Source organism: Bacillus sp. Xin1 (genome assembly GCF_013314535.1).
Classification (GTDB): Bacteria; Bacillota; Bacilli; order Bacillales; family Bacillaceae_G; genus Bacillus_A.
The window spans coordinates 57672-111719 of record NZ_JABUAE010000015.1 but is presented as its reverse complement, the minus strand read 5'-3'; the positions used below and the strand labels follow the sequence as shown (position 1 = coordinate 111719).

Sequence of the window (54048 nt, the reverse complement as noted above, 5' to 3'; positions counted from 1 at the left end):
TTTCCAAACTAGTATATGTCGGCCTTTTAATACGATTGACTGCTTGTAAAACATCGGGAGGTATTTGAATGGAAATTAAATAATGAATACCATTTAAATGGTAAAACTTGAACAATAAAACTTATGATACGGTTCACCACCATTAATCTTAAACTAATTTACCTTCTGTAAAATCGGCAACTCTTCCTCAACAATCTGGTCCGATTGCTGAACAAGAAAAAGTCTTGCATTTCAAAACAGGATTTTTGATCAAGCTTTATCCCGCATTAACGGGCAGTAATACTCCCACCTCAAAATTCGGTGGGAGCAAAGAAGTTAGGTGGGAGATAAACTGCCCGTAACAGCCCGATTGGTTCAACTAATAATCAGTGGGGGATGAAGAAAACCCCCACTGATTAAAGTTTCACTTTATTTCAAAGCTACATTTAGAAACATACACAGCACTGTCGACCATGTACATATGAAAAGAACTCCTACTAAGCCCCTTACAACCCCATCCCAATAAATAAATCACTAAAAAGAAACAAAAACAAAACAAAAAAACAACTACAAGCATTTCTTCGAAGTAAAAGTAGTCGTAGTCATTTTTTAAAAAATATAAAATAACCCCGCCAAAATTCCTTTCTTATCCCTATATACATCATGGAACCGCAAATTACATATGTTTCATTAAGGAATAGGAGGAATAAAGATGGCAATATACCGTAATGTACAGGTGAATTTTTGGCAGGATGATTTTGTTTTGGATTTAACGCCGGAGGAGCGCTATTTCTATCTTTATTTGCTGACTTGTTCGAAGACGACGCAGTGCGGGATTTATTCGCTGCCGAAGCGTTTGGCGGAGATGGAGACTGGTTATAACCGGGAGACTGTTGAGAAGTTGCTGCAACGCTTTGTTGATTATGGAAAGATCTTGTACGATGCGGAAACGAAGGAGTTATTTATATTAAATTGGCTTCGTTATAATCCGATTACGAGTACGAATGTGGAGAAGTGTGTGCTGCGTGAGCTGAAGGGTGTGAAAAGTGAAGAGTTTGTTAAGATGTTTCTTCGGAAGTGTTTGGAGGATGAGATGAGTATACCGCTACTTTTAGAGCAATTCGGTTCGCCGTATGATGTGTCTGATATTGTTACAGAGGAGCTGATTGATCAGTATGGGGCAGAGGAACAAGGTGAGGAAGAGGAGGAGGACAAGGGAAACGGTGTATTTCTGTTTTATGAACAAAATTTCGGTAGTTTGTCGCCTTATGTGGCGGAAGAATTAAGTGAGTGGATGACAGATTTATCGGAGGAGCTTGTGTTAAGGGCACTTCAGATTGCGGTTGAGAATAATAAGCGGACGATTGGTTATGTGAAAGGAATTTTGCGGGAGTGGCATAGAAAAGGCTATATGAAGCTGAGTGACGTGGAACAAGCAGAAGTGAAGTTTCGGAAGAAGGAGCCGCCTGGTATGCAAGAGACGGAGAAGTTTTTGGCGGAGTGTGAGGAGTGGGAGAAGAATACTCCATCTGAAGAAGAGTTGCAGAAATTCTTACAGGAGCATGGATGGAGGCCATGAGCATTCAAAATATCGAGGCGGAACAGACGGTATTAGGTTCTTTATTGCTTGAGGGAGAATTGATTCAGGAATGCCGGCTCACTGAGCACCATTTTTCTACGGCGGTGCATCAAACGGTATTTCGGTTGATGCGAGAAATAGAGGAAAGTGGACAGAAGATTGATCTTGTTATGCTCGTTTCGAAGATGAATCCCGACTTTTTGAAGCAAATTGGCGGGATTGAGTATTTTGTAAATATGATGGAGAGTGTTCCTACTACAGCTAACTTCTCATATTATGAGGGGCTTGTTCGGAGCGCGTGGAAAATGAATCAGGCAGGCAGTGCAGCACATAACATGTGTGAACGGCTTCTTGCGGAGAAAGATGAGAAAGTAATTGGCGAGACGATTACAGCGCTTTGTAAACTAGAAGAAGGGGATTGTACATTAGATTTTGATTTGAAGGATATGTTAGTCGACCTTTATGAAGAGCTCCATCAAGATACAGAGGAACTAACGGGCATTGAGACAGGTTTTTCAGCCTTCAATAAGATGACGTGTGGCTTGCAGGAAGGTGACTTCGTTGTGATTGGGGCGCGGCCTTCGATTGGAAAAACGGCGTTTGCTTTAAATATTGCGCTTCATGCGGCGAAATCGGATGCGGCAGTTGGATTGTTTTCTCTAGAGATGAGCAATAAGCAATTGTTGAAACGGATGCTTTCTTGTTTGGGGAGTGTATCAGGGGAAAGGATGAAAAATCCAAAGCATCGCTTTACGATAGATGACTGGGGGAAAATGAGCCAGGCATTTGCGGAAATTGGAGATCTGCCCATGGAAATCTATGATAAAGCTGGCGTTACAACACAAGAGATTTGGATGCAGGTGCGTAAATTGAAGCGAAAGTATGAGGATAAAAAGCTGCTTGTAATAATTGATTACTTGCAGCTTATTACAGGTGATTCAAACTATAGAGGAAACAGGTTTCAAGAAATGAGTGAAATCTCTCGTAAGCTGAAGTTAATGGCACGTGATTTAAATGTATGTGTCATTGCACTGTCACAGTTATCCCGCGGTGTAGAGTCACGTCAAGATAAGCGCCCGATTTTGTCTGACTTAAGGGAGACAGGGCAGATTGAGCAGGATGCGGATTTGATTATGCTTATGTATCGGGAGGATTATTATGATAAGGATACAGAGCATAAAGATATAACAGAAATTCAAATCGCAAAGCATCGAAATGGACCTGTTGGGACAATGAAGCTAAGGTTTTTGAAGGAGTTTGGGAGATTTGTAGAGAGGGAAGAGTAGAAATGTTTTTTGAATCCTTTAAAAAAGGATAGATGCAGTAGAATATTCTACTATTATCTATCCTTTTTCTCTTATGAATTATTGTGCTTTAAATTCAATCACTTGATTTTGATTGATTGTTTTACCATCTAAAAGACCTTTTGCTGTTATGTAAATAATTGTTTTCTTAGAGTCTTCAAGTTGACCAATTGCATACGTTGCGGTGAAGCTACCGATGCTTAGTTTCCACTGTTCACCATTCCATCTTCCAGTTATTTTTTGACCATCGTCAGCTGGGATTTTATCATCGTAATTTAGTGTACCAAACTCTGTTTTTAATGTATTGCTGGCAAAATCAATTTGAACTTTGTTTAATAATTTGATTGGAGAATTCGTTTGAATCTCGTATACATTGTCACTGATTTTTTTGAAGTGAATTTTCCCTTCTTGTCCTTTAACAAGTTTCATATATTGATCAGATGATAGGAACAGTTTATATTCTTCCTGTGTAATTCCCATATTTTCATGATATGCTAATTTTTCTCCAGGCTGTGCTGCTTTTATATACTCCATGTACCACGTATAATTCTTTTGAAGACTTGCTTGCATTTTTTTATTAATTTCTTCAAGTTTTTGTTTCATATCTTCTTGTATTTGTATTGTCATAATATCAGCAGTTGTTTCTGCTTCTACTAATAATGGTGTGATGAAATCTTTTGTACTCTGATTAGTAGGTGATAAAACTTCTTCAGTTTTTTTCAAATTTGTATCCTGTTTATCCTCATTTTTTGTAGATTTCGTTGATTCTTCTGCCGCAGTCTTTTTTGTATCGACTGGTTTGCTTTCAGTAGAATTATTACATCCAGCCAATAAAAAGGAGGTTGTTAGTGCCCCTAGTATGATTTTTTTCATTAAAAATTCCCCCGTATTTTTTTCATAAAAACAAATAATACCATAATTATACATTGGAAATATTACCATAACAATTTGTTATTTTGAAAGTATATTAAATTCTCCAATTTCTAGTTATTCGTATTGATTACTTGCGGATTATTACACATGCTTATCAACTTATGAATTCAGAATTACCCCAAAACGAAAAAATGAGATTTTTTGTTACAAGTTAGCACAAAATTTCGTTCTGAGGGTACTATAAAATTTTAGCTTGATAGCGATGGGGCAATCTCAAATTCTTGACTTGATGGGCATACGTCAGGACTCCTAATAATATGTAAGGGAAAATTTATAATCTTGATTAATTGGTACAAGCACTTTTTTCTTTTCTTCATAATATATTTCAAAAATAAAATTAAGGAGGAATTTTAAGTGTATGAAAGAATACTAATGGTGGATTATGCTCAAGGTATAGCCCTTAAACAAGTACCTGGAAATGTTGAACGTGTAAAAATGCATCTAATATATGGAGTAATGTTTTATAAATTCTATATTTCAGCAAAAGATAACAAAAGATTCATTGTAGAGGTTGATGCAAGATCAGGAAATATCTTAGGAGTTAGAGAGATAAGACCTGATTCAGATTGATTCATACTTCTTTTTCTTCTTGAACTAAAGGGTAGCTTTAATTGAGCAAGAGTGATCGTCATCGACGGGTTTTTTTATGTTGAATTCTAAAGGCCTCACCATATCCAAAAAAGAACATTGTACGTTTAGACACAAAATAACCGATTCCCTGTATATTAAGGAACCGGTTATTTATTTTACTGTTTTCTTATTTCTGCCTCACTATCACAATACCACTCACCATATATAAAACGGAAGCGATATAAAAAATGGTACCAATCGTTAAAAAGTCGACTAGATAGCCTGTTATGATGACAGCTACTGCACCACCAATTGAAGTCCATACGTGGTATTTTCCTATTTCATAGCCTGCTTCTTTACTTTCTACTTTCCGGGCGAGTGATGTTTTTTCGGTGTTTCGTTGCACGGCACCTAAGCATCCCATCATAATTTGTAGAATGTAAACGTGCCAAACTCCTGTAGCAATGGGAAAACAGAGCATTAATACCGCCATAGACCAAGCGTATACAATTAATAGTTTTTGATCTCCAATTTTATCTGAAATCTTCCCAACTAATGGGTACACTAAAGCTGAAGTTAACGCAAATAAGCCATATGCCCAGCCGAATTGAGAGAAACTATCTCCGACATTTCGAAGCAGCAGTATGTAAAAGGGGAATACCATACTACCGGCCATCATGATGATACTTTGTGAAGTTATAAATCTTTTATATGTCATTCACGGTACTCCTTATAAAATAAATTTACAAACCGTTCTTGCGGATCAATTTCTTTCTTCTTTTGAAGGAATTCTTCTATACGAGGATATGCCTGCTTCAGTTGTTGTTTTGTCGGGTAGGAATAATACGGTAAATAATAACTTCCATTGTGCTTTAAAGTAACATCTATCATCTTCCCTAACACTGTTTTCGTCTTCTTTATTTCACCCTCAGAACGTCCTTGATTAATAAGGAGCACAAGCGCAAACATATCATCTTTTGCATAGGATAAAACGGCATTCTCATTTTTTTCTACATAACGGATCGTAATGTTAAGAAGGTTTAATTCTTCTTTGTTTAATACAGTTCGCAAATCATCTATATAAGCTGTAAATTGATCGATCGGTACGAAATATTCTTGTAAAATCTCTGTTCGATTTGGATTTTCGTATTCCATAAAAGTACTATCTGATCGCATCACATTATTTCGAGTTTCATATGTTCCATTTATGCGCTCAATGTAGTTCCTTTGTATATCCCAAAACGTATTTTTTCCCCAGTCGCTATACCTTGATAATCCAAGGAAAAACTTCGGCGCAGCAATAATATTTTCTTCTTTTAGTTCGCTGTATTCTTCCCGTTTATTTTGATTCTCTTCTAAAACATAATCTGTCACATACATTTCTTTTAAAAATGAGGTTGGGGCTACGGAAATACGGGCTAAGTGCATGCGAACGTTCTCGTCCTTTTTCACCTTTTCTTTAAAATAGGATGTATATTCCTTATAATCTAGCGTTTTTGTCTGCATCGTATATAGCTCGTCATCCGTTAACTTAAGCGTCACATCTAAGATCACACCGAATAAACCGTAACCTCCAATCACATAAGGAAACAAGTCAGCATTTTCTTCTCTACTTACATTCTTAACCGTACCATCTGCCGTTAACAATCGAAACGATTCTACTGTATCAATGAGTGCTTCATGACGAATATCGCGTCCATGTACATTTACACTTAATGAACCACCAACTGTAAAAATATTTTGCGACTGCATCACTTGCACCGCAAGGCCATATGAATTTACTTTCTTTTGAATATCATCCCATGTCATACCGCTTTGTACGCGAATTCTCTTTTTTTCTGGATCAAAATCTAATATTTTATTATATCCTTTCATATTAAGCACTGTACCATTTGGATAATAAGTCTGTCCGCCTTGGCTATGCTGCATTCCCGCAATTGAAATCTTCTCACCTGAAACATTTGCATCTGTAACGAGTTTCGTTAATGCTTGTTCATCCGCTACATTTTCAACCCGTTTAATCTTTGTAGGAAGCAATCTACCGACATCACTTATAACTGGATTGGCTATCTGTTTTGTATATGTATAGATAGAGGCCGTGCATAACAAGCCATATGCAGTAATTACTATCAGTATTGTTCGTATTTTCAATATACACTCTCCTTTTTTAGTTGTAATATAAAGAATTTTATATATAAGTTTTATATTATATCTTTTTCTAAAACGAAGGAACATAGTGTAAATAAAAAAGCGCGCTATCATAAGAAAAATCTCCTCTGTGATAACGTGCTCGCTCACATGTATAGAACTAGAATTGTTAATACCTTAGGTTTCTCCCTATGCTCATCAACTTAAGAATATTTATTACCCCCTACTGTGAAAAACGTTATTCCTTCTAAACAAGATAGATTAATGTGTTTTCTGTTGACACTTTCGACGTAAATCTGTAAGGAAAAGAAATACACCTTTTGCTTGCAAAAAACATCTATCTGCACGAAAATAAAAGAGGTAATAGTTGTAAAAAATGTTATAAAATCCAATCGGTCTCTTTTTAGTAAAATCTACCTATCAATAAAGCTAAAAACATTCTTATTCAAAGGAGTTTTTATATTTTTCCTGTTTAGGGGAGATCATATCAGTTCTTGAGGAATGTATGGTAGTCTTCTTATCTTTTAATCTTGTTTTATCCCGCTATTTTAGGGCAGTAATACTCCCGCCTCAAAATTCGGCGAAAGCAATGTCCAGCTCTAGCGGCTAAAATCTCCAGCCGTTTCGCTCCCTCGGACGAGGCAAAAAGCGCCTCTCTGTCGGGAGCTCCAACGTCCTACGATTTTGAACGAGCCGCTTCTGCTTTTCTAAAGAAGGTAGATGGGAGATAAACTGCCCGTAAAAGCCCGATTGGTGAGGGCTGATAATCAGTGGGGGATGAAGAAAACCCCCACTTTCATATTTGAAGGTGACAATAGGGTATTTATATATAACGAACCGAAGAGAGGAAACTAAATATGAGGATGAGTACGATGAAAAAAATGATTGGTTTAATCTTCTTAGGTATAGCACTCGTTATTCTTGTTTTTTACTATCAAAATCATTCTAATTCAGATCGAAAAGAGAAGATATACGTTGAGGATTTTAAAGGGAAAAATGATTCTGATAAAATTCAATCAGCGATCAATAAAGCAAAGGATAATAAAATAAAGATTGTTTTGCTTGATGACAGGAAGTACAAGATTACCTCGCCTATCGTTGTGAAGCAAGGTGTTAAGCTATTATTCGGGTATGGAACGCAGTTCATTGTTGATGGTAACTTTAGGGTGATTGAACTTGAGAAGAATGCTTCCATTGAAGGGGCCTATATTGCCATTGATGATGCGAATTTTAACTCGGAAGTAATCTATTTAGATGGTAAACATAAATATTATAACACTTGGAACAAAACACATATAAAGGATATAAATATCATCAATTGGTCTGAAACAAACAAGGGAACAGGTATATCGTTATACGCCGGCGGAAGAGAACATGAAATTTCTTTTGTTAACTTCGAAAACGTTAAGGTAGTAGGGATGAAGAATGGAGTACAGTTAAAAGTAGGTAAACCGAATTCTGGATATGCTTGGATAAATGCGAATCGGTTTCTGAATTTTTCTTTAGAGGATTGTGTAAACATGATTTACATGGATAGTCATTCCACGATACCGAATGAGGCTAGTGGGAATCAATTTACCAATTTACAGATACAGCCTTCAAGTAAAACAAAAAGTGTTTTGAAGGTGAGCGGGCAACATAATGAGTTTCATGGGATGGTGTGGGATTTGGACCAGATCAAGCATGAGAATGCTATGATTGAGCTTACGGATAAGAGTATGGATACGACCATTGAGCTTTCTTCTGTGCCTACGAGCAGAATCTCTGATAGGGGACAAGCAAATAAAATGAAACAGTAACTATAAGGTTCTCTTAATCGGAAGTTGCTTTTTGAGGAGGAGCCCCTAGATTCATGTAGAGAAGGGGATAATTATTTCGTATAAATTGAAATTCACCTTCTAGGGGCATGATAATGTAAAATGAATCATTAGAGTATTTCGTGTTTTTTGATATAAGAGATGATAGTTTGTGGAATTTTTGAATAGCTAACATTTGAAGATATCAAAGGGGAGTATTTTAACATCTACTAAATGGAAGTAAATGAATCTTGATTTGTATGATTTTCATAGTTTTGATGTGCTAATTTGCCCTTGATCATTTATACTCAATTTCCATTTTGTTCCGTTCGGAGAAGTCAACGTCACAGTATGCCCTTTTTGAAATTCTAAATCTCCATATAATGTGCCACCAGTAGTTGGCAGCCATGAGGAGCCATGTTGTAAAGATGATTTTGCGAATATTCGATTTATACGAAATCTCTTGTGATCTTGTGTATATCCGCTTAGTGTTAGTTTAGCTTTATACAACGTAGTTGCTCTTACATCTGAAATTACGGTGTTTCCGACATTAAACTGGAGATTTTTAGCAACCTCCCATGGTCCGTTTAGGCTCCGCTGGTATTCAATTAAAATACGACTTGGACTTTCATTCCATCCAAAATAGATGCCAATACAATTCAGCATTTTAATAGGCTGCTTAAAAAAATCTAACTCGATTACAATTGGCTGAGTGCTAGGAACATCTAGGTAATTTACACTTTGTTCATCGAGCAGGTTAAAACAATTATTAATATGTCCTCCGTAAGGGGCTTTTCCAGAAAGTTGGCGCACTGTGTAGCGGAGATTGGCATTTACTAAAATATCATCTTGATTCCCAACTAGATGCGCTTTTCCTAATGCAAGAGGAGGGTATATAGGAAGAGATTCTTCATGTGGTGAGGTACAATGGTTGTATAGGCCGCGATCGAGAATAGATGTGGAGGCTTGATTTGAGAATAGGTAGTTATGATGAGAAGTGGAAGAGAATTCGATCACGAGAGGAGGAGCATCCATACGAAAGACGTCCCATATTACTCCATCAAACATATTATAGGCGCCTGAGCATCGGATTACTTTCTTTGTTTGTTTCCGGCATTGTACTTGGATTCCGGTAAAGGTGTTCCCGGAAATTTCGTAAGGTAATTCACCATTTCCTACAATCTCGATACCGTACTGACAACCATCTATGAAGATAGAGTGGAAGGAGTTTGCATTAATCCAGCAAGGATTGTTTATATCCTCGAGCTTTTCTGTTTTTAAATAGATGGCCGTATGAAAGTTTGTGATTTGAATTGAGTATGCCTTAACGAAACTTATGAAATCCCATGCTTTTGTGCAAGAGAAATGAATTGCAATACCTTGGTAAGTGGTTGTACGGTTTATTATATTAATATTTGATATACAAGTATGATTATGAATTTCTATTTGCTGGGCACCGGAAAGAAAAAGAACGGATGAGTTAAAGCTATTGTCCACGATTTCAATCGAGCCACCAGAGATTGAAGTATCTTTTTGAAGTTCAAACACTTGGAAATTCCCTTTGACAATTAATGTTACAGTGGGATCCATTTCAAGATGTACATTTGATTTCATAACAATAGGAGAGGATATAGTATATTGTTTCTTCCCGGTGATAACAACTTTGGAATAATTGTTAGCCGCGCAATAATCAATGGCTTCTTGAATAGCTTGGGAATTATTGAGTAAATCTGGACTGGCACCAAAACAATCAATATTAACAACACTTTGATTTTGGCAGTCTTCAGCAAAATTAAGAGGTTCTGTCAATTTATAACACTCCTTATATAGCGGGATATTATATAATATGCATGTTAAAAAAAATGCATAGGTATAAAAGAAAAAACAAACGATAACCTCGTTTGTTTTTTAATATTGATAGGTTTCAAGCGTAGAATGAATCATATTTGAGAGGGAAAAGGATGTTTCTACTTTTTCTCTTGCCGCTTTTCCTAAACTTGTTCTTAAGTTTTGATTGTCATGAAGTAACTGGATTTTTTGGGCGAATTCTTTTTCAGAGTGATGGGAAATGAGAATTCCGGTTTCTTCATCTATAATAGCTTCTTTAATACCACCAACATCTACAGAAATAATAGGGGTTCCAGAAGCCATTGCTTCAAGGACTACCATCGGAAACACTTCTCTTAAGGACGTTAGAAGCAACAAGTCCATATTGCAAATAAATTCATATGGATTAGATGTATTCCCTAAAAGCTTCACCTTATGATTTAACTTGAAATCACGAATCATGTTTTCAATAAAGTCTCGTTCAGGTCCATCTCCAGCAATATAAAACATTACGTTACGTACATCTTTTAACTCATTTGCAATTCTTAAAAAAAGTTCATGGTTTTTCTCTTTTGATAATCGGGCTAAAATTCCGATATTGAGGGTTTCTTTAGGGTGTATTTGTTGAAAAGAAAAATGCTTTACATCAACACCATTGTAAATCGTTCGAATAAGTTCTTTTCTTATACCAAATTGCAGTAATCGCTCTTTTTCAAAGTTACTAACTGCGATAATTTGATCAACATGTTGATTTAATACTTTTTTAAAGAGTGCGGGCAATTTTTTTTCAAGTATTGTAACATTGTGTTTTGTATAAACTAGCTTAATTTTTCTCCTCGTGATTTTTTTTATTGCGATGGAATACAGTAACATTCTGAGACTATTTGCATGGATCACATCAATGTCCAATTTCATTACTTGTTTACTTAATGTATAGAGGTTGGCAGGGTGATTTTTTAAGCTTAACGGAATAAAATGATGCTTATTATGAATTTGATGATACAACTCACCTGAGGCAGCTGCTGAATAAAACGTCATGTTTTCATCTTTGAGATGGTTTTCTAATTTGCAAAAATACATCTCAGCGCCACCTGTTATGAGTTTATCGGTTAATAGTAGAATATTGCTCATTTTTTATTTCCCCCCACTGGACATAGAAGTAGGTCGATCTCCTCTGTTTTTCTTATATGCATGATAGGCATATTGACTAAAATAAAAGTTAGCTTTTACAAAGTTTAATTTTTCTTGGTTTCGTAACAGTTTCCAATATCGGTAGGCAGCTTTTAATTTATTTCTTGAAGTAGAATTACTTACAATGCGATATTTAGATAAAACCTTTTGTAAGCCATAGGCTTGATATCCTAGCCGTAATAATACTAGCCATAGGGCAGTATCTTCAGGTTGGATAACGGGCATTTCAATTTGTTTCAATTGACGCCGATCTAACATTACCGTTAAACAGCCTATCGTTGTATTTCCTAGAAGATATTTGTAATCTACGATTTTTGGTGCATGAACTTGCACATTCATTGCATTTCCTCGTTCATCAATTAAAGAATACGAGGTAAAAGAAAAGGCTAGATTACCTTTTTGCATAAAAGTGACTTGTTCTTCTAGTTTGGTAGGTAACCAGAGGTCATCGCTGTCTAAAAAGGCGATATAATCTCCTTGAGCTTCTTTTAATGCTATATTTCTAGCCCTGGCAGCACCAGCATTTTGATTTAAAGTAATCAGTTTAATTCGCGGGTCTTTTTCTATATATTGTTTGATGACATGGACTGAGTCATCTTTCGACTGGTCATCAACGATAATCATTTCCCAGTTAGTATATGATTGAGCCTGAACGGATTCAATGGTTTCTTTTATAAAAGGAGAGCTGTTATAAGAGGGAGTGATAACAGAAACCAATGATTCGTTATTTTTTTGTGTGTATATCATAAAAACCAGCCTCTTTTCTTTCATATACAGAAATATATTTTAAAGCAATTGCTAAAAAGGAGAAAAGTGCTTCATTAATCATGAGAGAAAGGGATATCATCTGTAATAAAAAAGCGAAAAGTGTAAGAATAATATACGGTTTTTCACGATGCAATTTCGTTTTAAAGGTCTTGATTAGGAACAGGAATAAAAAAGAAAGGTAAAAAAGAAAGCCAATAATTCCTGCCTCTACTAAGATTTCTAGATATGTATTATGAACATATAGTCTTTCATTATGTTCAAATGCATAATAATCCGAAAAATTAAAGGCACCGATTCCCAAAAGGGGATAAGACATAAAATAGTGAATCGCCTGTTTCCATAATTCAAATCGACCACTTCCGTTATCAGAAGAAAAGTCATTGATACGGCTGGAAATAATCTGATTCAAATCGATTTGCATAAAAGAACATGCGGCGTAGATGGCGACTAGACATAACAGAGCAACAAGTATCATTTTTACCTTTTTTAGAAAATCCGCTAATAGTATATACAAAATGATAACGAGTATTAGAGCGACAATACCGCCCCTGGAAAAAGTAAGAAGGTTGGTAATAATACATAAGATGAATCCAAATGAGTTTTTAAATCCTTTTAAGTGTGTTAAGTAAAAACAAAAAAATAATGTATTATAAAAAATGAAGATGTTTGGGTCATCAAGTAGTCCAATTAATCTTGGATAATCCCTATCTAATAGTAATCCGTAAGAGGTAATCTCAACGCCTGTTGGGAATCCTCCGGTTATTTGTAGTCCAATTATGTACAGTAACAAACTCGTAATGTTAAATAGTATCCCGACATTTGCAATGGAAGATTCAATAGCAGGAATTGAAGCTTGCTCCATCATATATCTCATAATGAAGTAGCAAATAAGGACAAGGATTACTCCTAGAATGACGCGAATACTTGATTCAGGATACTGTGAAAAAGCACCGCTTAGGCAATAGGTAAAATAAAATAAAAGCAATAAAATTTCATAATGATAAAGAGGGCGAAAGTAAAAGTTTCGAAAGTAAATACAGAAAAAAATGGCTAGAAAAATCATGTAAATTTTTAATGAAAAACCGATGGACAAATTATATTTACTAAGTGTAATAAAAAATAACAAAAGAAAAACTTCTAAAGTAGAAGTATTTCTTTTAATTTGTAATCTTTCCATTCTCCCGTTGTCCCCCGTCTTTTAAATGATTGATATTCTGTTGTTTTTTCTTTCTTATAAGATCTTCAATCAAGTCCCGGATTGTTCGATCAAATAGTAAAACCATCGTAGACATTAAGATAATGGTAGAGAACATGGCTATAAAAGGAAACTTATATAATAAGTAGTGTAATAGGATAAAACTTATCGAAAAGTAGGTTCCATATGGAATAATGACTTTATTTAATACTGCTCTTCTGATTGGATTAGCTAATATATAACCAATCAATGATACGATTTCCATCGTTAAAACAGAAAAAGCTGCTCCCGCTATTGTATAAGTAAGACTCAGATAATAAAAAGACACTAAGCCAATAGAGATGGTTATAAACTGAACAATAGTACGGCGATTTTGCAGTCCTCTTGTTGTGAGACCATCAGCTATGGCGATGTTAAATCCTTGTAAGACAATAATAAAGGACAATATTTTTAACGGTTGAACCGCAGATCCCCATTTATCTCCAAATAAAATCGTGATCAAATAGGGAGATAAATAGAATAGAGATATTGTCATGCACATCCCAATCAAGGACATAAATTTCATTTGCAGGATATTTAGTTCTGTATGTTTCTTTACCTCCCCATGACTATAATGTTTAAATAGCAGTGGGAAAAATGCACCTGCAATAACCCCTGGAATTTGATAGAGGGCTGAGGGGATCCGGTAAGCTACTGCAAAGAGCCCAACAAGTCCTAAGGGAAGTGTTTTTTCTAATACTAATGGACCTAGTTGCGGAGTTAAGATAATAAATAACCCACTCATTAAGAAAGGACTAATATGGATCAGTAATTTTTTTTGAAAAGGGACTTTCCATTGAAATTCCATGTTTTTTCTGAGTAAATACAGACAGTAAATCCCACCGACTAAATAAGAAAAACCATATAAAAAAGCTGTTACATGTATATCCACCTTGAAGCTTATGCACAAGATGGTAAATATGACTAAGATAATGGATGAGAAGATTTTTATAGATGCGATAAATTGCATTCTTTCAGCTAATTGAAAGTAGGTTATTCCGATGCTTTGCAGCACGAGTCCGATGATTAAAGGAATCATTAAACTATACATCATATAAAGAATTTGTTGTTCCTGGTAAAAGATATGGATACCGAAAGAAAAAATAATAAATGTTAACAGTAAACATACTACTCGAACTTTTATATAAGAAAAAAATGTAGCATGGAGGTTTTCCTGTTTTGATCCTTCACGAAGGAACGTATTACTAACTCCTAAATCTGTAAAAAAATGCATGACCATGGAAAGAGCTAGTGCTACACTAAATATTCCATAGTTCTTTGAGTTAAAGTAATTTGCCAACAGTATGAGCGTACTTGCATTTAAAACATTCGCTAAAATTGTGCTGTAAAGTAAGTGGAATATGTTTTTAATAATTGAGTTTGTTTTCTTATTCACTTATTTCTCTCCCAATTTACAACTGTAAAGTTACTTAAGTACAGATGTAGGTTCTTTTCCACTAGATAAAATAGGGTCTTTTTGCTTAAGGTAATAATCATATGTATTCGCAAGACCCTTTTCCAATGAATATATAGGTTGCCAGTCTAATTTTTGAATGCTCTTTTTATTACAGAGCAAACTTTCTTTGAGATCACCGTCTTTTGCAGGTTGGTAAATGGGGGATACATTTTGTTTTCCAATCGATTGAATCATCGAGAATACTTCATTGATACTTGTACAAGTTGATGATGATATATTGAAAGTACCGCTCCCATTGTATTTCAATGCCTGAAGATTGGCACTTGCTACATCGTCTACATAGATAAAATCTCTTGTTTGTAAACCATCCCCGTAAATAACAGATTGCTCCTCTTGCATTACATGATTGATGAAGATTGAAATAACTCCGCCTTCACCGCTTACAGTTTGCCTTGGACCATAAACATTGCTATATCGAAGAATGACATAGTCTATATCATATAATTCTTTTGCGAGCTTTAAATACTCTTCAGCTGTTTGTTTAGAGACGCCATAAGGTGATAAGGGACGAGTAGGGTGTGAGACTGGAATAGGCATGATTTTAGAATTGCCATATACAGCTGCTGAAGAAGCAAATATGATCTTTTTAACACCATATTTCTGAGAGAGTTTTATAATATTTGTTGAACCTATTATATTGATTCTTGCATCATTTGTTATATTTGAAACAGAATTTTGTACGCTAATTTGTGCGGCTTGATGAATTACAAAGTCAGGCTTAAATGTTTCTATCGCTTTTTCTAATGCCCCTTCATCTTCTACGCTATCAAAGAAAGCGATCCCTTTTGAATGAACATTATTTATGGATCCGGTGGATAAGTTATCATACACAGCAACTTCATAATTATGATGAACTAATTTTTCTACAATATGGGATCCGATAAATCCGAAGCCCCCCGTTACTAGCACTTTCTCCATTTTTTCTTCGCCCCTTCAATATTTATCTAGCTCCATTTCCAGTAAATACAATGGCCAATGTTTGACATAAAATCTTGATTTCCATAGCGAATGATCGATGCTGGATATAATATAAGTCAAATGCTAATTTTTCTTCGGGAGTTAAATCATATCCACCATTTACTTGCGCCCATCCTGTTATTCCGGGTGTTACAATTAAACGATGTTTAAAATTAGGTAATAACTTATCAAACTCTTTATAGAAATATTCTCTTTCAGGTCTAGGACCAATGAGAGACATATCTCCTTTTAACACGTTAATAAATTGAGGGATTTCATCAATTCTTGTTTTTCTTATAAACGCACCTATTCTTGTAACCCTCGGGTCCTCTTTAGTTGCCCACTGAGGGCCGTTTTTTTCAGCATCTAAAAACATGGAGCGCAATTTTATTAATTTAAAGTCTTTGCCATCCTTTCCTAGACGCCATTGATAAAAGAAGGGAGAGCCGGTTGATTCAATTGGAATAAGGATGCAAAAAAGAACTAAAATGGGTGATAAAAGTAACAGCATGAATAACGAGACAACAAAATCTACAAGCCGTTTAACAAGAAGATAAGATGAAGTTGATAGAGGTTTTGCTTGGATTTCTACCTGTCTATCAATCTTTATTTTTGAGTCCAAAAGTTACCCCCCTTTATGAAATAATAACTGCACCGATTATTTCATGTTTGCTATGTTCAAGTTGTTTTCTTACACTCGCAATTTTTTCTAACTTATCACGACCTTCCTGTATCATTAAAACAACGCCATCACAATATTTTGCGAGGAATTGTGCGTCTGGTGTGTTTAGGAAATCGGATGTGTGAAATATAATGATATCAAAATCCTCTTTCCACTCCTCAATTAGGATTGGGAAGGTCTCTAATGTTAACAATGTCATTGGCTCATAAAGGTCTTCACCTGTAGATAAACAAGATAGATAATCCGTTATTTCTATTGTAGTATCTTTATTTTGCTCTCTTAAAAGTAAGTTGCTTAGGCCAAATGAATGATCGATATTAAACGCATGGTGTAAAGAGGGTTGACGCAGATTCGCGTCAACTACCAACACTCGTTTTCGTTGTTCTGAAAAAGCTAGGGCCAAATAAGCAGTAGCATTCGTTATATTTTGTGTTTGTGCAAGTGAAGTAATCATTAAGATTGACTTTTCCGTTTGAAGGCTCGGTTCAATCTGGTTACATATGCTATAAAATCGTTCTTTGATGGTAATGTCATATGGATTAAACAAATATTTCTTCTTAAATTTGATGACCATTCTGTTCACCTCGTTTCATAGAAGGTAAGGTTTTATAAGCTGTTTTTTGTTTGTTTTTTCTTTTTTTGGTATGTAAGTTCACTCTTCCTAATAATGGGAGACCAAGATGTTCAAGTTCTCGATTATTGTAAGTTGAATCGTCAAAGTGTTCTCGTAGCATTGCCAAGCCAATTCCAGCAAAAAAGCTGATTACAATTGAAATGGCTATAATGAATTTAGGTTTTGGAAAAAGTAGTTCAGCCTCTTCTGTCACCTCAGAATTATTAAGAATATTAAGTTGATTTGCATTTGTATAGTTTTTAAATTTAGATATGGATTGATTTACGACAGATTGTGCAATTTTTTTAGCTAATTGTGGATTAGAATCCTTCACTGAAATCGTAATAATCTGTGAATCATTTCTATTCGTAACGGAAACCTGTTTAAGTAAATCATAGCTTGAACGAGTCAGGTTTAACTCTTTTTTTACGCCTATCATGATATATGGACTTTTTATAATATCCATATATGAAAGGGCTAGCTGCTTGTTATCTTGCACTCTATTTACTGGATTTTCTTCTTTTTCTGCGCCTAAAGATCCAGCAAGAACTTGGGTGGAGTACTGATAGATTGGTTTCATAAGGTACATGGATGAAATAATAATGAACCCACTAGTGCAAATTGTTGTAAGTATAATGATTAAGAATCGCCTTTTTAAAACTTGTATAAACTCTTTTATTTTTACTTTTTCATTCATCTCGTTCACCACTTTTTCAATTTAATAGTAGAGTTTTGGCGTGACTTTCCAAATGGAAATGATCACCTTTGGTTTTGAAAAGGTCCTTATCACATTTATATTAGGGTGAAAAAATTATAAGCCTAGCATCCGAACAAAAATGGAACGGAATTCGTCTTCTCGAATTGTTGCTATGCAGGGCATAGCAACATCGTAATCAAGCTAAGAGTGACAAGAGGTATATGTAAGTGTGTTTTTTGAAATTTCTATGACTATACGAAAGGTGTGCATAACAAATAAGTCAATCAAATGGATACTTAAATAAAGAAGTTTGTCAATATGATCTTGCATCTTATAAATCCAAATAATAATTGTTTTTTCTGAATGTTTATAGTAAGATTTTTGTATAAATTGTATTTTTTTGAAATTAATAGAATTTTTTAGTGGGTTTTCACTCTTCACAATGTATTTATCAATCCATAAATGTAGTACATAAATGTTTGGTTTTTTATATGAAGTTTTATTATCTTATCTAGTTAAAAGGAGAATATAATGAATCATTCTATGGATATACAATATTTGTGTGATATTTTATATCAAACATTTCACGTATCTATTCAATTTGTATCGACAGATGAAAAAATCGTATATAAATCTACTTCTAATGATATTTGCAGTCCATTTTATTCTTCTAAGGAGGAACAATTTAGTGAACTTTTTCAAGAAAATGACCCCTATAATTTTCCGATTATGAGAGGAAACAGTTATCTAGAAAATTTCGTTTTCACTCACGTAGTAGATCATGAATATATAAAAGGAACCTTTGTGATTGGACCTTCTACATATCCCAAGGTATCAGAAGATATGGCCATTAGACTTATGAATGAATTTGGAACAAAGGCTAGCATACAAGACGGAATTGACTACTACCATTCCATACCTGTAATAAAAAAAATAACTTTAATTAATATAGGAATTTTATTGCATTACATGATTTTTAAAGAAAAGTTAGATGTCGGTGCTGTTTGGGTAGAAAATAAATTATTGGAGAAAACGTCCTATGAAATTGCGAATCCAGATTTATATATTTCAGCCCGTCGTCAAAATAGTCCTAATCATTACGATATAGCATTAGAACGGAAATTTTTCACATGTATTAAAGAAGGGAACAAAGAAAAATTAATAAAATATGCATATGCATTTCCGCAGGAAGATGCTGCAATTTCATCAAAAACAAATCCACTAAGAAATCAAAAAAATAATGGCATTATGGCCATTACTCTAGCTACTCGTTATGCGATAGAGGGGAATCTCCCATCAGACATTGCTTTTTCGCTTAGTTCTCTCTATATGGAGAAGATTGAACAACTAGATAATATGTATTCAGTCAATAGATTAATTGAGGATGCTTTATGTGCTTTTGCTGATCGTGTGAAAGAATATAGTATTCAAAAATATTCGCATACAATTACTGCATGTTTAAATCATATTAGCAAAAACATTTACCATGAAATATCTCTCAATAATCTCGCTACGCTGCTTGATATGAATCCTACTTATTTATCTAAATTGTTTAAACAAGAAGTGGGAATCCCTTTTAGTGAATATATTCAAAGGGAACGAGTAGAAGAAGCAAAAAAACTATTAGCATTAACTACATATCCATTATCAGATATTTGTGCTTGGCTTAACTTTTATGATCAAAGTTATTTTACAAGAGTTTTCAAAAAAATATGTAATATGACTCCTAGGCAATACCGTGAAAGACATACAGTGGTATAGGATACACCAACTTAATTTACGTCTTCATTTATAAGTAATAATACTTTCGCTTCGAATTTTTTCCATGTGTTAAAAAATATATAATCTATTTCTTTATGATTTTGCTAACTATATGAACATAATAGGGGAATGGAAGGTACCCTCTATTTTAATAAAAATCTTTTTAGTAGGAGTAGTATGATGAAAAGATATGAGGAGTTTGACTCTCTCAGAGGATTAGCAGCACTTCTTGTAATAATTGGGCATCATATGATGTTATTGCCTGCGTATGAAAATTATCGGTATAAGTTAAACAGCCCCTTCATCGTTTATTTATTTAAAGAAACTCCTTTACGTCTTGTCTTTAGTAGTGGCAACGAATCTGTCATTCTCTTTTTTGTATTGAGTGGTTTTGTTTTATATTTATCCATTCATAATGAGAAATTTCATTATGGTGTATACATAATAAAACGGATTTGTCGAATTTATATACCATATCTAGTGGCAATTAGCATTTCTATTATTGCTAAAATGCTTTTTAGTCGTAATGATATGCCATTTATTAGCGATTGGTTTAGTAAATCATGGACGACTGAAGATACACTAGTTTTATTCTTACAACATCTTGCTTTTATCGGTGAATATAACACGGACGCATATAATAATGTTATATGGTCTCTTGTCCATGAAATGAGAATTTCGATTGTATTTCCATTTCTGACTTTCTTTTTTATTCGAAAAAAGCTCAAATATTCCTTATTGTGGTTTATTGTTTTAAGTTTTTCTTCGACGATGGGAATATATTTCTTTGATTCTAGCGAAAGCATAACTAGTAGTTTTTTAAGTTTTCACTACATCACTCTTTTTTTTATGGGAGCTCTATTAGCTAAGTATCGTTCTTTTATTTTTCAGTATGCTTTAAATATGAAAAAAGCGGTAATAATTGCATTGTTGCTGATTGCAATTATTTGTTTTATGTACGAAGGAATGATTGGCGAGGTAGATTTTTTGAACAATTATATATTAAGAGACTACGTTGTCTCATTTGGGGTTTGTATAATAATGATTATGAGTGTCGCTTCATGGACATTTAGTGCGTTATTAAGAAGAAAAGTATTTATTTTTCTTGGAAAGATTTCTTATAGTCTGTATTTATATCATCTTGTTTCTTTATTCTCAGTTATGTATTTATTTTATGATACACTACCTACCGTATTAATAGTCTTTCTTTCTTTTTTTCTTTCTTTTTTACTGGCTTTATTGGGGTATTTATTTATTGAAAAACCTTGCATAAAACTTGGGCGGTATTTAACTAGGAGAGGATGAACAATCGAAAGCATTTGATTTCTTAAATGGTGTTGAAATTAAGTCACAAGAGGAATTAAATGTGATGAAAAAAGCATTAAGTGATTTTCCGAATGATTTTATGACTGCTAAGTTTGTGTATGAGGAACAAATGAAGGCGAAGAGTAAGCAAGAATAATAAAAAGGTTCCTTAACAAATAAATGTTAGGGAGCCTTTTTCGTTGTAAGAGAGGGTTTATTGTACACCACTTTCCAAAATCGAAAATGTCTTTTTCTCACAATCAATTTCTGCTAGTGCGCCATACGGTAAAATAAACTTAGGTTCCGTATGACCGAAATTTAAGTTATAGAGAATCGGTAATTTTTCTAAACCATATTCTTTCATAACTGCTGCAATTTCCTGTTTATATTCTTCATAATACTGCTCGTCTTTCGGTTTGCCGAAAATGATTCCGTTTATGTTTTGTAAAATGCCTTGCGCTGCATAATTACGTAACCAATATGTTACGTAATTTGGGTCTGGTTTGTCTTCAGATGTTTCAAAGAACAGGATGCTATTATCCCAATATTTTTTCTCAGGCCAAAGTTCTGTTCCTTTTGCAAACTCAAGTACTTCGATACAACCGCCGATTAAACGCCCTTGTGTAATACCGGATCCTTGCAGAAGTTCATAACTAGTATTTTTCTGCATTGTCCGTCGTTTACTTTTGTTTGATTCAATCCATTCTAAACGTTCACTCGTCCATTCTGTAGCCGGCTCGATTTCGCCAATCGGTTCATTTGAAAAGAGAGTTCGATTCACCATTTCAATTGTATATGGATCCATCTCAACGTTTTCAGCAAAATCGGTTAAAATAGCTGGGCCGTAAAAAGAAGAAATGCCCGCTTTATGACAAAATAAATGTGGAATAGTCACATCTGAATAGCCCATAAAAATCTTTGGGTTTTCACGGATAATGTCAAAATCAATATAAGGAAGCAGGCGAATGCTATCGGATCCGCCAATATTTGCAATGATGCCTTTTATACTTTCATCTTGAAATGCCGCCATTAAATCTTGTGCACGAGCCTGTGGATTTTCGTAAGTATATGCCGAACCTTTCAAACTATTTGGCATAGGTACAACCTCAAGGCCAAACACTTCTTCTAATCTTTTTACCCCTTGTTCATAACGCCACCTGAGTTCTGGATCACCTGCGCCTCCCCATGAAGGACTAATTGTTGCGACGCGATCCCCTGGTTGTAATCTTTTTGGTTTTTTTAACACCGTAACTCCCACCCTTACATCATTTGATTCACTATACGACTTGTATAGCATGTAATCCTTTTCTACATCATGAAAAAAATCCCTGCTATGATGCGAGGGTGGGGCTAAATTCTATTGTTTTTTACTTGGATGATGAAATGGAAAGTTACTTTATGTTTACATCTAGAACATGTTAAAATGTCCACGTATGCAAACTATAAAAAGAGAATAAGGGAGTCAGGAACTTGAAGAAGAAGGCATTGAAAGGTTTATTATGGGGGACAGGCTCGATAGTGGGTGCTTTCGCGGCATTTATTACGTATGTGGTAATTACGGATGTGAAGCATAAGGATGTTGAGCAGTTGAAGGTGGCAAATAATAACGAGCGCGTTCTTAAAGTTGGGGAAGAGTTTAAGGCGACAACGTTTAATATTGGCTACGGCGGTTTAGATAAAGATCAAGATTTCTTCTTAGACGGAGGGACGGGTTCACGCTCTAGTAGTAAAGAGCAAACAGAAGAGAATATCAGCAATATGCTGTCTTTCTTACAAAAGGAAGATTCTGATTTTATTTTAGTGCAAGAGATGGATGAGAAGTCGCTTCGTTCATTTGATGTGAATCAGTATAAGGCGTTTCAAGATGGACTGAAAGGCCTTGCGTCTACGTTTGGTTATAACTTTAATGCGCAGTGGGTGCCGGTGCCAATTAAGAAGCCGCACGGATATACGAACAGTGGACTTGGTTCGTTCTCGAAATATAAAGTAGAAGAAGTGACGAGATATCAGCTTCCTGGAAGAGAAATGTGGCTTCGTCAATTATTCGAATTAGATCGAGCGATTGTTGAGCATAAGGTTCCAGTTGATAACGGGAAATATTTACGAATGGTGAACGTTCATTTATCTGCATATGATAAGGGCGGAAACATTAGAAAGCAACAAGTTGAGTTTTTGAAAGAGTATATGAATAAGCATTACAAAAATGGCGATTATATTGTACTTGGCGGAGACTGGAATCAGCTATTATCTGATGTGCAGTTAAAAGATCCGAAGTTTAAAGAAGAATGGCCAGAGTGGTTAGTACAGCTTCCAGAAGATTTCACTGATGGTGGGTTCCAGTGGGCTGTTGATGATACTGTTTGGACAGTTCGTGATAATGTGAAGAGCTATGTCGAAGATGAGAACTTTGTTACGATTATCGATGGATTTTTAGTGTCTCCAAATGTGGAGATTGCGAGCGTACAAGGGCATGATTTGAAGTTTGAAAACAGTGATCATAACCCGGTTAGCGCAGTGTTGAAGTTAAAGTAGTAGGGGGAGATAGCGGAATAATGGTTCAAGAGTGAATGTGTACAAGAAGAGTGTAACCATATGCTGTCTGAAGTCTTATCCAATGTAAGTAATCTCAGCTCGTTCATTCATTCCATTAATGGATGCATGACAGAAGTTGCAACGTATCAAGGAAACTTTCAAGTAAAGACGACAAATGTTGTCCAAGATGTGAAATAAGCTGTCTTCTTCAATGTAACTTTTGATTTTGAGGGATACATTATTTTAAAAATAAATCACTGAAAAAGTTTGATTATAAAAGAGTTTTTACAACAAAAAGGTTCGTCACTATCCTTCGGCATACGGAAAAGAACGAGTGACGAATCCTTTTGTTTTATAATTCTATTTTCTGGTCGCCACGTTTTTCTAGATTTTTAGCAGTTTTACTTTGGTCAACATCCTTTTGGTTTTTAAAGGTACCCATGAGAAAATCATAGGCTGGGTTCGTAACACCATACCAGTAATTTTCATTTTTGAAATGATGCCATAAATGAACCTTTTTCATCCAACGCCCCCATGGAGATATTGGCTGAAGGGGGCGATGAGCGATATAATGCTTCCACTCATAAAATAATAAAAAGAGCATGATACCTGCAATAAATGCGTTTGTAATTACAAAGCTAGATGAAAGAAAATAAAAAATGGCTGCTACAATTGCAATGTTTGGCACACTATACCATAAGGGTAAAAATAATAAATGTAATTCATTCGGATTTGTATGGTGGTCATAATGTAATCGTTTAAGCATTTTTAACAAAAATACATTCTTTGGTGGTTTCAGATGAAAAAGAAACCTGTGTGTAACATACTCAGCTAAGGAATACATAATCATTCCCAGAATAAAAGTGCCCCAAATTCCGATAGAGGTTAGATGTGGAATCATAAATCCAAAGCTAATGAGGAATAGGCAGCTCATGATTAATATATCAGGGTAGAAAAAATATTCTTTTAAATATTTCACTCTCATTTATAACGCCTCCAGCTTTCTTTATTTTTTTCTATCTTTCCAGAGAGCCAAGCTTTTCGCCAGTGTTGTCTTAGACAATTTTTCCGCTTCCATTGCATCGCCCTTTAATGCAGCTTTTAATAAGTCGTGGTAATAGTTCAGGGACAACGCACGATGATCTTTTACAGAAAAATATCTTTTTGCCATATCTACATAAATGGAATCGAAGCTATTTAAAATGAGTAGAAAGATCGGATTGATAGCAAGGCCAGCACACCTTTTTTGCAAATCCCAATCAAATGCTGCATAGCTTTCTGCACTATCTTCAAGCTGCTCTAGATTGGCAAGGAGAGCAACCACTTTAGGTTGATTAAACGTAACAGCATCACGAATATAAGTCGGAGTCAACGAACTTCTTAATTCTAATAAGTACATGATAAATTCATCTGTAATGGTATGATGATTCTCAACAATATTAACAAGTGTCGTTAGATTCCCATTGCTCCAATAATCATTAATAATCGCAGGCATTCCTTTTCTCCCTGTTATCCATCCACCCCTTCCTAAACGTTGAAGTACCTCCCGAATAGTTGGACGACCAACACCAAATTCTTTTGCAAGCTCTCTTTCCGGCGGTAAAGTACTTCCTATAGAATAAACACCAGCCAATATGGATTTAATTAATTCATTCTCAATTTTATCTGAGGAGCGTTCCTTTTCTTTCAAATCATCGTCCCCTTTATTTTATGATAATACAAGTTAAAGGCAGTGGTAATACCAAAATTATATATCCGGTTTGAATTTTCTGTCAATAAAGAGGGGTGAATTTTTATAAATAGAATTAATGAAGAAGGAGGAGAAAACTCACTCGTTTTTTTGATAAAAATTTGCTTGGTTAAAGTTTCACTTTATAAACATTTGTTATACTATTATTATATTAATAGGATAAAAAAATATGTTTTTAGATGTATACATAATAGTTGAATACTCATAAAAGAAAAGGAGACAAAATAATGAGTACGAAAAAAACAGTCGCAATCTCTACACTAGCTTTAGCAATGATAGCAGGAGCTGACACGAGTTATGCGGAAGTGAATGATGCCGCTCCAACACACGATTCTATTGGGCAACATGCGGAAGAGAGATTATCTGAACTGAAGCAAGCGAAACAACATGCGGAAGAGAGAGCAGCAGAATTAAAACGGGCGAAGCAAGATGCAGAAGCGAGATTATCTGAAGCGAAGCAACACGCAGAAGAGAGAGCAGCAGAATTAAAACAGGCGAAGCAAGATGCAGAAGCGAGATTATCTGAAGCGAAGCAGCACGCAGAAGAGAGAGCGGCAGAATTAAAACAGAAGAAACAAAATGTAGAAGAGAAAGTAACAGAAGTAAAGCAACATAAAGAAGAGGTAGAATCAGAATTAAAGCAGAAGAAACAAGATGTAGAAGCAAAAGTAACGGAAGTGAAACAACATAGAGAAGAGAAGCTATCAGAATTACAACAAATAAAACAAAATGCGGAAGCGAAATTAACGGAATTAAAACAGAAGAAACAAAATGTAGAAGAGAAAATAGCAGAATTAAAGCAGATTAGGAAAGATGCTGAAGAGAAAGTAGCGGAAGCAAAGCAACATGTAGCAGAAGGGGTATCGGGTTTAAAACAGGTGCAACAAACGCTAGAAAATAAAGTAACGGAATTAATCCGTGCGAAGCAAAAAATAGAAGAATCAGTATTAGAGTTAAAACAAATGAAGCAAACGCTAGAAAATAAATTAGCGGAATTAAAACAGTCGAATCAAACTGTACCAGAAGAGAAGTTAGCAGAATTAAGTGAAACGACACGAAATATAGAAGAGAAAATAGCGGCATTAACACGTACAAAACAAGATGTAGAAGCAGAGATAGCTGAATTAAAACAATCAAAGCAAACTGTAGAAAATAAAGTAACAGAATTAGAAACGAAGAAACAAACGAATGCGCCTCTTAAAGTGGAAAATGATAAGAGGGAGCTTCCTAACGCCGGGGGAACAGAATCTAATACAACTGCTCTAGGAATGTTATCGATTTTAGGTGGCATTGTATTAGCAATGCGAAATAGAATGAAAAAAATGTTTTAATAAAATGTATCGCTATAAATAATAAAATGAGTGAATCAAAACTGTTTTTTTGCAATAATTTATAAAAAATGATAAACGCCGATTTCCATCGTTAATAGGAGAACGGCTTTTTTGCGTGGTACTTGTGGTTAAAATACCACTAAACGAGTTTATACATAAGGATATCATCTACATATTCGTTATCATCCATTTTAAATTCTTTTATTTTACGACCTTCTTCAATGAAGCCCATCTGTTTGTATAAAGAGATTGCATGATGATTTGTTGAGAAAACTGCTAAACTTACTTTTTCAATGAGAGGATTTTTCTCTGCCCAGTCTAGTAACGCTTGTAGTAGCATTTTCCCAATTCCTAGCCCTCGGTGACTTTTACTGATCATGATTCCAAAGGAACCTGTATGAGACAATCGCTGTTTATTCTCGCTCATAAATACGATCCAACCAACAACTTTACCATCTTTTTCAGCTACAAGTAATGTTTCTCTTTCATTCTCCAATACGCCCTGTACCCATTCTCTTTGCTCGGATGATGTTTTTTTAAACTCTTCAGGTAACGAAATGAGAAAGTGGCCTTCAGAAACAACCGATTTCTGTATGTCTAAAGTTGCCTCGGAATCTTCTATTGTTCCTGTACGAATCATGTAGCTAGCAGTGTCTTTTGAAATTGGCAATGATATTCCCCCTTATAAAATATTTTATTAATATTCTATGTCTTGTTTATAATTCCTACTACAATTAGAATGCCTGTTCATTTCAATAGAGCACTTCATAACCTCAACGTCTCATTAGGCTTGTATTTGCTTGGAAAAGGGAAGGGTATGCACCCTTGTAAATAGCTGAGATTTTTTATCCCGCATTAACGGGCAGTAAGACCCTCACCTTAAAATTCAGCGAAAGCAAAGAAGTTAGGTGGGGGCTGATTAAAGTTTTATTAAGACGTATGCACTTTTGAAAGATTATAAATAGAGTAACATTCAACATACAAAGTATAAAAAATACCGAAAATCCTGTATTTTTATATACAGGATTTTCTATGGAGTTAATATAGAATTACTTGCCTGTGACATCAGTTGTAGCAACTAGTTGTTCATTAACAATTCTTACCAGATCACCTTTACTTACGCTCTCTCTTAAATAATTGCTATATTGATCATTACTCCAAGAATAATTGTCATACGCTGTAGCTCTTCCAAAATGGTTATTTTGAAGATCCATTTCTTTATCAACTCCCAAAGAATTTTGTTCGTGTGCATCTGTCCAAATTTTTGTTCTTGTATCTCCATGATCGCGGCCTTTAGTACCACCTAAACGTTTAACAAGAATTGCATTCCAATAAGCATGTCTATACGCATCTCCATTTCCTTGCCACAGCTGAGTATCTCCATAATAACTTTTTGACGCAGTTATTGCCTCAACTGAACACGTACCATAAGTTATGAATTCGAAAGGGTGACTTTTAGCTAACTGAACTTCTGCATCTGTTAAATTAGGTAGGCCAGGTATGCTATATCCTCTTAAAACTGCTGATTTTTTTAAACTGCTTTTAATTTTTTCAGCAGCAATTTTGTTGATCTCTTCCTCAGTGTACTTTCCGCTTTGTATAACAGCATTTAATTCTTTATAAATGAGAGTCATTGTGTATGGGTTAGCTATTCTAACTTCAGCTTCACTTAGATATTCTTTACTATTTTCTTTTGTATCAATAGCATCTAATGTTTTCGCCTCTTCTGGCATATTAGATAATGAGAATGATTCAATGTTTGTTATGTCATTTTCCGCAGCATAAGAACTGCTTGGTAAGATCTCACCAAATAATATAGCGGAAGTTAATGTAAGAGCTCCTAGTTTTTTTAAACTTCGTTGACTTGTTTTCAAAATATCTTCCCCTTTTTATGGTTATTTGGATATTCAAAAAAACAAACATCCATACACTCATTTGTAACATGATTAACAATGTTTTGTAAGAAAATAATAATTTCTACAAAATATTCACAACATTCAAAAAATAATCTTAAACATTAGAGGTTACAATACATTCTCATTAAGCTAAGACATTCATTGTTCCACAAAACGAAAAAATGAGCTAAATTCCAATGGACAACTTATAGAAAGATAAAGTTTTGTTTTACTAGATATTAGTATAGACGGGGAGAGAATCTATTAAAAATTGCTTCGGAATCTTCTATTTTTCCAGTACGAATCATGTAACTAACGGTATCTTTTGAAATTGGCAATTATATACGCTTTTGTAAAATATTTTGTTAATATTCTGCCTTCCTTATAATCTCCTACTAAAACGAAAATACGTCGCTCTTTTTAGAAGGAGGTTTTAAAGTATTGTCGTATCTATTAAGTTGTCATCAGGTTTTAGAAACCTTGGCGATGGAAAGGCACAGGTATTTACTTAATATAAGGGAGTGGGAAGGTCTATGATTCATAGAGTTGGCCAAATTATGTTGTATGTAAATAACCAAGATGAGGCAGTGGAGTTTTGGACAGAAAAAGTAGGGTTTCGTGTCGTTGCTGAAGAAGATAACGGGCAAGGAATGAGATGGATTGAAATTGCTCCAGCAAAGGGCGCAGAAACAAGCATTATTTTGCACAATAAGGAATTCATTGCTAAAATGTCACCTGGATTAAATCTTGGGACACCTTCTTTAATGTTCTTCACGGAAAATCTCGATGAATTACGTAACGACCTACTAAATAAAAATATTACAGTCGGAAAAATTGTGAATATGCCTTTTGGCAGAGTATTTAACTTTTCGGATCATGAAGAGAATTATTTTGCTGTGATGGAGAAGAAATAAATTGTCAAAAACCCCTGTTTGTTGAACCAAAAACAGGGGTTCTTTCTATAAGCTAAGTATTCTCCGTATTTAGCTAATCCTACGGGTCAGTCCACGCCATCGAATGAATCACCATGTCCTGCTGCATCGGAACTATCGGAATCATGGTCGGTATTTGAATGTTCACTTGCATTTTTCATAGACGCAGTAAGAAAAGATGCTGTCATCACTGCATTCATCCAATTCGCTTCCGCATCTTTCGTAGTTAGATTAGCGTCTTTATGCCCTGCTGAATCTGTTGTTGAAGAATGTTTTTTTAGTTCCTTTTCAACGGAACGATGTTTATTCATTGGTTTTCCAAAAATCCTCATGAGTACCATTAAGATGAAACAGATTGCGGATAGGATGAGGATAAACAAGATGAAGTATAAAGATAAATCTAATATCTCTGTCATATGTATACCTTCCTTTATTCACTAAGTAAAGTTTAAGGATAACAAAAAATTTGGCACTATGAAACAGTAAATGTATATAGAAACACAAATAGTAATGGTATTGATTCTGAATTAAGTATCGATTTCCATCTTGAATTAGGGGGAGAACATATATCTGTCGAGTTAGTGAAAAGAGCTATATTTGCAAAATACAAAAATCCCTTTAGAGTAGATATACTTTAAGGGGATTTTTCGGCTTCTTTTAACTTTCTCAACATTGCAAGTGAATAAATATGGTAAAATAGTAAGCGGATGGGAGTCCAATACATATTATTAAAATTAAAGTGGTTATCAAGTCGGAGAGAAGGCACTCATGAGAGTGTCTTTTCTTTTTGATTTAAAGCAAATAAACTTTATCCCACATTAACAGGCAGTAGGACACTCTTTATTTTGGTCTACTTTTAACATAAAAGCATCTATTTAAGATTAAGATGTTTTTTCTTTTCAAAGAAAACGTCTCTTTTTTTATAGAACATATGTTTGTTTTAGTGTATAATGATCTTATCAAATAAAATGAGGTAAAGACAGGTGAAGAAAGCGTATTTTTCGAAACGGATCTATAAGACAGATTTCCCCCATGAGATGGTAGATGCAGTCACATAGACAATCGAAACATGTAATCGGGCGAAGCGATTTGCATTTCAAACGATTGTTCAGGAAAAACGTTGGAACCGTAAGATGCATGACAAAGTGTTCTGCCCTCGATATAAGAAAAAGTAGCTGTACCTGTTTTGTTTTCCTGTCGTTGGAAGATAGAATGGATTGTCTCACATAAAGACACTACCGAACTCTATATCGTTGTATCCTCTTTGTTGAACGAGAGGAACTGTTTTTTTCTTGGCAGAAACAGGAAAATCCCCCGCCACAAGCTCGTTTGGAGGTAGGTGTGGGTAGTTCAATCAGTAAAAGCAGGTTAATTTTGTGACGGCTATTTTGGCTTCCTTTTAATTGCATAAGGATGGGTTTATTCCCCTTTACTCTGAATCACAGGCAGATTACCTGTGATTTTCTAATTTGAAGGGAAGCGGTATGGTGGTAAAAAAATAAAAAGTGCAGAGAACGTGATGGATTGATAATTAAGGTTATGCCTTGCCCAAATTATTTGAAGAACTAAGAGAAGGAGTTGGGATAAATTAAATAAGGAATGATGTAAAATATTTTTACGTTTTATAAGGAATTAGAAAGATACATTATCTGCAAAATAAACAAGCCGTGGCAAATGAGACTATTTCAGAAGGCATTTTAAATAATGATTACTGCTCATTATATTTGTTTATGGTAGAAATATCGGAGGAACTTTATGAAAAAGAAGATTAATTCTAGAGTAATATTAATAACTTTCATCATTGGTGCATTTTTCGTAATATTAAACGAAACCTTATTGAATATTGCTTTAACTAAGTTAATGACTGTATTCAACGTTGATGCTCCAACTGTCCAGTGGCTGGCAACTGGGTTTATGCTTGTTATGGGTGTTTTAATGCCAATTTCCGCATCATTAATTCAATGGTTCACTACAAGACAATTGTTTATAGGTGTTATGACTATTTTTTTAATTGGAACAGTGATTGCTGCTTGTGCAGTGAATTTTCCAATGTTGTTAATCGGTCGTATGGTACAAGCTATTGGTACAGGAGTGTTAATCCCTGTTATTATGAATGCTTTGCTTTTACTTTATCCTCCTGAAGTGCGTGGGAAAATTATGGGGACCTTTGGTTTGGTTATCATGTTTGCACCTGCACTGGGGCCTACTATATCGGGGGTAATTGTTGATCTATTCGGTTGGCGATGGTTATTCTTATTTGTTATACCTTTCGTGTTATTTTCAATTGTATTTGCGTTAAAATATTTACAAAATGTCGGAGAGGTTACACGTCCTAAGATAGATATTCTATCGATTATTCTCTCAACTATTGGTATTGGTGGAATGATTTATGGTTTTAGTAGTGCTGGAGAACATGCAAGAGGTTTCTTATCAATAACAAGCATTTCTATTATAATGATTAGCATCATTAGCTTAGTCCTATTTGTTCTACGCCAGTTGAAATTAGAGCAACCACTATTGGATGTTCGTGTATTCAAATACAAAAATTACACAAGAGGCGTTAGTCTTTTTGTTATTGTGATTATGGCGATGTTTGCATCTGAAATTGTAATGCCAATGTATTTACAAGGACCTCTCGGATACACTGCGAAGGTAGCGGGATTATTGTTATTGCCAGGTGCGTTATTAAACGGATTAATGTCGCCAGTAATGGGTACTTTATTTGATAAATATGGTCCTAGAAAATTAATAATTCCTGGTACAATTATGTTGGTTGGGGTCATGATATTCTTTAGTAATATCACGCCTTCCATACCGATATGGTCTTTCATAATGGTATATATCATATTGATGCTATCTATTTCAGCAATTATGATGCCAGCTCAAACAAATGGATTAAATGAATTACCGAAGCATCTATATCCACACGGCACAGCTATTGCAAATACTTTGCAACCAATTGCAGGAGCACTTGGAGTCTCTATCTTTGTAAGTATTATGACCCAAAGTACGCAAAGCCATATCGAAAAACAATCAGCTCCAATAACAGAACAGTTAATGAATGAAGCCATGACAATCGGCGTGCACCACGCCTACTGGTTTGCTTTATTCTTATGTTGTATCGCTTTCGTTATTGCGCTATTTATCAAAAAGGCAATGGCTCCAGAATCTGATACAGAGTCTTGAAAGTAAGGTTTTCATTCGATAAGTTAATAAATTTATCATGTATTGTTGAATTATTAGATCCTCATTTTTTATTGTTATGATAGAAATAATATGTAGGGTTATATGTTAATGAACAATGCTAGGATAATTAAACCAAATAGAAATAATAAAAATCCTAAAACAAGCCAAATTCCATTGAAATTAGACATAGTTGAGTGCTCCTTGTGATATAGGATTAGTTTAATATACGATGGTACCATTTGAAAAAGACAAGCATATATTATAGTGTAGGGCAAGCTAGCTTAGTCTTATACTAGGGAAACTCCACTCCCAAAAGAGCATCCACTGATACAGGGTGCTCTTTTTTATTGAATAAAATGTCTGATGAAGAATTGGAAAAGGGAAAAGATGTTTATTTAATCAGCTATAGTCGGGCTAAATGTAATGACCAAATATATTTTAAATGATTATATAAAACTTAATAGAGGGCAAGTTGACGATTAGCTCCACACATAACGATAATGGTTTCACTATTAATGATACGGGGCGGGATATAGTATAATCTAATGGTGGAGGTCGAATATGAATAAATTAAATGCAAATATAGATTTGAATACAAATTTATTAGAAGCGATGTTTATCCCGAGGAGATTTATCGTTTTATGGATAACACTCGTATATATAGCTTCGCTGCTTTTAGAATTCCGTAACAACATTTTTTCCATTGATAGCTTGTTTTTTACAATCGTAATTGTTATACATACTATTTTTCATTGGTATGCTAGTTTGTTAAAGAATAGCCAGTTGTTTTACTTTTTTTTCATACAACTTTTTATTGTGTTTTTCGCTGCATTTATGGTGCCACATGCTTCGATAGCGGTTTTAGTTGGGTTAACTCCTATTTTAATTGCGCAAAGCTTATATATGTATAATAAAATATTTAAAGTAATTGCAGTTTTTACGATTATGTATGCAATATTTTGCGTTGCCAGTAGTATCAATTATGGTGGCAATAAATTAGCTATTCTTATTTCTATGTTCCTTTTGATATTAGCTATTATTATTCCTTTTTCTTATATTAATAAGCAGCAATTTGAGGCGCGTAATCGCATTCAGAGGTACATTCAAGAGTTAGAATTTGCATATATGAGAGTGGAAGAATTGACATTAGCTAATGAGAGGCAGCGAATGGCAAGAGATTTACATGATACATTAGCCCAAGGTTTAGCAAGCTTAATTATGCAATTGGAAGCAATAGATGCCCATATGCAAAGAGGGAATACAGAGCGTTCGCAAGAAATTATTCAACAAACGATGGTAAGAGCGAGAAAAACTTTACATGATGCAAGGTTGGTTATAGATGATTTGCGCTATACAACTAATCCATTTCATAAAGCAGTAGAGGAAGAAATAAAGCGTTTTTCTGAGGCTACATCTATACATGTAAGATTTCATATTCAAAGTCTCCCTCATATTTCAAGCTTAGTAAAGGAACACTGTTTATATTTAATAAGTGAATGCTTAACGAATATCGCCAAACATTCACAAGCAACAGATGTAAATATAAAAGTCGATTATATGGATGACCTTAGGATACTAACGATCCAAATTGAAGATAACGGAATTGGTTTTGACACTGAGTATATCGGTAAGGTTCCTGGGCACTATGGTTTAATTGGTATAAATGAGCGTGTTCGTTTGATTGAGGGGAAATTACAAATAGTAAGTGACAAGATGAAAGGTACGAAAGTATACATTCAAGTACCGATAAATAAAGAAGGAGATAGACATGAAGTATAATGTATTAATTGTTGATGATCATTTCGTTGTAAGAGAAGGTCTAAAATTAATAATAGAAACGAGTGATTCATTTCAAATCATAGGTGAGGCTGAAAATGGGGAAGAAGCTCTTTGTTTGATAGAGGAAAAGAAACCAGATGTCATTTTAATGGATTTAAATATGCCTAAAATGAATGGTTTAGATACAATTGAACATTTAAATAAAAAACAGGATAAAACTCCAATTATTATATTAACGACCTATAATGAAGATGAATTAATGATAAAGGGAATTGAATTAGGAGCAAAAGGATACTTATTAAAAGATACTGGTCGTGACAATTTATTTCGGACATTGGAAGCGGCTATTAGGGGCGAGACTTTACTACAACAAGATGTTATGGAAAAAATCGTTAATTATAAAAGGGAACAGGTACATACAAGTCCTTTTGAAAAGCCTAATTTGACAGAAAAAGAACTTTTTGTTCTAAAAGCGATCGCACGCGGGTATAAGAACAAAGAAATTGCATTTGATATGGGAATAGCAGAACGAACAGTAAAAGCGTATTTAACCAATATTTATAATAAACTCGGTGTGAATTCACGGTCAGAAGCGGTAGCTATATCTATTGAAAAGAAATTAATTCATCTTTAAAACATGAAATATTATATATGCCCAATCGTACATGGAAGGCTTGCCCTTTTGTACGATTTTTTTATTTCTTCTTCATGCTATGCTCAGAAAGTATCGAAAAGTTACATGTTTGATAATGTTAAATTCACAAGTGAGCTTCAAGAAAGATTGAAACAATACAATCTCATTAGAAATACAGAAGCTTCTAATAGAGAAAGGAAATAGAATCATTAAATGATAACTTTGTTTTTGATTTCTACAGTCATTTTCTTTGTTTGGATTCAAATTAAGCCTCGAAAAATAAAATGGATAGATATTTTCATTTTACTAATTGTTGCAGGGGTTGTAATATACACGATGCCTTATCCAATGACCTGGGATTTACAAGCTGAGTTGTTGGCTATTTCACTCTTTGCTTTTGGTATTGGCGTTTGGCAAGGGAGTGTCATGGAAGTCTATTATGATGATGGGATTTTATATATCAAAAGTGGAAGACAGTATGTAATCTCTTGGATCTTCTTAATAATCGGCCAGATGGTTATTATGGATGTATTTGAAGGAGGACTTCCATCATTAGGGAATGTGGCATGGTTCCTTTTATTTAGCGTTGTTATTGCATCTGGAATAAAAAGCTGCATTATATATATGTTCTATAAGGTATCTAGCAAACAGTAATATATGAGAAAAATCAATGCTGTTTCCTTCTTGTTTAATAATAAAATTTATGGATTTAAATTCGTTTCATTATATCAATTTAAGGCGTGTAGGGACACGGTAGAATATGATTGTATGCAATGGTTTAAATGAATGAAATATGTTTGAAGAAGTGGAGGGGAAGTTAGCGCAAATGCTTCCATATGGTTTCATTGACATATTGTATAGGTTTGGTTGGCAGAAAAATTTGAGTTTCAGACCCCAAAAGGCTGATATGAACCGAGAATTTCCAGGATTGGAAGATGTAACGGAAAAGAAGAATATTCAGTCTGTTGATTATGTTGATGCAAAAATAATTATAGATTCTGTGACACATGATGATAAATATGTGACAGGCCATGCGAAACCGTATTCAACAATCGTATTAATGAATGGTGATGTACTTATTGGAAGTGGCCGAGTTGATAAATATGGGAAGTTTTGTATATGTACGTGTAATCATTTGAAAAAGTATTCTATCATAAAAGCTCAGGTGATATTCGATGGTTCTTATCAAGAGAGCGTAACGATTCATGTTCATTAACTACGAAAATTCTACTTATTGCGTCGTAGAAAAGTAAATAGAAGGAAGCAACGTCAAAAAACGTTGCTTCCTTCTATTTATCCCGCATTAACGGACAGTAAGACTCCCACCTCAAAGTTCGGCAAAAGCAAAGAAGTTAGGTGGGAGACAAACTGTCCGTAAAAGCCCGATTCGTGAGGGCTGATAATCAGTGGGGGATGAAGAAAACCCCCACTGATTAAAGTTTCACTTTATTAAGCCGACTCTCTCTTCATTCTCTCAAGCAAACTAGCCAAAATATGCGTACGATATGATTCTAATTTTCTACCTTCATAAGTACGGATACCTAATTTTTTTAGTTCTTTTACATACCAACCTTTGCTTCCGAAATACATATAATCGCTCCCCTTCAAATTTGTTTTAGTTATTTGTCCTGATTTTTGGAGGTACGGGAAATAGATGAAGGAAATGAATTTCGTATGAAAATGGTTAACTTTGATGCAAAAGACATATATACTAAAGGTAGTATATAACGAGGTGGGCACGACGTGATTATAGAGAAGCACGAAATTCAAATTGACCAAATTACGAGCGGAAAGGTGAATATATTTACTTTCTACCGAAATCGAAAGCAAATTGACGATCCGTTTTTAAAATTGCAAGAGCCATCGCTTACGGCAAACTACTATTTCCATTTTCATTTGGATGCAGAAAGCCTGAGTCTTCTGCAGGAAGAGTTTCCTAGCGTATATCCGTACAACGGGAATGGAACGATTCACGACTGGACGGAAAAGATGAAAGATGAGCTAATGCGCCAAATTCAAACTGGACAGTGGAACAGACGCGTGCGTGTTGGTAACCGGATTCTAGATGTGGTATTTACGTGGTGTGATGAAGATATAGTATGAAAAAGAAGCGGATGACGCTTCTTTTTTTAGCGCTGGAATAAAACAAGCTTACCAGCTGAAGATGTGCAGCGATGTGTTTTCTCATACAATCCTTTTTCTCGCAAAATGGATTCGCCTTTTGACTTCGCTTCTGCTTCTGTCGCTACCTCAAATGATTCGTCTAGCACTTTTGAACCATCTTTTTCAAAGACTGTTAGAACGTATACTCCCATGAAAATTCCCCTCCAAAGATTAAAATCAGAATCTTATAACTATTTTGTCATAAATCGCTAGAATATGCAAAGAAATATGTGACATTGCGTGGTAAAATAGATTGAAGCTTTTATCGGATAAGGAAAGGATCGTTTATTTGTGAAACAAGTGAAGTTTATACATGCGGCAGATTTACATTTGGATAGTCCGTTTAAAGGAATGGAAATGAATGTGCCGTCATCTGTTTGGGAAAGAATGAAGCAAAGTACGTTTCAGTCATTTGAGCGTATTATTGATAAAGCAATTCAAGAGCGCGTGGATTTTGTGTTGATTGCGGGAGATTTATATGATGCGGAAACGCGAAGTCTCAGGGCGCAAGTGTTTGTGAGAGAGCAAATGAAGCGTCTTTCGCAGTATGAGATTCCAGTTTATATCATTCATGGTAACCACGATCATTTAGGCGGAAGCTGGGCGGCAATTGAGTTTCCTGAGAATGTTCATGTGTTTACAGAGTCATATGTGGAAGCGAAGTCATTTTATAAAGATGGGGAACTGCTTGCATCAATTTATGGATTTAGTTATCTCCAGCAAGCTGTCACAGACAATATGACAGCGCAGTATGAAAAAATGAGTGATGCGCCTTTTCATATTGGGATGCTTCACGGGAGTGTAGAAGGCGATGCAGAACATAGTCGTTATGCGCCGTTTCAAATTCGTGAACTGAAAGAAAAAGGGTTTGATTACTGGGCTCTTGGCCATATACATAAGCGCGAGATTTTAGCAGAGGAGCCGTATATTATTTATCCAGGTAATATACAAGGACGCCACCGGAAGGAAACGGGAGGAAAGGGGGCGTATCTTGTTGAGATATCGGAACAGGGAACGAATTGTTCCTTCTTCCGTACGGCGGATGTCGTTTGGGGAGAAATAGAAATTTCTATTGATGAACTAGAAACAGTTGATGACCTTATGACAGCTTGCACGGAAGCGCTCAATGAGTGTCGTAAGGAAGAGGAAGGAACTCTTTTGACAGCCGTGTTTACTGGGCAAGGACCACTCGCTTCTTATTTGCGCGATGAAAAACGTGTGGAAGAGATTTTTCATATTTTAGCAATGGGAGAAGAGCGCAGGGATTTCGTGTATGTGATGAAGTGGAAGAATGAGACGATTTCATTTGCGGAAACGGAGCGGCTAAAAGAGGAGAATCATTTTGTCGGTAATGTACTGCAAGAACTAGAATCTTTTACGAATATGGATGCAGTGCTGAGAATAATTTGGACATCTCCTGTCGCACGTAATGTGGTTGAGTCTTTTTCAGAAGAAGAGAAAGCAGAGATTCAAAAGGAAGCGGAAAATATTATATTAGAGCAATTATTCCAGCAAGAGAGGGATAAAAAATGAGAATTGAAAAACTCCATATTTATGGCTACGGAAAATTAGAAAATGTGGAAATGGATCTTTCATTGCTGACGGTGTTGCATGGTGAAAATGAAGCGGGAAAATCAACGATTCGTTCGTTTATGAAGAGTATTCTATTCGGGTTCCCAGTGAGGGGACAACGGCGTTATGAACCGAAAGAAGGCGGGAAGTATGGCGGTGCATTGACGGTTATGATAGAGCAGTACGGAAGAGTGAAAATCGAGCGTCTTCCGAAAACGGCTGCTGGGGAAGTAACGGTTTATTTTGAAGATGGAAAAACATATGGCGAAGAGGTACTGCAGACTGTGCTGAGCGGGATGAATGAAAGTTTGTTTGATTCGGTCTTTTCGTTTGATATGCATGGTCTTCAAAATATTCATCATATTGGAGAAGCTGAAATCGGAAATTATTTATTTTCAGCGAGTGCAGTTGGAAGTGACGCGCTGCTGCAGTTAGATAAAAAGTTAGAAAAAGAAATGGAGCAGCGTTTTAAGCCAAATGGTCGTAAGCCCGAGATTAATGCGATGCTGCAAGAAATAAAGAAGCTCCAGGAAAAGCTTCAGGCGTGGCAAGGGAAGATTGGTACGTATGAAAAGGTGATGGGGCAGTTAAAAGAAAGTGAAGGGCGCCTTGCTTACATTCGGAATGAAAAAGAGATGGCAGTAAGGCGTAAGCAAGACTATGAAGTATTGGCCACGCTGCAACCACTTGTCATTGAAAAGCGTGCATATGAAAAAGCGCTAGAAGAGCAGAAAAATCCGTTTCCTGTTCGAGGTGTGGAGCGCTATGAAACGATCAAAGCAAAGCTTGAGCCACTCGGCGTACAACTCGATTCAATCCAAAAAAGGATGGAAATGGTGCAATCGGAACTAGAGGGGATAGAAGTACAAGAAGAGCTTCTGCAAAAGGATAGTTATGTAGAAGAACTTCTTATGCAGCATATGTCATATGAAAATGCGCGCCAAGAAATGCGTGATATTACAGCAAGCACCCGAAATATGAAAGAAGAGATAAAAGAACTTGAGCAACAAATTGGTGCTACTTTTGAAAAGGAAAGTGTACTGTCATTTGATACAAGCCTTGCCGCAAAAGAAATGATAACGCAAACGGTGCAAAAGGCGAGAGAATTAGACAAGCAGAAAGAGCAGCTTGATGAGAGCTTTAAAGTAGCTCAGCAGCAATTAGAAGAACAAGAAGAGAATGTCGGGCACATTCGAAAGCAAATGTTAGCGGATGAAGAGCGGCAGAAACTTGTGGAAAAGGAAAAGACATTTCAAAGTACAAGTTTTATTGGGACTAGTGGTCAATATGAAGAAAGAATGAAAAGTGCGCAGGAAAAGAAAAAGCGCTGGCAGAAAGTTTGTTTCTTTTTGTTAGCTATTAATACAGTGATGTTGCTGACAAGTGTATTGTTAGATAACCGCGCATTGTTATTTACGAGTGTTATTGTTTTTGTTCTTATTGTACTTGCCCTTGTTTTATATAAAGATAATGCTTCTGATGGTTTACAAGCGGAACTGCTCTCGCTAAGGCAAAGTGCAGGAGGAAGGCAAAATGAAGAGGCGCTATCTATTCGTTATCAATTAGAAAAAGATGAAGAAATGCGTAAATTATTTGAGCGCGAGTCTTATAAGCTGCAACAAATAGAACGGGCCTATGATAAAGTGGTTTCTGCATACGAAGAATGGGAACAGGGTACGTTTCATGTGGGAGAGCAGATAGATACATATCATGCACGCTATTCTTTCCCGCGCTTTTATACATATGCACATATATTGCCGGCATTTGAACGTATTGAAAAAATGCAGCAGTTATATCGCGAAGTAGGAAAATTGGCGGAGCGAAAAGGAATTTTATATGAAATGATTTCGCAGTTTGAACATAAACTAGAGAACGTTATGGAAAATACAGATTTTGATCATCTGCATATGATTCGTGATCGTATTCAAAAGGAAAAAGAAAAAGTGCAAAAGAAGGAACAACTTTTAGGAAAGCTTGCTGATTGGAGAGAAGAACGAGAAGTACTGCAGCATCAAGTAAATCAGCTCATACTAGAAAGAGATGCACTATGGAGGGTGGCGGAAGCTACTGATGAAGAAAGGTTTTTAGAAGCTGGCAAGAGGGTAGAAAAGCGTGAAGAGGCAGAGAAGCAAGTAGAGCGGTTATCACCTCAAATTGATATGCTAGAAAAGCGTTTAACAAGCTTATCATTAGTGGAACACTACCAAGTGGAAGGGTATGAAGAAAACTTAAATCAAGAAGTACTTCATATACGAGACTTCCTTTCAGAAGAGAAGAAATTGACGGAGCGCATTGCGGAGTACCGTGTAGAGATTGCGAATTTAGAAGAAGGCAGTACGTACGGTGATTTATTACATGAATGGGAAATGAAAAAATCACAAGTACGTGAACAAGTGAAGAAGTGGGCTGCATATGCCACGGCAAAAACGGTGTTAACAAAAACGAAGCAATATTATCATGAAGTACAGCTGCCACGTATTTTACAAAAGGCCGAGGAATATTTTGTATACTTAACAGGCGAAAAGTATAGTAAAATATTTTCACCATCTGAAGCAGAGCCGTTTATTGTTGAGCGGAGTGATGGGATTCGTTTTTACAGTCATGAACTGAGCCAAGCGACGGCGGAACAACTCTATTTATCACTAAGATTTGCGTTAGCGCGGACGTTTGAACATGATTACCCATTTGTTATTGATGATAGTTTTGTGCATTTTGATGCGATAAGAACAGAACGAACAATCCAGTTAATAAAAGAAATTGCGAAGGATAGACAAGTGATTTTCTTTACATGTCATGCCCATCTATTATCATTCTTTACAGAAAAACAGATTATAAAATTATCACGTGAGCGTAAAGAAAATAAGGTGTAGTGTGCTATACTAAAAGTACTTAAGTTGGTGGAGGAATCAGAATGAAAAAGAAAATTGCAGAGTATGAAGTTGGTGAACAAGTCGATATCTTCCTGCTAATTAAAACGGCGACAAAAGGTATCGCGAGTAATGGGAAGCCATTTTTAACAGTAATCTTACAAGACCAAAGCGGCGATATTGAAGCGAAGCTATGGGATGTATCACCTGAAGTAGAGAAGCAATATGTTGCAGAAACGATTGTGAAAGTAGCTGGGGATATTCAAAACTATAAAGGGCGCATTCAACTTCGTGTGAAGCAAATCCGCGTTGCAAATGCGAATGAAGTAACAGATATCTCAGACTTTGTTGAAAAAGCACCAGTGAAAAAAGAAGACATGGTCGAAAAGATTACACAGTACATATTTGAAATGAGAAACCCGAACATTCAGCGTCTTACAAGACATTTGTTGAATAAACATCAAAATGAATTTTTAGACTATCCAGCAGCAACGAAAAATCATCACGAGTTCGTATCAGGACTTGCGTATCACGTTGTATCAATGCTTGATTTAGCGAAAGCAATTGCTACGCTATATCCATCTTTAGATAAAGACTTACTGTATGCAGGCGTTATTTTACATGACCTTGGAAAAGTAATTGAACTATCTGGCCCAATTTCAACAACATATACACTAGAAGGAAACCTACTCGGTCACATCTCTATCATGGTAAACGAAATTGGAAAAGCAGCTGATGAACTAAAAATTGAAGGAGAAGAAGTACTAATTCTTCAGCACATCGTCTTATCCCATCACGGGAAAGCGGAATGGGGTAGTCCAAAGCCACCACTAGTAAAAGAAGCAGAAATTCTGCATTACATTGACAATTTAGATGCAAAGATGAATATGATGGATCGCGCGCTTGGACGTACGAAACCAGGCGAATATACAGAGCGTGTCTTTGCGCTTGATAATCGTTCATTCTATAAGCCTTCTTTTCATAATTAAATAACACTTATGAGGCAAGTGATTTTAGCGTATAGCTGAGATCGCTTGCCTTCTTTATTTTCAAAAGTAAGGGGGATATAAAACCGTCTTTTATTGGGGTTTTTCAAATTGTGTGATAATCGGAAAATATTCTGATAATTGTTTTTCAATTAACGTAAAGAAGGGGTTTGATATACAATTTGTGTAATTGTATTAATATTCAGAGTATTTTAAGCGAAAAATAAGAAGGAGGAATCGTTATGAGTGCACATGTAGTAACGAAAGAACAGATTAAGCATTCATTAGATACTTGGTATCAGTCGATGTTGCAGCAGCAGGTGGAGAAAGCGACACGATTGAAAGAAGAGATTGATGAGAAGGTTGTTAATATCGAAGAAGATCAAAATTTATTGTTATATTACGCCTTATTAGATTTTAGATATAAAGTGTTAACCGATAGTTTAAGTATTACAAAAAATAGTTTTGATGAAATTGAATCGTATAACACACCGTCTGATGGGGTTCTTTCGTATTATTACCACTTTTTTAAGGCGATACATGCTACCTTAACAACGAATTATAATGATGCAAGAGAATACTATGAAAAGGCTCAAAAGCTATTGCAGTATGTTCCTGATGAGATAGAACAAGCGGAGTTTAATTATAGATTAGCATCGTTTTATTATCACGTAGGAGAAGCTGTGCAATGTATACAATATACAGAAAAAGCAAAAGAGGTATATTCTAAACATCTAGGTTATGAGATTGGTATTGCTTTATGTGATAATGCTTTGGCCTCATCTTATTTATATTTAAAGCAATATGAACAAGCAGAAGTTTGCTATACATCTGCGATCAATATTTTAAATAAACAAAATGAGGAGAGATTGTCCTTAAGAATTAGATATAACCTTGGCCTGATGTATGCAAAACAAAATATGTCAAGTTTAGCAATTCGTTATGTTGCGGAAGTATCTCAAAAAATGCCTAATCATTTTAAAGCAATCTTTGTAGAAGCCAGAGAGCGAAGTAAATTAGGGGAAAACAAGATTGCAGCAGAACTTATTGCAAGGGGAGAAAAAATTTGTGAGGAAGTAAATAACATTGAATATCAACACCGTTTTAAAATGTTAAAACTTTTAAATCAAAAAGTTTCTGCTTCAGAATTAGAAAAAGACTTTCAAGAAGGGATATCGTACTTTGAGAAAGAAGGTTTATGGGAATGTATTCAAGAGTATGCTGCAAAGCTAGCAATTCAATTTCATCATGATGAATTATATCAGAAGGCAAGTGCGTACTTTTATATGAGTCATGAGATGAATGAAAGAATATTAGAAAAAGGAGCGTTAAAATAATGAGAAAAATTAAATTAGCAGTAGTAGGATTAGCTTTTACAGGGATTGTTTCTTTAGGGTTAAATTCTTTTATCGCATCACAACAAGCAGGAGAGGCGGATTTACCAGCACCAGCAAACCTGGTTTCGCACCAGCTTACAATATAGGAGACGGCGGCGGAGCACCTTCTAATGCAGATGGGAATACAGGTGGAATTGTAAAAGCAGATAGTTAAGCGGATTTACCAGCACCAAAAGAACTATAAGTAAATTTACAGCAAAAAACAGAAGAACGTTTACCCTCACTAATAGGCGTTCTTCTTTTATTTTGCGCTCTTTACCTCCAGCGCCATGCGATTGTTGTATCTTCTATGTAAATGGCCGGTATATCGATTTCTAAGTATTTACATTCATTTTCATCAAAAATAAACCAATTACTTTCCGCTAAAAATTCTGGATCTGCGACTTCAAAATCAAATTCAATTTCCTCATCAACCATCCCGCGAAAATATTCATGAAATGGCTGACTATTTTCATTTAAGTGAATCGTTCCATGCATCCACGGTGTATCTGCGGATACTTCGGTAATATCACCTAATTCAATATCTTTAAAGTATAGTTTCATATGGACACCTGCTTATCTGTAAATTTTATGTAATCCATTATTATTTCATATTACTTATTTATTGTGAAAATTTATAATTTTTATATCGTAAATTCCTTCTTTGAGCGTAAGATCGACACTTATCCCGCACTAACCGGCAGTAATACTCCCACCTCAAAATTCGGTGCAAGCAAAGAAGTTAGGTGGGAGATAAACTGCCCGTAGAGGCCCGATTGGTTCAACTAATAATCAGTGGGGGATGAGGAAAACCCCCACTGATTAAAGTTTCACTTTATCTGAACGTGTTATTCCAACTGATTAAGAGGTCAATCTTTATGTATTTGTTCTAGCACTACTAATAAAGGTATTTAGGCCACACTTGAAATTATCTTCACACTTATTTTTACAGTATTTCACATGGGGATTTGATCATATTTTTATAAGACTACTACACGGTGTTTGATAAATCATCTCAATCTTTTAGTAGAGTACAAGGAATATAAATTTCGTAGAAAAGAATTGACTTACTTTTTGTTTGTAACTATAATGATTACAGATGGTTGAATAGTATGAAAGTAATCTAATGTATTCTTATATAGACAGAAAACATATTTTTTTGTTATCGTTGTAACTTGTTTGATTACAACTGTAGTAGCTATAAAATATGTGTAAAAAGTGAAAACTAATTTTAAGTATATGTGTCCATAGTTACAATGGCAGAAAGGAGATATTTTATTTGAAACGATTAAAGTTCTACATAATTAGTTGCCTTGCGCTTGTTGTGCTGGTCGTTTGCAATATCGTTGAGAAGCCGACAGCGAAAGTGGAAGAAGTGAAAGATGTTTTTGTTACGAAACTACACACAAAAGAAAAAATGGCAGAAATCGATGGGCAAACGATCTATTTTAAACAGATTGGTGAAGGAAAACCGCCGCTGCTTATGCTTCATGGCTTTGGAGGTTCTTCGGATGGATTTCGTGATATTTATCCGGAACTCGCGAAAGAGCATACGATTATTGCGGTTGATATTTTAGGGTTCGGACGTTCTTCGAAGCCGGTGGATTTTCAGTATTCCTTCCCAGTGCAAGCAAATTTATATTATAAGTTAATGAAAAAACTAGGCTATGACCAGTTTGCGCTGCTCGGTCATTCGATGGGGGGAGAGATTTCTCTTAATTTAACTTATCTATATCCTGAGGCGATTACGCATCTCATTTTAGCGGACTCGACAGGAATCGAATCTTTCCAGCAAAAAGGAGATATTCAAAAGCCAAAGTTGTCAGCTGATATAAATACGGTATCTACTATTACGGATTATGATAAAAATGAAGTGAAAAATAGCAGAGATGATAAAGAACATTATCGTGAACTGACGAAAATGAGAGAGCGCCGTATTGTGATGGATGCAGATGCGATTCAGGTGCCGACGTTAATTATTTGGGGGAGAAATGATAAAAGTGTTCCGTGGAAAAATGGTGAGACCTATCACCAATTATTCAAAAATAGTACATTCCATATAATCGAAAAAGGATATCATGCGCCATTTCGTCAAGAGCCGGAAGAGTTTATGAAATATGTCCAAGCTTTTTTCGAACAACATGCGAATCATTAACCGATGTTTCATTATGAAAAGGGAAAGGTAACAGATTTTTATTTGTGTCGTTATTTGCCGAATGGTCGATATATTTCAATTTGCGCCGATATTTGGTGAGGATATATTTGAAAAATCGCTGATGAAATTTCTTTTACCAAGTTCTCCACAACCTGAAAAAGGTTCTGCTTAAGCAAGCAGAGCCTTTTTTTTGTATGTGTAATTATCAGAAAAATATTTCTCAACTTTTTATATGTCTTAATTTTTAAAATATATTGAAAATTGAATAACCGAACAATATTATTTAAATATCGACAAAAAATGATAATTCGCAGGACATAGGGAGGGAATGGATTGAAAAAGAATAAGAAGTTAAAGCCTTTATCAGTATTAGCAACAGCGGCAGTGTTAAGTAGTACGTTTGCATTTGGGGGACAATCTGCATATGCGGAAACGCCATCAGCATCGTTGCCGATTGACGAGCATTTAATACCGGAGGAACGTTTGGCGAAAGCGTTGAAAGAGCGCGGAGTCATTGATCAATCAGCATCGCAAGCTGAGACGTCAAAGGCTGTAGAGAAGTATGTTGAGAAAAAGAAAGGGGAAAACCCTGGGAAAGAAGTAATAACAGGGGATAGCCTTACGCAAGAAGCTTCTGATTTTATGAAAAAAGTAAAAGATGCGAAGATGCAGGAGAATGAAAAAGCGCAGCAGCCAGCAGTAGGTCCAGTAGCTGGTCAAGATGCGGGAGTGAATACTAGGAAATTAAATGGAAAAGTTCCGACTACACCAGCGAAACAAACAGAATATAACGGTGCAGTTCGCACAGATAAAGTGCTTGTTTTACTTGTAGAATTTAGCGATTTCAAACATAACAATATTGATCAAGAACCAGGATATATGTATTCTAAGGACTTTAATCGTGAGCATTATCAAAAGATGTTGTTTGGCGATGAGCCATTTACGTTATTTGATGGATCAAAAATTAATACATTTAAGCAATATTACGAAGAGCAATCAGGCGGTAGCTATACAGTTGATGGAACTGTAACGGAATGGTTAACTGTTCCAGGAAAAGCTTCGGATTACGGTTCGGATGCTGGTACTGGTCATGATAATAAAGGGCCTTTAGGACCACGTGATTTTGTGAAAGAAGCATTAAAAGCTGCAGTAGCAAAAGGGATTAACTTAGCTGATTTTGACCAATTTGATCAATACGATTACAACGAAAATGGAAATAAAAACGAGCCAGACGGCATTATTGATCATTTAATGGTTGTTCATGCGGGTGTAGGACAAGAAGCTGGTGGCGGTAAGTTGAAAGATGATGCGATTTGGTCTCATCGTTCAAAACTTGGATCAAAACCATATGCAATTGATGGTACAAAATCTTCTGTTTCAAACTGGGGCGGAAAGATGGCGGCATACGACTATACAATTGAGCCTGAAGATGGAGCGGTTGGTGTGTTTGCACATGAGTACGGTCATGATTTAGGTTTACCAGATGAATATGACACAAAGTATACAGGGAACGGTGAACCTGTTGAATCTTGGTCTCTTATGAGTGGCGGTAGCTGGTCTGGAAAAATTGCAGGAACAGAGCCAACGAGTTTCTCACCACAAAATAAAGAGTTTTTCCAAAAGAATATGAACGGAAACTGGGCGAACATTTTAGAAGTAGATTATGATAAGCTTCGCGGTGGTATTGGTGCAGCAACATACATCGACCAAAGTGTTACGAAATCTAAACGACCAGGAATCGTTCGCGTGAACTTACCTGACAAAAATATTAAAAATATCGAAGCAGCATTCGGTAAGCAGTTTTATTACAGTACAAAAGGGAACGACATGCATACATCACTTGAAACACCAGTATTTGATTTAACAAATGCGGCAAATGCTAAGTTTGATTACAAGGCATTCTATGAGCTTGAAGCGAAGTATGATTTCCTTGAAGTAAATGCAATTACAGAAGATGGAACAAAAGTGCGTATTGATAGAATTGGTGAAAAAGATGTAAAAGGCGGTATGGATACAACTGATGGTAAGTGGGTTGATAAGTCATACGATTTAAGCCAATTTAAAGGAAAGAAAGTAAAATTACAATTTGAGTATGTAACAGATATTGCAGTGTCTTACAAAGGATTTGCGTTAGATAATGCAGCATTAACTGTAGATGGTAAAGTTGTGTTCTCTGATGATGCAGAAGGACAGTCAGCAATGACATTAAAAGGATTTACTGTATCTAACGGATTTGAACAGAAAAAACATAATTACTATTTAGAGTGGAGAAATTATGCTGGTTCTGACACAGCATTAAAACATGCGCGTGGTCCAGTATTTAATACAGGAATGGTTGTATGGTATGCGGATCAAAGCTTTACAGATAACTGGGTAGGCGTTCATCCAGGTGAAGGATTCTTAGGAGTAGTAGATTCTCATCCAGAGGCAATTGTAGGGACATTAAACGGAAAGCCGACTGTGAAGAGCAGTACGCGTTATCAAATTGCGGATGCAGCATTCTCATTTGATCAAACGCCAGCATGGAAAGTAGATTCACCAACTCGCGGAATCTTTGATTATAAAGGATTACCAGGGGTTGCGAAATTTGATGATTCTAAGCAGTATATCAACGACATCATCCCAGATGCAGGACGTAAGTTACCAAAACTAGGATTGAAGTTTGAGGTAGTAGGTCAAGCTGAAGATAATTCTGCAGGAGCAGTTTGGATTCATCGATAGAATAAGTTGAAACTAAGGGGAGTTGTCCCATAAGTCGGTGAAATCGACTTATGGACAGCTCTCTTTTTATTGTAGAAACGGGGCAGTTTAGTTTAGGAACTAGTTCATTGGATAGGAAAATATAAAGTTCATTTTCAATAAAAACGAGAAATGATATTGCTAGAGAATTGCCTATTCTTTTAAAGTGAAAGAGACTATAGTAAAAAAATATATAAACTATCAAAATATTAAGATATGGGCGCATGTTACTATATAAATGCAAATTGAAAAACCGACATAAAAACCCTCAAGTCATGCTACCTTTTACCCCCTAAATTCCTCTATCCATAAATCGTTGTGAAAAATGATGTTTCTATAACAAAGAATTACCGAAAATACAAAAAATTTGAAAATTTAAAATTTAATATATGTAATTTTGCATAAATAACCACAAGATACTGTTTTATTTGTATACTCCTTAACAAGATGCATCTTTATTATTTGTAGTATTGAGAGGAGAAATAGAAATGAAGAAATCCGTCGTTACATTACTAGCAACAGGGATGGTTTTAGGTGCTCCATTTTCAAGTGCCTTTGCAGAAGAACAAGTATCGCAGCAAGAAGCTTTGGGCAAAATGGAAGTCGTTCAAAAACAGTGGAATGATGAGCAAGGAAATCCATCCTTCCTTTCGGGAGAATTATCTGATAAAAAAGTGGATTCAGAAAAAGCAGTAAAGTTGTTCCTTGAAGAAAATAAAGAGTTATTTAAAATCAACCCACAAACGGACTTAACACTAAAAGAAGTAAAGTCAGATGATTTAGGAATGAAACATTATGTGTACATTCAATCTATTAATAAAGTTCCAGTTGATGGTGCACGTTTCATTGTTCATACAAATCGTGATGGCAAAGTAACAACGGTAAACGGAGACGTACATTCCGCTGCCGCTGACCGTTTGAAAGGAAATACAAAGGCAAAGATTTCAAATGAAACTGCCATTTCAAATGCATGGAAACATATTAATCTAGCAAAAAAAGATACACTTGTAGAAACAAATGGGACTCCGTTAGAACAAATAAAAGAAAAAGCAACATCTACAAATGAAAAAGCAGATTTAGTTGTTTATGAAAAAGACGGGAATTATTACTTAGCTTATAAAGTACAATTACAATTCATTAAACCTTATGGAGCAAACTGGCAAATCTATGTAAACGCAGAAGATGGAACAATTGTAAATTCATATAATGCAGTTACAGATGCAGATACTCCGCAAAAAGGCTATGGAAACGGCGTATTTGGGGATCGAAAAAACCTGAATACAACTTACAGTAGTCAATATGGAAAATACTATTTAAAAGACACAACAAAGCCGATGAATGGTGGCTTTATTGAGACAACTACAACTAATCATGGCACTGATTGGCAAAATCCAGATAATTACTATCTATTCGATAAAGATAATGCTTGGATAGATAAGAGCCAAGCTCCTGCAGTTGATGCTCATTTTAATGCAGGAAAAGTATATGATTATTATAAAAATGTTCATAACCGCAATAGTTTTGACGGAAAAGGTGCAACAATTCGTTCTGGAATCAATTTCGGAACTAACTACAACAATGCATTCTGGAATGGACAACAAATGATTTATGGTGATGGCGATGGTGTTGAATTCGCACCGCTGTCAGGTTCGCTTGATGTTGTTGCACACGAACTAACACATGCGGTAACTGAAAAGTCAGCTGAGCTTGAATACCTAAATCAATCCGGGGCACTAAATGAATCTTTTTCTGATGTATTTGGATATTTCGTTGATCCAGCCAACTGGGATTTAGGAGAAGCTGTAACTACGCCAAAAGTTGCAGGAGATGCACTTCGCAGCTTATCAAATCCTGAAAAGTATGGACAACCTGCTCATATGAATGACTATCAATATTTACCACCAACAGAAGAAGGAGACAATGGTGGCGTACATATCAATAGCGGTATTCCAAATAAAGCTGCTTATTTAACAATCAATGCTATTGGTAAGGAAAAAGCAGAAAAAATCTACTACCGTGCTTTAACAACGTACCTTACACCAACAAGTGATTTCAGCAAGGCACGTGCTGCTTTATTACAATCTGTTGCTGATTACGATGGCGTTAATAGCGCGACATATCAAGCTGTGCAAAAAGCTTGGAATGACGTAGGAGTAAAATAATAGTTTCATTGATAGAAAAATGTAAACGGACACGCTTGCTAGGAGTATCTGGCGAGGGTGTCCTTTTTTCACTATCATTAAAGAAAGGGTTCTGGTGCAAAAACTTCAGGACAATTGCAATGAATCTATCAATCTTGGACATACTGACACTATTACTCTAAAAAGGGTGCGTGATTGGTATGGAAAAAAGTCATAATCTTGTCCTTCCTCTCATACAGTGAAACTAACAAGGCTTGTCTTAGGAAAGGAAGGGAATCAAGTGGAAACTTTACCATGGTGGATTTATCTTGTTATTATTGGGATTGTCGTAAGTGGCTACATGGTTTTATATACTTCTAAAAAAGAGCAAGATATGGATAATGAGTTTATTGAAAAAGAAGGGGAAGTATATATGAAGCGTTTGGAAGAAGAGCGCGAGAGACGGAATCAAGAAAGTGATAAGGATTCTGTGTTGCTTTAATAGAAACCTTTTGAGAAGAGAAATGTATTTATTTCTCTTCTTTTTTATTCTACAGGAAATATTGATTGTGGAATGTTTGTATAAAAGGAAAGTATACGTTGTGTTTCAAAACGACATGATATATGGTACGAAATAGCGCTTATTATACGGTGTAACGCATAAGTTGCGCAGTTTATGCAACTACAACTATCTTTACTATTCATCATTCATTTACTCATACTAGGGCATAGAGAGAGGTGATGAACTCGTTATGATTTTTAGCGAACGTTTAAAAGAAGAAAGAGAGAAAAGAAATTGGTCACAAAATGATTTGGCTGAAAAAATTCATGTAAGTCGTCAGTCTGTTTCGAAATGGGAGACTGGAAAGAACTATCCAAGTATCGAAATCATCATTCATTTGAGTGATCTATTTGATATTACAATTGATGAGTTGTTGAGGAGTGATGAGGAATTGAAGCAGAAGGTGATTCAAGATAGTAAACAATTAGCGCATCCAAAATGGAAGGTGTTTTTTGATAGTGTATTTATGTTAGGGCTATTTTTGTTGCTATTAAAAATCAGTGTACTACTGTTAAATAAGTTTGCAGGAGCAAATATAACAATTTTAGCAGGGGTACCGTATGTCATGAATTTTGCGCCGTTACTACTTATGGTTATAGGCGGCACAGGGTCGGATAAGTTGAAAAATACATATCAATAAAAAGCTGCCTCTGAATTGGGGGCGGTTTTTTATCGGCGATTTTTCAAATATATCGACCGTTTTTCGTCATATATCGGCGATTCGACATAGGATATCGACCATTCGACGCCGCGCGACAAGAAAGAGAGCTGAAAATTTCTCCTACTAGCTTTTCTTTTCGCCTAAATTGTGTACTATAAAAGGTATGATGACGTAAAGAAGGGGACTTTTTGAATGGAATTTCATGAACAAAAGATTTTGCCAGCTGTTCGGCAGATTAAGGATTTAGAAAAGTTACTACATAGCTCTTATGAGTATATGGTTATTTTAGATATTCATATCGGACAATTGAAGAGTGTCGTGGCACTTGCAAAGCAGCATGGTAAAAAGGTATTTTTACATGTTGATTTAATTCATGGCTTGCAAAGTGATGGTCATGCGACAGAGTTTTTATGCCAAGAATATAAGCCATATGGATTATTGTCGACAAAGGCAAGTGTCATTATGAAGGCGAAGCAAAAGGGTGTTGTTGCGATTCAACGTATCTTTTTAATTGATTCGAGTGCGATGGAGAAAAGTTGCAATCTTTTAGAGAAAACGAAACCAGATTATATTGAGGTGCTTCCAGGCGCTTTAACAGGTGTGATCGCGGAAGTGAAAGAACGGACGGGTGTGCCGATTTTAGCAGGCGGATTTATTCGTACGGTGGATGATGTGGAAAGAGCGTTAGCTGCTGGTGCGACAGCGATTACAACGTCGAAAAAAGAACTATGGAAACATTACAAGAAATAGGAAAAAGGAAAAGCTTTCTTGTAGGTGAGAGAGGATCCACCAATGCATAGAAGCGGTCAGTGCCTATTTTCGCTCCAAGCCGTGTGAAAACAGAGGGAGAAAATGAGTGGAAGGCCGCTTTTGTCTTCATAGCACGGGCTTGTATGTTGAGAAAATAAAATGGATGTAAAAAGTGTCGAAAATGTGAAAAAATTTTATTGACACCGCTTTCATTTAGGGTTAACATTATAGATAAGTTAATAAACGTGACGGAGAAAAGAAGAGATCCACATTTCATTGTTTCTATATTGTTATATAGAAACGTGTTAGCTGTGGGTCTTTTTCTTTCGAAAAAAACGAATGGCCATTCATTTTCTCTCTATCACATTACACACGTTTAAATTGATTATGGAGGGATTTTATGTCAGCATTTTTAGGGGAGTTAATAGGGACTGCGTTGTTAATCGTTCTTGGTGGCGGCGTTTGTGCTGGTGTAAGTTTAAAGAAGTCATTTGCTAAAGATTCTGGTTGGATTGTTATTACGCTAGGATGGGGCTTAGCAGTTGCGGTTGCAGCGTATGCAGTTGGATCAATTAGCGGAGCACATTTAAATCCAGCTTTAACTATAGGACTCGCATTTAAGGGAGCGTTCCCATGGAATGATGTACCAGGTTACATTGTAGCGCAAATGATTGGGGCAATCATCGGTGCAATTATCGTATATTTACATTACTTACCGCATTGGAAAGAAACAGAAGACCCAGGTACGAAGTTAGGTGTTTTTGCAACAGGACCAGCAATTCCGAACACATTTGCAAACCTTTTAAGTGAAATGATTGGAACATTCGTTTTAGTATTTGGTATATTAGCGATTGGTGCAAATAAATTCGCGGATGGTTTAAATCCATTCGTTGTCGGTTTCTTAATCGTAAGTATTGGTTTATCATTAGGTGGAACAACAGGGTATGCAATTAACCCAGCTCGTGATTTAGGGCCTCGTATTGCACACTTCTTCCTACCGATTCCGGGTAAAGGCGGATCAAACTGGAAGTATGCATGGATTCCGGTAGTAGGACCGATTTTAGGTGGATCACTTGCAGGTTTATTCCATCAAGTTGTATTTGACGGAAAACAAAATGCAGCACTTATTTATGTGATAATTGCAACTGTGATTGTACTAGCAATCTCTTATATGACAAGCAAAAAGAGCGGAAGTAATACAAATAGTAGAAAAGTAGCATAAGGGGGAACTGATTAT

General features: G+C 35.6%; 50 protein-coding genes and 1 pseudogene (1 of these 51 cut by a window edge). 30 read left to right on the top strand and 21 right to left on the bottom strand.

The window, feature by feature from the left end:
• Positions 1-691 precede the first annotated feature (691 nt).
• Both HRG09_RS15185 and dnaB read left to right on the top strand, forming a co-directional pair.
• A complete protein-coding gene (locus tag HRG09_RS15185) occupies positions 692-1558 on the top strand; it encodes a DnaD domain-containing protein (protein WP_174101601.1) in 867 nt (288 codons plus the stop codon).
• A complete protein-coding gene (gene dnaB / locus HRG09_RS15180; protein ID WP_174101599.1) occupies positions 1555-2844 on the top strand; it encodes a replicative DNA helicase in 1290 nt (429 codons plus the stop codon). Before HRG09_RS15185 ends, dnaB begins: the two co-directional genes overlap by 4 nt.
• Positions 2845-2922: 78 nt before the next feature.
• Here dnaB and HRG09_RS15175 read toward each other — a convergent pair whose 3' ends face one another.
• Positions 2923-3735 (bottom strand): hypothetical protein, encoded by an 813-nt coding sequence (locus tag HRG09_RS15175; protein WP_254610093.1) that lies wholly within the window; start codon positions 3733-3735, stop codon positions 2923-2925.
• Positions 3736-4149: 414 nt separating this feature from the next.
• Here HRG09_RS15175 and HRG09_RS28980 point away from each other — a divergent pair, with 414 nt between their 5' ends.
• On the top strand, positions 4150-4365 hold the full coding sequence (locus HRG09_RS28980; protein ID WP_174101595.1) for a PepSY domain-containing protein: 216 nt from the start codon (positions 4150-4152) through the stop codon (positions 4363-4365).
• Positions 4366-4552: 187 nt separating this feature from the next.
• On the opposite strand, the gene HRG09_RS15165 is transcribed toward HRG09_RS28980, so the two are convergent.
• Positions 4553-5083 (bottom strand): MFS transporter, encoded by a 531-nt coding sequence (locus HRG09_RS15165; protein ID WP_174101593.1) that lies wholly within the window; start codon positions 5081-5083, stop codon positions 4553-4555.
• Positions 5080-6519: an FAD-binding protein gene (locus HRG09_RS15160; RefSeq protein ID WP_375335762.1), complete on the bottom strand. Its 1440-nt coding sequence runs from the start codon at positions 6517-6519 to the stop codon at positions 5080-5082. Before HRG09_RS15160 ends, HRG09_RS15165 begins: the two co-directional genes overlap by 4 nt.
• Before the next feature lie 857 nt (positions 6520-7376).
• On the opposite strand from HRG09_RS15160, the gene HRG09_RS15155 reads away from it, so the two are divergent.
• On the top strand, positions 7377-8312 hold the full coding sequence (locus tag HRG09_RS15155) for a hypothetical protein (RefSeq protein ID WP_375335761.1): 936 nt from the start codon (positions 7377-7379) through the stop codon (positions 8310-8312).
• Positions 8313-8576: 264 nt separating this feature from the next.
• Here HRG09_RS15155 and HRG09_RS15150 read toward each other — a convergent pair whose 3' ends face one another.
• The 9 genes from HRG09_RS15150 to HRG09_RS15110 all read right to left on the bottom strand — a co-directional run bounded on the left by HRG09_RS15150 (position 8577) and on the right by HRG09_RS15110 (position 17755).
• A complete protein-coding gene (locus tag HRG09_RS15150; protein ID WP_174101587.1) occupies positions 8577-10118 on the bottom strand; it encodes a glycoside hydrolase family protein in 1542 nt (513 codons plus the stop codon).
• 99 nt (positions 10119-10217) lie between these two features.
• Entirely contained in the window at positions 10218-11267 is a 1050-nt protein-coding gene (locus tag HRG09_RS15145; RefSeq protein WP_174101585.1) for a glycosyltransferase family 4 protein, read from the bottom strand.
• 3 nt (positions 11268-11270) lie between these two features.
• On the bottom strand, positions 11271-12074 hold the full coding sequence (locus tag HRG09_RS15140; protein WP_174101583.1) for a glycosyltransferase family 2 protein: 804 nt from the start codon (positions 12072-12074) through the stop codon (positions 11271-11273).
• Entirely contained in the window at positions 12052-13272 is a 1221-nt protein-coding gene (locus tag HRG09_RS15135) for an O-antigen ligase family protein (protein ID WP_174101581.1), read from the bottom strand. Before HRG09_RS15135 ends, HRG09_RS15140 begins: the two co-directional genes overlap by 23 nt.
• Positions 13253-14725 carry an oligosaccharide flippase family protein gene (locus tag HRG09_RS15130; RefSeq protein ID WP_174101579.1) on the bottom strand — a complete coding sequence of 491 codons (1473 nt, stop codon included), beginning with the start codon at positions 14723-14725 and terminating at the stop codon, positions 13253-13255. The genes HRG09_RS15135 and HRG09_RS15130 overlap by 20 nt, the downstream gene beginning before the upstream one ends.
• Positions 14726-14755: 30 nt before the next feature.
• A complete protein-coding gene (locus HRG09_RS15125) occupies positions 14756-15724 on the bottom strand; it encodes an NAD-dependent epimerase/dehydratase family protein (protein WP_174101577.1) in 969 nt (322 codons plus the stop codon).
• A 22-nt stretch (positions 15725-15746) separates the two neighbouring features.
• Positions 15747-16385 (bottom strand): sugar transferase, encoded by a 639-nt coding sequence (locus HRG09_RS15120; protein ID WP_174101576.1) that lies wholly within the window; start codon positions 16383-16385, stop codon positions 15747-15749.
• Between the two features lie 13 nt (positions 16386-16398).
• Positions 16399-17019, bottom strand: a complete 621-nt coding sequence (locus HRG09_RS15115; protein ID WP_174101574.1) for a CpsD/CapB family tyrosine-protein kinase — start codon at positions 17017-17019, stop codon at positions 16399-16401.
• The gene (locus HRG09_RS15110) at positions 17003-17755 is read right to left on the bottom strand and encodes a YveK family protein (protein ID WP_174101572.1); all 753 of its coding nucleotides are present in this window, start codon (positions 17753-17755) and stop codon (positions 17003-17005) included. Before HRG09_RS15110 ends, HRG09_RS15115 begins: the two co-directional genes overlap by 17 nt.
• Before the next feature lie 531 nt (positions 17756-18286).
• Between HRG09_RS15110 and HRG09_RS15105 the strand changes: the two genes are divergently transcribed.
• Both HRG09_RS15105 and HRG09_RS15100 read left to right on the top strand, forming a co-directional pair.
• The gene (locus HRG09_RS15105; RefSeq protein ID WP_174101570.1) at positions 18287-19516 is read left to right on the top strand and encodes a helix-turn-helix domain-containing protein; all 1230 of its coding nucleotides are present in this window, start codon (positions 18287-18289) and stop codon (positions 19514-19516) included.
• Positions 19517-19693: 177 nt separating this feature from the next.
• Entirely contained in the window at positions 19694-20821 is a 1128-nt protein-coding gene (locus tag HRG09_RS15100) for an acyltransferase family protein (protein ID WP_309232175.1), read from the top strand.
• Positions 20822-21035: 214 nt separating this feature from the next.
• On the opposite strand, the gene HRG09_RS15095 is transcribed toward HRG09_RS15100, so the two are convergent.
• The gene (locus HRG09_RS15095; protein ID WP_174101568.1) at positions 21036-22067 is read right to left on the bottom strand and encodes a S66 family peptidase; all 1032 of its coding nucleotides are present in this window, start codon (positions 22065-22067) and stop codon (positions 21036-21038) included.
• A gap of 224 nt (positions 22068-22291) precedes the next feature.
• Between HRG09_RS15095 and HRG09_RS15090 the strand changes: the two genes are divergently transcribed.
• Positions 22292-23353, top strand: a complete 1062-nt coding sequence (locus HRG09_RS15090; protein ID WP_174101567.1) for an endonuclease/exonuclease/phosphatase family protein — start codon at positions 22292-22294, stop codon at positions 23351-23353.
• A gap of 60 nt (positions 23354-23413) precedes the next feature.
• Positions 23414-23551: a hypothetical protein gene (locus tag HRG09_RS15085; RefSeq protein WP_174101566.1), complete on the top strand. Its 138-nt coding sequence runs from the start codon at positions 23414-23416 to the stop codon at positions 23549-23551.
• A 154-nt stretch (positions 23552-23705) separates the two neighbouring features.
• Here HRG09_RS15085 and HRG09_RS15080 read toward each other — a convergent pair whose 3' ends face one another.
• Positions 23706-24338, bottom strand: a complete 633-nt coding sequence (locus HRG09_RS15080; protein ID WP_174101565.1) for a sterol desaturase family protein — start codon at positions 24336-24338, stop codon at positions 23706-23708.
• A 21-nt stretch (positions 24339-24359) separates the two neighbouring features.
• Positions 24360-25043: a GntR family transcriptional regulator gene (locus HRG09_RS15075; RefSeq protein WP_174101564.1), complete on the bottom strand. Its 684-nt coding sequence runs from the start codon at positions 25041-25043 to the stop codon at positions 24360-24362.
• Between the two features lie 287 nt (positions 25044-25330).
• Between HRG09_RS15075 and HRG09_RS15070 the strand changes: the two genes are divergently transcribed.
• Positions 25331-26434: a coiled-coil domain-containing protein gene (locus tag HRG09_RS15070; protein ID WP_217448046.1), complete on the top strand. Its 1104-nt coding sequence runs from the start codon at positions 25331-25333 to the stop codon at positions 26432-26434.
• A 139-nt stretch (positions 26435-26573) separates the two neighbouring features.
• On the opposite strand, the gene HRG09_RS15065 is transcribed toward HRG09_RS15070, so the two are convergent.
• Both HRG09_RS15065 and HRG09_RS28975 read right to left on the bottom strand, forming a co-directional pair.
• Complete coding sequence (locus HRG09_RS15065) at positions 26574-27104, bottom strand: GNAT family N-acetyltransferase (protein ID WP_174101563.1); 531 nt, start codon at positions 27102-27104, stop codon at positions 26574-26576.
• A gap of 379 nt (positions 27105-27483) precedes the next feature.
• Complete coding sequence (locus HRG09_RS28975) at positions 27484-28308, bottom strand: DUF6973 domain-containing protein (protein ID WP_254610092.1); 825 nt, start codon at positions 28306-28308, stop codon at positions 27484-27486.
• 554 nt (positions 28309-28862) lie between these two features.
• On the opposite strand from HRG09_RS28975, the gene HRG09_RS15055 reads away from it, so the two are divergent.
• Entirely contained in the window at positions 28863-29243 is a 381-nt protein-coding gene (locus HRG09_RS15055) for a VOC family protein (protein WP_174101562.1), read from the top strand.
• Between the two features lie 86 nt (positions 29244-29329).
• On the opposite strand, the gene HRG09_RS15050 is transcribed toward HRG09_RS15055, so the two are convergent.
• Positions 29330-29677 (bottom strand): hypothetical protein, encoded by a 348-nt coding sequence (locus HRG09_RS15050; protein WP_174101561.1) that lies wholly within the window; start codon positions 29675-29677, stop codon positions 29330-29332.
• 567 nt (positions 29678-30244) lie between these two features.
• On the opposite strand from HRG09_RS15050, the pseudogene HRG09_RS28970 reads away from it, so the two are divergent.
• From HRG09_RS28970 to HRG09_RS15025, 6 genes and pseudogenes are all read left to right on the top strand, one after another.
• Positions 30245-30400: pseudogene (locus tag HRG09_RS28970) on the top strand (IS200/IS605 family accessory protein TnpB-related protein); the annotation flags it as partial.
• 616 nt (positions 30401-31016) lie between these two features.
• Positions 31017-32447: an MDR family MFS transporter gene (locus tag HRG09_RS15045; protein WP_174101560.1), complete on the top strand. Its 1431-nt coding sequence runs from the start codon at positions 31017-31019 to the stop codon at positions 32445-32447.
• Positions 32448-33008: 561 nt separating this feature from the next.
• On the top strand, positions 33009-34226 hold the full coding sequence (locus tag HRG09_RS15040) for a sensor histidine kinase (protein WP_174101559.1): 1218 nt from the start codon (positions 33009-33011) through the stop codon (positions 34224-34226).
• Positions 34216-34860 (top strand): response regulator, encoded by a 645-nt coding sequence (locus HRG09_RS15035; protein ID WP_174101558.1) that lies wholly within the window; start codon positions 34216-34218, stop codon positions 34858-34860. The genes HRG09_RS15040 and HRG09_RS15035 overlap by 11 nt, the downstream gene beginning before the upstream one ends.
• Positions 34861-35073: 213 nt before the next feature.
• Positions 35074-35514 carry a hypothetical protein gene (locus tag HRG09_RS15030; protein WP_174101557.1) on the top strand — a complete coding sequence of 147 codons (441 nt, stop codon included), beginning with the start codon at positions 35074-35076 and terminating at the stop codon, positions 35512-35514.
• A 253-nt stretch (positions 35515-35767) separates the two neighbouring features.
• Complete coding sequence (locus HRG09_RS15025; RefSeq protein WP_174101556.1) at positions 35768-36076, top strand: Ig-like domain-containing protein; 309 nt, start codon at positions 35768-35770, stop codon at positions 36074-36076.
• A 233-nt stretch (positions 36077-36309) separates the two neighbouring features.
• On the opposite strand, the gene HRG09_RS15020 is transcribed toward HRG09_RS15025, so the two are convergent.
• The gene (locus tag HRG09_RS15020; protein WP_174101555.1) at positions 36310-36450 is read right to left on the bottom strand and encodes a YflJ family protein; all 141 of its coding nucleotides are present in this window, start codon (positions 36448-36450) and stop codon (positions 36310-36312) included.
• Positions 36451-36603: 153 nt separating this feature from the next.
• Here HRG09_RS15020 and HRG09_RS15015 point away from each other — a divergent pair, with 153 nt between their 5' ends.
• The gene (locus tag HRG09_RS15015; RefSeq protein ID WP_174101554.1) at positions 36604-36963 is read left to right on the top strand and encodes a hypothetical protein; all 360 of its coding nucleotides are present in this window, start codon (positions 36604-36606) and stop codon (positions 36961-36963) included.
• Between the two features lie 26 nt (positions 36964-36989).
• Here the strand turns inward: HRG09_RS15015 and HRG09_RS15010 are convergent, their stop codons facing one another.
• Positions 36990-37175, bottom strand: coding sequence for a YhzD family protein (locus tag HRG09_RS15010; protein ID WP_174101553.1), 186 nt, complete (start codon positions 37173-37175; stop codon positions 36990-36992).
• A 139-nt stretch (positions 37176-37314) separates the two neighbouring features.
• Here HRG09_RS15010 and HRG09_RS15005 point away from each other — a divergent pair, with 139 nt between their 5' ends.
• The 5 genes from HRG09_RS15005 to HRG09_RS14985 all read left to right on the top strand — a co-directional run bounded on the left by HRG09_RS15005 (position 37315) and on the right by HRG09_RS14985 (position 43931).
• Entirely contained in the window at positions 37315-38556 is a 1242-nt protein-coding gene (locus tag HRG09_RS15005; protein ID WP_174101552.1) for a metallophosphoesterase family protein, read from the top strand.
• Positions 38553-41465, top strand: a complete 2913-nt coding sequence (locus HRG09_RS15000; protein ID WP_174101551.1) for an ATP-binding protein — start codon at positions 38553-38555, stop codon at positions 41463-41465. Before HRG09_RS15005 ends, HRG09_RS15000 begins: the two co-directional genes overlap by 4 nt.
• A gap of 41 nt (positions 41466-41506) precedes the next feature.
• A complete protein-coding gene (gene yhaM / locus HRG09_RS14995; protein WP_174101550.1) occupies positions 41507-42451 on the top strand; it encodes a 3'-5' exoribonuclease YhaM in 945 nt (314 codons plus the stop codon).
• A 239-nt stretch (positions 42452-42690) separates the two neighbouring features.
• On the top strand, positions 42691-43785 hold the full coding sequence (locus tag HRG09_RS14990; protein WP_174101549.1) for a Rap family tetratricopeptide repeat protein: 1095 nt from the start codon (positions 42691-42693) through the stop codon (positions 43783-43785).
• Positions 43785-43931: a Phr family secreted Rap phosphatase inhibitor gene (locus HRG09_RS14985; protein ID WP_254610091.1), complete on the top strand. Its 147-nt coding sequence runs from the start codon at positions 43785-43787 to the stop codon at positions 43929-43931. Before HRG09_RS14990 ends, HRG09_RS14985 begins: the two co-directional genes overlap by 1 nt.
• 169 nt (positions 43932-44100) lie before the next feature.
• Here HRG09_RS14985 and HRG09_RS14980 read toward each other — a convergent pair whose 3' ends face one another.
• A complete protein-coding gene (locus tag HRG09_RS14980) occupies positions 44101-44388 on the bottom strand; it encodes a hypothetical protein (RefSeq protein WP_174101548.1) in 288 nt (95 codons plus the stop codon).
• A 715-nt stretch (positions 44389-45103) separates the two neighbouring features.
• On the opposite strand from HRG09_RS14980, the gene HRG09_RS14975 reads away from it, so the two are divergent.
• From HRG09_RS14975 to glpK, 8 genes are all read left to right on the top strand, one after another.
• The gene (locus HRG09_RS14975; RefSeq protein ID WP_174101547.1) at positions 45104-45979 is read left to right on the top strand and encodes an alpha/beta fold hydrolase; all 876 of its coding nucleotides are present in this window, start codon (positions 45104-45106) and stop codon (positions 45977-45979) included.
• Positions 45980-46312: 333 nt separating this feature from the next.
• Positions 46313-48700: an immune inhibitor A domain-containing protein gene (locus HRG09_RS14970; protein WP_174101546.1), complete on the top strand. Its 2388-nt coding sequence runs from the start codon at positions 46313-46315 to the stop codon at positions 48698-48700.
• Between the two features lie 506 nt (positions 48701-49206).
• Complete coding sequence (locus tag HRG09_RS14965; RefSeq protein WP_174101545.1) at positions 49207-50880, top strand: M4 family metallopeptidase; 1674 nt, start codon at positions 49207-49209, stop codon at positions 50878-50880.
• Between the two features lie 259 nt (positions 50881-51139).
• The gene (locus tag HRG09_RS14960) at positions 51140-51340 is read left to right on the top strand and encodes a sporulation YhaL family protein (RefSeq protein WP_003195714.1); all 201 of its coding nucleotides are present in this window, start codon (positions 51140-51142) and stop codon (positions 51338-51340) included.
• A 250-nt stretch (positions 51341-51590) separates the two neighbouring features.
• Positions 51591-52040 (top strand): helix-turn-helix domain-containing protein, encoded by a 450-nt coding sequence (locus tag HRG09_RS14955; protein ID WP_174101544.1) that lies wholly within the window; start codon positions 51591-51593, stop codon positions 52038-52040.
• Positions 52041-52253: 213 nt separating this feature from the next.
• The gene (locus HRG09_RS14950; protein ID WP_174101543.1) at positions 52254-52811 is read left to right on the top strand and encodes a glycerol-3-phosphate responsive antiterminator; all 558 of its coding nucleotides are present in this window, start codon (positions 52254-52256) and stop codon (positions 52809-52811) included.
• Between the two features lie 400 nt (positions 52812-53211).
• Positions 53212-54033: a glycerol uptake facilitator protein GlpF gene (gene glpF / locus HRG09_RS14945; protein WP_174101542.1), complete on the top strand. Its 822-nt coding sequence runs from the start codon at positions 53212-53214 to the stop codon at positions 54031-54033.
• 13 nt (positions 54034-54046) lie between these two features.
• A protein-coding gene (gene glpK / locus HRG09_RS14940; protein ID WP_174101541.1) for a glycerol kinase GlpK crosses the window boundary here: on the top strand, positions 54047-54048 show a 2-nt sliver of it. The gene runs 1489 nt beyond the window's last position; just 2 of its 1491 coding nucleotides fall inside the window; only part of the start codon is in view: it crosses the right edge, with 2 bases visible at positions 54047-54048; its stop codon lies off the right edge, out of view.

What these genes read in the sequence shown, in the direction of transcription:
- HRG09_RS15055 (WP_174101562.1), top strand. Translation starts at nt 28,863, where the DNA reads ATGATTCATAGAGTTGGCCAAATTATGTTGTATGTAAATAACCAAGAT.
- HRG09_RS15030 (WP_174101557.1), top strand. Translation starts at nt 35,074, where the DNA reads ATGATAACTTTGTTTTTGATTTCTACAGTCATTTTCTTTGTTTGGATT.
- HRG09_RS15155 (WP_375335761.1), top strand. Translation starts at nt 7,377, where the DNA reads ATGAGTACGATGAAAAAAATGATTGGTTTAATCTTCTTAGGTATAGCA.
- HRG09_RS15000 (WP_174101551.1), top strand. Translation starts at nt 38,553, where the DNA reads ATGAGAATTGAAAAACTCCATATTTATGGCTACGGAAAATTAGAAAAT.
- HRG09_RS15025 (WP_174101556.1), top strand. Translation starts at nt 35,768, where the DNA reads ATGAACCGAGAATTTCCAGGATTGGAAGATGTAACGGAAAAGAAGAAT.
- HRG09_RS15105 (WP_174101570.1), top strand. Translation starts at nt 18,287, where the DNA reads ATGAATCATTCTATGGATATACAATATTTGTGTGATATTTTATATCAA.
- HRG09_RS15085 (WP_174101566.1), top strand. Translation starts at nt 23,414, where the DNA reads ATGCTGTCTGAAGTCTTATCCAATGTAAGTAATCTCAGCTCGTTCATT.
- HRG09_RS15110 (WP_174101572.1), bottom strand. Translation starts at nt 17,755, where the DNA reads ATGAATGAAAAAGTAAAAATAAAAGAGTTTATACAAGTTTTAAAAAGG.
- HRG09_RS14985 (WP_254610091.1), top strand. Translation starts at nt 43,785, where the DNA reads ATGAGAAAAATTAAATTAGCAGTAGTAGGATTAGCTTTTACAGGGATT.
- HRG09_RS15040 (WP_174101559.1), top strand. Translation starts at nt 33,009, where the DNA reads ATGAATAAATTAAATGCAAATATAGATTTGAATACAAATTTATTAGAA.
- HRG09_RS15070 (WP_217448046.1), top strand. Translation starts at nt 25,331, where the DNA reads ATGAGTACGAAAAAAACAGTCGCAATCTCTACACTAGCTTTAGCAATG.
- HRG09_RS15010 (WP_174101553.1), bottom strand. Translation starts at nt 37,175, where the DNA reads ATGGGAGTATACGTTCTAACAGTCTTTGAAAAAGATGGTTCAAAAGTG.
- HRG09_RS14980 (WP_174101548.1), bottom strand. Translation starts at nt 44,388, where the DNA reads ATGAAACTATACTTTAAAGATATTGAATTAGGTGATATTACCGAAGTA.
- HRG09_RS15145 (WP_174101585.1), bottom strand. Translation starts at nt 11,267, where the DNA reads ATGAGCAATATTCTACTATTAACCGATAAACTCATAACAGGTGGCGCT.
- dnaB (WP_174101599.1), top strand. Translation starts at nt 1,555, where the DNA reads ATGAGCATTCAAAATATCGAGGCGGAACAGACGGTATTAGGTTCTTTA.
- HRG09_RS15100 (WP_309232175.1), top strand. Translation starts at nt 19,694, where the DNA reads ATGATGAAAAGATATGAGGAGTTTGACTCTCTCAGAGGATTAGCAGCA.
- HRG09_RS15050 (WP_174101561.1), bottom strand. Translation starts at nt 29,677, where the DNA reads ATGACAGAGATATTAGATTTATCTTTATACTTCATCTTGTTTATCCTC.
- HRG09_RS15125 (WP_174101577.1), bottom strand. Translation starts at nt 15,724, where the DNA reads ATGGAGAAAGTGCTAGTAACGGGGGGCTTCGGATTTATCGGATCCCAT.
- HRG09_RS15115 (WP_174101574.1), bottom strand. Translation starts at nt 17,019, where the DNA reads ATGGTCATCAAATTTAAGAAGAAATATTTGTTTAATCCATATGACATT.
- yhaM (WP_174101550.1), top strand. Translation starts at nt 41,507, where the DNA reads ATGAAAAAGAAAATTGCAGAGTATGAAGTTGGTGAACAAGTCGATATC.
- HRG09_RS15080 (WP_174101565.1), bottom strand. Translation starts at nt 24,338, where the DNA reads ATGAGAGTGAAATATTTAAAAGAATATTTTTTCTACCCTGATATATTA.
- HRG09_RS14990 (WP_174101549.1), top strand. Translation starts at nt 42,691, where the DNA reads ATGAGTGCACATGTAGTAACGAAAGAACAGATTAAGCATTCATTAGAT.
- HRG09_RS15135 (WP_174101581.1), bottom strand. Translation starts at nt 13,272, where the DNA reads ATGGAAAGATTACAAATTAAAAGAAATACTTCTACTTTAGAAGTTTTT.
- HRG09_RS14950 (WP_174101543.1), top strand. Translation starts at nt 52,254, where the DNA reads ATGGAATTTCATGAACAAAAGATTTTGCCAGCTGTTCGGCAGATTAAG.
- HRG09_RS15045 (WP_174101560.1), top strand. Translation starts at nt 31,017, where the DNA reads ATGAAAAAGAAGATTAATTCTAGAGTAATATTAATAACTTTCATCATT.
- HRG09_RS15175 (WP_254610093.1), bottom strand. Translation starts at nt 3,735, where the DNA reads ATGAAAAAAATCATACTAGGGGCACTAACAACCTCCTTTTTATTGGCT.
- HRG09_RS15140 (WP_174101583.1), bottom strand. Translation starts at nt 12,074, where the DNA reads ATGATATACACACAAAAAAATAACGAATCATTGGTTTCTGTTATCACT.
- HRG09_RS15035 (WP_174101558.1), top strand. Translation starts at nt 34,216, where the DNA reads ATGAAGTATAATGTATTAATTGTTGATGATCATTTCGTTGTAAGAGAA.
- HRG09_RS14965 (WP_174101545.1), top strand. Translation starts at nt 49,207, where the DNA reads ATGAAGAAATCCGTCGTTACATTACTAGCAACAGGGATGGTTTTAGGT.
- HRG09_RS14955 (WP_174101544.1), top strand. Translation starts at nt 51,591, where the DNA reads ATGATTTTTAGCGAACGTTTAAAAGAAGAAAGAGAGAAAAGAAATTGG.
- HRG09_RS15165 (WP_174101593.1), bottom strand. Translation starts at nt 5,083, where the DNA reads ATGACATATAAAAGATTTATAACTTCACAAAGTATCATCATGATGGCC.
- glpF (WP_174101542.1), top strand. Translation starts at nt 53,212, where the DNA reads ATGTCAGCATTTTTAGGGGAGTTAATAGGGACTGCGTTGTTAATCGTT.
- HRG09_RS15020 (WP_174101555.1), bottom strand. Translation starts at nt 36,450, where the DNA reads ATGTATTTCGGAAGCAAAGGTTGGTATGTAAAAGAACTAAAAAAATTA.
- HRG09_RS15185 (WP_174101601.1), top strand. Translation starts at nt 692, where the DNA reads ATGGCAATATACCGTAATGTACAGGTGAATTTTTGGCAGGATGATTTT.